Source organism: Pseudomonas sp. P1_F1_2, from assembly GCF_056405815.1.
Map to the genome: position 1 here is coordinate 1 of NZ_JBFUBK010000030.1, position 55,867 is coordinate 55,867.

Consider the following 55,867-nt stretch of genomic DNA (forward strand, 5'->3'; position numbering starts at 1 on the left):
CTCGCGGGAACGGTCGAAGCAGAGGATATGGGCTTCACGGTAGCGGCGCAGGAAGTAGGCATCCTCGATCATCCGCGCATACTGCTTGACCAGTTGTAGGGCGAATTGCTGGGAGTCCTTGGAAGGCGGTGAGTTCAATGCCGAAATATCCAGCACGGCCAGCAACTGCCCTTGGGGATTGAAGATGGGAACTGCGGTGCAGGTCAGGGCGATGTGATGGGCACTGAAATGGTCATGGTGGTGGCAGGTCAGCGGCTGCTGCTCCTTGATGCAGGTCCCCACCGCGCAGGTTCCGGCGTGGTTCTCGCTCCAGTCGGCACCGAGGTACAAGCCAGTCTTGCGATGCGCCGTCTCATCCAGTGGATCGCCGAGGAACTGCACGGTGATCCCCCGGCTGTCGGTGAGGAGAATGACGTACCCCAGCTCGGCGATGTGGCGGTACAGCTGCTCGACGCCTGCGCGGGCCACGTTGATCAGCTCGTCGGCATGGTCCTGGTGTTCCCGCAACACCTGACGCGGGACGAACCGCGGTGGCGCGGGCTTGGCCGGATCCAGACCGTAATCCAGGATACAACGCTTCCAGGAGCGGGTGATGATGGACTCGTGCCCAACGCTATCGCTGGCGTAGGACAGCACAGTGTCGATATGCAGGCTGGGGGTCGAAACGGTGCTCATGCGGCCTCCCGGGCACGGGGCGAGGGGCCCGTGACGATCTTGTTCTTGTTCGGCATCAGCACGTGGGGCGGGCTGGCACGGTTGCAATCACATTACGAGTTTAGCCCTCCGCTGTCACTTCCCCGTTGATCGCAGCTGGACCACCGCCAGAAGACTGGTAAATGGTCTCCCTTTTTTGTTGGCGGTGTCCGGCAATGCCGCCGCTCCGATCTTGCGCTCAGCTCAGGTATCGCCAGCCTTTACGTATGTAAAACGCTTGGACGGATGCTTACAGGTGTAAAGCCTTTGCTTTACAGGTCATGCTCGTAAGATGTTTTTTTATTTCTAAAAATTCATTTAAAAACAGTAAGTTAATATTGATTTTTGGCATTGGCACACAAGTTGCTCTTTCACTACCGAAGGGGCCAAAAAGGCACCCGGATTTATAACAATAACGTCGGCCACACCTGTTCCCACCTTGCAGGCGTGCCGGCAAAAGCCTGGAGCTCTGCCATGCATGACTCTTCACCCCTGAGTGGCCCTCTGAGCCGCCGGCGCTTTCTCAGTCTTTCGGGGCAATCGGCCCTGTTCATCGGCGCTACCGCCATTATCAGCCAGCTCATTCCCGTCACCGTCATCGCCGACGACGTGTTGCCCCAGCTGCCCGCCGGGCTGCTGCAGATGGGGCGCGATATCTATCCCCATGACCGGCTCGGCGATGCACCGTATGCCAGGTCGCTGGCCGAGCTGCTCGGTAAGCACTCGGACCTGGTTAACGACGGCTTGAAGGCCCTGCAGGGGCGCGCCCGCGCTAAGCATGGTCGGCCTTTCGAAGAGATCGCCAGTGAGGAGGATCGCGTCGCCCTGCTTCGCGARATCGAGACCACGCCGTTCTTCCGTGAAACCCGCAGCGCGCTGATGTTTGGTATCTACGACAACAAGACGCTGTTCCCATTGTTCGGCTACGAGGGCTCGTCGGTGGAGAAAGGTGGCTATATCGCACGTGGCTTCAACGACCTCGATTGGCTCTGATCAGCTTTCTCTTCGCGGCTCCATCCATTCCAACAATGAGGGTTAACCCCATGGCAGCGAAATTCTCCCAGGACGACAGCGATGTCGTCGTCATCATTGGCTCGGGCGCCGGCGGCGGGACCCTGGCCCATGCTTTGGCCAAGCAAGGAATCCGTACCGTGGTGCTGGAAGCCGGCAAGCGTTACGAGATGTCCGACATCGAAAACGATGAGTGGGCCATGTTCAACAAGATTTCCTGGCTCGACAAACGCATCGCCACTGGCGGCTGGGACGTGGCGCGTAACCACCCGAACCTGCCGGCCTGGATCGTTAAAGCGGTGGGCGGCAGTTCCGTACACTGGGCCGGCGTGGCCCTGCGCTTCCGCGACTTCGAGTTTCGCATGCGCACCGAAAACGGTGATATCAAGGGCGCCAATATGCTGGACTGGCCACTCAGCTATGAGGAGCTGGAGCCCTGGTATGTCAAGGCTGAGAAGCACATGGGCGTGACCGGTCCAAGCACCGGGATGCCGTATCACCAATGGCACAACTCCTTCAAGGTCCTGGCCACTGGCGCCCAACGCATTGGCTACAAAGAAATCCAGTCCGGCCCCATGGCGATCAATACGCAGCCCTATGACAGCCGTCCTGGTTGCATGCAGATCGGCTTCTGCATGCAGGGCTGCCGCATCGGCGCCAAGTGGTCGACTCTCTACACCGATATCCCCCGCGCCGAGGCTACCGGCAACTGTGAGGTGCGTCCGCAGAGCATGGCGCTACGCATTGAGCATGATGCCCGCGGCCGAGTCACCGGGGTGGTTTACGCCGACGCCGAGGGCAACCAGCAGCACCAGAAGGCCAGAGTGGTGTGCGTGGCCGGTAACTCCATCGAGTCGCCGCGCCTGCTGCTCAACTCCGAGTCCTCGACGTTCAAGGACGGCCTGGCCAACTCCTCTGGTCAGGTTGGGCGCAACTACATGTGTCACACCACCGCGGGCATCTACGCAGTGCTGCCCAAGCCGATTCACATGTATCGGGGCACCACCTGCGCGGGAATCATTTCCGACGAGTCCTACAACAACACTTCGCGAGGTTTCGTTGGTGGCTACCGGCTGGAAATCCTGTCCCTCGGCCTGCCGTTCATGTCCGCCTTCCTCGATCCGACCCCGCAGGGCTGGGGCCGTGCCTTCGCTTCGCGGATGGAGCGCTACGACCATATGTCCGGCGTGTGGTTGTGCGGTGAGGACCTGCCCATGGAGAGTAACCGCATCACCCTCCACGGCACCGAGAAGGACCAGTACGGCCTGCCCATCCCGGTGGTGCACAAGGACGACCATGCTTTCGACACCGCCATGCGTAATCACGGCGTGGAGCAGACCCGCAAGTGCTACGAGGCGGTCGGTGCCACCGAGGTGATCCGCCTGCCGTCCTACCCGGCCAGCCACAACATGGGCACCAACCGCATGAGCGCCAAAGCGTCCGACGGCGTGGTGAACAAATGGGGCCAGAGCCACGACATCCCCAACCTGTTCGTCTCTGACGGTAGCCAGTTCACTACCAGCGGCGGGCAAAACCCGACCTTGACCATTGTCGCCTTGGCTCTGCGCCAAGCCGAGCACATCGGCTCGCTGATGAACCAGCGCGCCCTCTGAGGAGCCAATCCCATGACCACACCCAGCAAAGCCCAGCGACTCTGGATGTTCGAGCAGATGCTCGTCAGCCGATACCTGGAAGAGTCCATCGAGCGAATCTACATGGAAGGCAAGACGCCGGTATTCAACATGGCCAATGGGCCAATTCCTGGTGAGATGCACCTGTCCAACGGTCAGGAGCCTTGCGCCGTCGGCGTCTGCGCCCACCTCGCGGCGGAGGACATTGTCACCGCGACCCACCGTCCACATCACATAGCCGTGGCCAAGGACGTAGACCTGAACGAGATGGTCGCCGAGATCTTCGGCAAAAAGACCGGCCTGTCTGGCGGCCGCGGCGGCCATATGCACCTGTTCGACGCACGGGTGAATTTCTCCTGCTCCGGCATCATCGCCCAAGGCATGGGCCCTGCCGTTGGTGCTGCGTTATCGCGCCAACTACAGGGTAAGTCCGGAGTCGCCGTGGCCTACCTGGGTGAAGGCGCAGCGAACCAGGGAGCCTTCCACGAAACACTGAATCTGGCCGCGCTGTGGAAGCTACCGGTGGTCTTCGTCATCGAGGACAACGCCTGGGGCATCTCGGTGGCCAAGGCCTCTTCGACTGCCATCGAGCGCAACTACCTGCGTGCTGCCGCTTATGGCATGCCCGGCGTGTTCGTCCCGGGTAACGACGCCGACGCCATCTTCGCCGCAGCCGGTGAGGCCATTGCCCGGGCCCGTGCCGGTGAAGGGCCGAGCCTGATCGAGATCGAAACTCACCGCCTGGCCGGCCACTTCATGGGGGACGGCGAAACCTACCGTCCGACCGGCGAGAAGGAAGCGCTGCTGGCAAAGGACCCGATTCCGGCTTACCGCCAACGCCTGTTCGATCTGGGCGTGCTGGACGAGGTCGGTGCCGCCGCCATTGAAGAACGTGCCCGAGGACGTGTCGACGCTGCGGTGCAGTTCGCCCGCGACAGTGCCTATCCGGCACCGGAAGAAGCTCTGGAAATGGTGTTCGTGTGAACGGAACTCGCCACAACAACGACAAGAAGGAGACCGACATGTACCGACAACCGACGATGAAGGCTGCAGTTTGGCATGGCCGACGCGACATCCGCCTGCAGGACGTTGCCTGCCCGCCGCAACCTCAGGCGGGCTGGGTGCAAATCCGTGTGGATTGGTGCGGCATCTGTGGCTCGGACCTGCACGAATACCTGGCCGGGCCGGTATTCATTCCCACTGATACCGCCCATCCACTCACTGGCCTCAAAGGGCAGTGCATTCTCGGCCACGAGTTCTGTGGCGAGATTGTCTCCCTGGGTGAGGGGGTTCAGAACTTTGCAGTAGGTGAGCGCGTGGCCGCCGATGCTTGTCAGCATTGCGGCCAATGCTGGTTCTGCCAGCAGGGCCAATACAACCTGTGCGAGAAGCTCGCCTTCACCGGATTGATGAACAACGGCGCGTTCGCTGAACTGGTCAACATCCCGGCCAATCTGCTGTACCTCCTGCCGGAAGGTTTCCCTGCAGAGGCCGGCGCGCTAGTCGAACCTCTGGCAGTTGGCATGCACGCGGTGAAGAAGGCCGGCAGCCTCCTCGGCCAGACAGTGGTGGTAGTCGGCGCTGGAACCATCGGTCTGTGCACCATCATGTGCGCCCGTGCCGCTGGCGCGGCCCGGATCATCGCGCTCGAAATGTCCACTGCGCGCAAGGCGAAGGCGCTGGAGGTGGGGGCCACTGAGGTGCTCGACCCCAGCCAGTGCGATGCCATCGCTTCGGTGCGCGAACTGACAGATGGATATGGTGCTGCGGTTTCTTTCGAGTGCATCGGCCACAAGGCCACCGCCAAGTTGGCTATCGATGTCATTCGCAAGGGCGGGCGCTGCGTGATGGTGGGCATTTTCGAGGAGCCCAGCGAATTCAACTTTTTCGAAATCGTCGCCACCGAGAAGCAGGTTATTGGTGCCTTGGCCTACAACGGTGAGTTCGCCGATGTCATCGCTCTGATCGCCGACGGCCGCTTGGACGTTACGCCGCTGATCACCGGGCGTATCGAGCTGGAACACATCCTCGAGCAAGGGTTCGAGGAGCTGGTGAACAACAAGGACCAGAACGTGAAGATCATCGTCAGGACGTCCGCGCCTGCCGCTGCCCGTCACTGATCCCATCGACGGAGGAAATGAGACATGTCTGCAGCAATCAAAGAACGCAAACTCACCATCGCCCGCGCCATGGCCGAGGCGATGGCCCAGGAAATGCGCCTCGACCCACGCGTCTTCGTGATGGGCGAGGACATTGGCCAGCTCGGCGGGGTGTTCGGCAACACCCGTGGCCTGCATGAAGAATTCGGCAGCGCGCGCATTCGTGATACGCCTATCTCGGAAACCGCCTTCATCGGCGCGGCCGTGGGCGCAGCCTCTGACGGCATGCGTCCGATTGTCGAACTGATGTTCGTCGACTTCTTCGGCGTCTGTATGGACGCGATCTACAACCTGATGGCGAAGAACACCTACTTCTCCGGCGGCAAGGTCAGCGTGCCCATGGTGCTGATGGCATCCACCGGTGCCGGCTACTCCGACGCCGGGCAGCATTCGCAGTGCCTTTACGGCACCTTCGCTCACCTGCCAGGCATGAAGGTGGTGGTTCCGAGCAACGCCTACGACGCCAAGGGCCTGATGACTGCCGCCATTCGCGATGACAACCCGGTCATCTACCTGTTCCATAAGTCGCTCCAGGGCATGGGCTGGCTGGGTACCGAGAAGGGCGCGACGGTGGCCGTACCGGAGGATCCCTATACCGTCGAAATCGGCAAGGCGAAGACGGTCCGCGAAGGCCGAGACGTGAGCATCGTCAGTCTGGGTGCCGGCGTGCATCACGCGCTGCGCGCTGCCCAGCAGTTGGAGCAGCAGGGCGTCAGCGCCGAAGTAGTGGACCTGCGCAGTCTGGTGCCGCTGGACCGTGAGCACGTCATCGCCTCTGTGCGCAAGACCGGCCGACTCATCGTTGTCGACGAGGACTACCACAGCTTCGGTGTGAGCGGCGAAATCATCGCCAGCGTCGTCGAGCACGACATCGGGATGCTCAAGGCGCGCCCGCAACGGGTGGCATTCCCCGACATACCGATTCCTTTCACGCCGCCCATGGAGCAATGGGCGCTGCCATCTGCCGCAAAGATCGTTGCGGCCTACCAGAACCTGAAGAACGAGGAATAACAACATGTCCAATCCAATCCTGATTTCCGCCGACCTCTGGGAAGGCGACGCCGAAGCCGTAATCACTTCCTGGCTGGTCAGTGATGGCGCCGAAGTTGGCCAAGGCGACCTGGTGGCAGAAATCATGTCTGAAAAGGCCCAGTTTGAGATCGAGGCGCCGGCTTCCGGCGTGCTGAAAATCCTCGAAGAAGAAGACGCGGTGGTTGTCAAAGGCGCGACCATCGGGTTAGTGGAGTGAGAGCCATGGGGCACATACAGAATGTTGCTGCCGGCTCCGGTAGCACCGTGCTCTTGAAAGGCATGCGAAAAATGATCGCTGCGAAGATGAGCGAAAGCCTGCAGACTGCAGCGCAACTAACTCACCATGCTGAATGCGAGTTGACCATCCTGCAGGCGAAACGGGCGGAGCTAAAGGCTGCGGGTAGCCAGGTATCGCTCCATGACCTGCTGCTGTTTGAGATCGTATGTACCCTGAAGAACCATCCGGGACTCAATGCAACCCTGCAAGATAACCAAATCACGCGGCATGGTTCGGTGCATCTTGGTCTGGCGATCCCGCTGCCGGACGACCTGCTGGTGGCGCCCGCACTGTTTGATGCTGACCAACTGGATGCGGAGGGCCTGGCGCTTGCACGCCGGGCCCTGGTGGACAAGGCACTGTCCGGGAAGCTCTCGGTGAAGGAGCTAACGGGTGCCACGGTGACCGTGACCAACTTGGGGCTGTCGCGGGTGCGTTTTTTCACGCCCATCCTCAATGTCCCTCAGGTGGCCATTATCGGGCTGGGAGGCATCCAGCGTCGCCTGCAACGAGGTGCCGATGGTTCGTTATCAGAGCGCGACTTCATGGGTCTTTCGCTGACCTTTGATCACCGGGCCGTGAACGGCGCTCCTGCCGCAGACTTCCTCGATGATCTGTGCCAGCGAATCGAAGGGGTAGAGCCGTCATGAGCAGGATCTGGCGCCTCAGTATCGAGGCCGGCCTGGAGGCTGAGCGGCAGTTGCTCGACCGTGTGTACGCCGGAGAGGAGGAGTGGGGGTTGCTGCTATGGCGACCCTCCGATTCAGCCTTGGTGATGYCACGCAGGCTGAGCAGGCTTGCGGGGTTCACGGCGGCAGATATCAGCTGTACTGCCCTGGGCTGGCCGATTGCATTGCGCGACACGGGCGGCGAGCCGGTGCCGCAATCATCGGCGGTACTCAATGTAGCCTTGGCCTATGTCGTGCCACTGGAAGATGACGAACAGGCGCGAATAGAAACCGCATATTTACGACTCTGCGAGCCCATCTGCCAGTGGTTGCGTGGCATGGGGTTGCTGCCGGGCCTCGGTGAGGTCCCAGGAGCATTCTGTGACGGCCGGTTCAATGTCACCCTGGCCCGACGCAAGCTGGTGGGGACGGCCCAGCGTTGGTGCCGCCGTACAGCAGATAACCGACTGGTGGTCCTGGTCCATGGGGCGATCCTGCTTGAAGACCAGCGTGAGCCTATGGTCGATGTGGTCAATCGTTTCTACCAGAGCTGCGGTCTGGAGCAACGGTGCCGCGCTTCCAGTCACGTGGCTCTGGATGAGTGGTTGACCTCTACTTGGGATACAGCGCAAAGCCTTGCGAACTGGTTTGAGTTGCCTTGGGAGGCTTGGTCACCCAGAAAGGAATCTGGCAATTTGAAAGCCCTTTATTGACCTCCTCGTTGGTGCCTGAGCGAAAAAGGCTGAGGACGAGTCGATTTCCTTAAGACATCTAGCCGTCGCGGACGTTAGGAACGCGTCCGCTTTTGGCTATTTTCCGCCTCTCGCCGCGGCAGCTAAAGGGCAACGCCAAGCCTGAGAGGCTGAAAAACTTCAAACTTGGCGGGTTGGGGAAGTTAGGGCTGAATTTTTCAACGGCCTGATAGGGCAACTCCCCGTTACGCATCGCATCGTAAAGTTTTTCAAGGTTGGCCTGAAGGCAGGGCCATTGGGGGAATAAGGTTCCGAGCCTCTCCGGGCAGTGCCAGCCATCCTATAAGATTTCGGCCTCGTATTGCACGAGGTCGCAACATCGCAAGACGGCATCTATCGGTCGATAGAAGGTTATAGCCTGGGGATTGAAATTATCGGTGTGTATGTACGGATGGACGTCAATTTCTGATGGATGGGCCTCCCGTAGAGCGTAACCGTCCGTCCAACACACCTTCCTGATCCCAGCACCTAGGGCAATGACGCCAAATCAATCCAAAAAGTGGACACCTGAAATGCCCATACCGGCACAGTCGCATTAGTTTTAGCTAAGGTCAGTTATCCCACCATGCGTCTCGAGGCGTGCTTGCCTGCGATAAAAGGCGTGAATAGCCCACACCACCCCTACAAATAGCAACCCTGTCCCAAGCGCTTCCATAGGAGAGGGCCAGCGTTGGTTGATGAGCAGGCCCAGTGCAGTCGCATAAAGGGTTTCACTGGCGATCAATTGCCCGCTGAGAGCCAGAGGTAGGCGCCGAGTTGCGATTGACCATGCCCAGGCACCGGCAAGGGTGGCCCCTAACCCCTGAATTAACCCACAGACTATCAGCGCCTGAGTACCTGCTAACCCGCTCGGATGGCTGGCGAAGTGGGAAAGCTTCAGGTAAAGCCCAACTGGGACGAAGGCCAGCATCTCGACGCTGCACATGAAGATCAGCATGGCAGACCACAGCATGGGGGACATGTTTGGGCGTTGAGCCAAAGCACTTTCATTTAACAGGCCAAAACCAGTCCAAAAACCGATTGCCAGCAACGATGCGAGCAGCCCAAGCAGTATCGAAGCTGCCGGGCGCACAACCGTCGCGCTGCTAAAATCAAACACGCTCAGGTTGACCAAACTTATGCCCAATGCCGCCACCACCAGCGGCCCGGCAATGGCGCGCCAGGGCACGCTGGAGCTTCGCATATTGCCGGCAATCGCGAGCACGATCGGTACTGACCCCATCATCACCGGAGGGATCACCGGCCCAGCTGCCAAGACCGCAGTGGTGATCAGGAAGAAGTAGCCGATGTATCCTAAGAAGCCCAGCAGTGCGGCGCAGGCCCAGTCGCTCAGTCGCAACTGCCGCACTTCGCTACGGTAAACAAACAGCACTAGCAGGCTACCTAAACCGGCAAAGGCGTAACTCACCACCGCCAAATCGAAAAGGCTGTAATCGCCGACTAGCCCCGGAAAGATGTAGAGCAGCGACCAGGAAAAAGTGGCGGCAATGGCCGCTAATAAGCCTAGGGTCATACGCTCTGCTCCTCCTGGCCCTGCTTCCGGATCCAGCAATGAGCTACGTGCCGGGCAGTGTCGAACACCCGCACGTCCTGGCCCATGGCACCGCTGACAAAACTGCCCTCCAGCAAGATAAACAATCCCTCAGCAGCGACGCCAGGGTCGCGTACACCGGCGCTCATGGCCAACGCGGCGAGACTTTCGCGTATCCCTTGCTTATGCCGGCTCACTGCCAAATGCACAGGGTGGCTGAACTCGGGGAATTCAGCCGCACTGTTGACGAACAGGCACCCGCGCCCRCTATCTCGCAAAAGATAGCGTTGATACAAATCGAAAAACGCGAGCATGGCACTGACCGGGTCAGCGTGCTTCGCCAAGGCGCGCGCTACCTCTTTGCGCCAGCGTCGGTCACGCTCATCAAGGCAAGCCACTATCAGCGCATCCTTGGAGGGAAAATGACTGTAGAGCGTCATCTTGGTAACACCCGCCAACATGGCGATGGCCATCACACCAGTACTGTGTACGCCTTGTGAAAGGAACAGCTTCAGCGCTGAATCAATCAAGCGCTCACGGGTATTGTCCATGTTAAGGCACTCCGGCATCGGGACGGAGTTGACTATACTGACCGGTAAGATTGAGGCGAATCCAAATACGACCTGAATCATGGCCATTACGACACAGACCGCAACGTGCCAACGCCGCAGTAAATCGTAGGACTTGGCCAATCAGGAAGTTCGCCACGCTAGCTAAGCGCCCCCACACCAGCGTGGTTAGCAGCTAACGCCATTCTGGTGGCTGCGCAGAGCCAATTGGAGCTGGCTCATGTATGGGACGGCGGCGAAGTGGCCTCCGTCGAAGGCATGCGCTTCCTCGTACCGGTGCGCACCGCGCATGCCGGTCCCAACCCGAAGTATTTCGGTATCTTGGATTGCTGCCGTTCGGGCTGTCGGACTTTCGCGCTTGGTGGCGTAGCGGCGAGGCCACGGGTATCGTCGCCTCGCATGGCGCGAAAGCGCAAATAGCTGCGTAGGCTCGTGCAGATTACCACGCGTGAACTCGGCTTCCAGCGGTTGGCCAAGCCACTGAAGGTAAAGGTCACCGTCACTTGCAAGGTTGCTACATCGACCTTGACGGCCCACGAGAGCGCTACAGCGCTCTGCACAAACGCGTCAACTCCTCCACCGATGAGGCCGCCTGATATGAACCAAATTGAACTTGCTCAGATGAAATAAATGTTTGAAATGTGCCCCGCAAACTTGCGGGGCACATTTCATGCCGCGGGACGTCGAGCTTCGTCGGTCAACCATTCGATGTATCGGCGTGCCGTACTGCTGAGCACTTTCTGGCGCTGCGTCAGCAGGTAGTAGACTTGCTTATGACGCATCGTCAACTCTGGACAGAATGACCATTCAGCCACTGCGCAAGGGCCTCTCGGTGAGCTTCAGGGCGCGCAGCGCTTCATCAAAGTCCGAAGTACTGCTGCGCGGCAGCCTTGGCATCCTTGCCGTCAAAGGTGGTCAGTCCATCCAGCCACGGGTCGAGCCACTGCGGATTGCGAGTGATCCAGGCCTTGGCCAGTTGAAGCGGATCTTTCTTGTCGAGAATGCCCATCATCAGTTCACTTTCCATCTGGACGTCAAACTTCATGTTGCTGATCAGCTTCGCTGCGTTCGGGCAGCGCTGGGCATAGTCGGGCGTAGTCACGGTATAGACCGTCGCGGCGCCATAATTGGGGCCGAACACCTGATCCCCTCCGGAAAGGTAGGTCATCTTGAAATCCAGGTTCATCGGGTGCGGAGCCCAGCCTAGGAACAGGATCGCTTTCTCGCGCCTGATCGCCCGCGAAACCTGCATGCGCATCGCCGTCTCACTGGACTCTACCAACTGGAAGTCACCCAGGCTGTAGAGGTTTTCCTTGATCTTTTTTCTCAGCGAGGAAATGCCACCGCTATGGGCATCGAACAACATCTCGTGGCCTTGGCTGGGATACGCCACCAACCAAAATGCGCGACTGGCGCACAGCATCATGTGGGAGACCTGGATGCGTCGAAACAGGCCGCCGATCAGCAGACCTTCTTCGCTCCAGTCGAACTGAAAGGCCTCGCCGAGTGCAAAGGTCAGCAGTACGAAGGCCCGAAACGATTTGCCTTGCTCACCGCGCCACGAGCGTATGAAGGCGGTGAACTGGCGGTAACCGCCGTCGTAACCCTCGGCCTTGATCTGTTCGAAGAGTGCTTTGGCGCTCCTCCGATTGTGCTTTGCCCGGAAGGAATCGGCCTTGAGCGCCTGCTCCAGCGTCTCGTGAAATGGACTGAGTTTGTTGAAGGTTGCGCACCGCAGGTACGCCGGCTGAGTGGCTTCGGGTGCTCTGCCCCATTTTCGGATGGTCTTTCTCGACAGCCCGGTACGCTTGGCTATCTGATGCAGCGACAGCTTGTCGCGAAAATACACGCGCCGAATTTTGCCCATCATTTCCATGCTGATCGCCCTGTGTTCTCCCGCTCAAAAATTGAGCAGAAGCAGTTGAACACCTGGGTCAGTTTTCGGTCAGGGGCAACAGCGCAGGTGAATACTCAGCTGCGCAGGGTAGCGTTCTCGACGCACATTGCTCTGGGTTCGCTTCGGACGTTTACCGTCAGCCTGGCGTAGATAACTGATCAGCTGGCGTTTCAGCTCGCCGCGTGGATAACCATCGATGGCGAGGTAGATAGTTTCGTGGCTCACATGTCGCTCGGATTGGCCGGGCTAGATACTGCATAGTCTGCGGGCAATTTGTTGCGGTGACCAGCCAATGCGGAGCATTTCGACGACCACTTGAAACAGCTCTGAGTCTGGAGATAAGCGCCGCTGACGGCGAAGCACATGTCGAAGCTGTTGAGCCCTCCTGGTGGCTTGGATGGCGTCATAGTAAGGCTGCAAGGGGGGCGCTTGATCTCACGACTAATGGTGCTGGGGTGACGGCCAAGCAAAGCGGCAATAGCTCGCAGCGACTGCCGTTGAAATAGCATCACCATAATGGTGACGCGTTCCTCGGTACTCAAATGTTTGTATTGGGTAGACATGGCAACACCTTACATCAGGTGTTGCACTTGCTCCTTGAGATCGCCAGGCTTATGACGCCATCATTCAATACGCTACCTCGATTCGAGTAAGTAAAGAGGGGAAGGCACAGATCAAGGTCGCACGCGAAAGTAAAAGATTGAAGGCTATAGCGGCAAAGTTGTGACTGCGATAGGGGGTGGCCCGCTTTCGCGCCAAGCCCCACGATAGATACATACTCACCCCTCATCAAGTGCGAGAAATGGGTTATCTGGAGGTATCAATTCTAAAAGTGATATCGGCTCCGCAATCAAGTAACCCTTCAAGGTCGTTTTCTTCCTGGGACCTTGCACTTGGCATACCCAGATATTCAGACCGTTGTTTCGCTTTCTGTGGACCTTCAATTTCTCAAACTGCTTCTGCACCCAACGCCATTCTTCAATCCCTTGATCGGCCCCTTGAGAGATACCAGGAAACTCCTGCGCGTAGCGTTGGAAAAGTCCCGGCGTGACCAGAAATACGCTGCCACTCACCGTGTGGATTTTGGCCTTGCTGTCATTGATGATCAGCTTGTGGCTCAGGATGCCTTCTTTGACCCAATTCAGAAACGCCTGGCCAGGGTTATCCGAAGGAGGGAGTGAGGTTTCGAGAGCGCTTTCTGACGGTGCATCACTGGCCTCAGGCTCCCCCGACTCGAACATGTCCAGCAGCGTGCCGAGGTAGTCGGCATCCTCCAGCGCCATGGCATCTGGCTGCGATTTGCTTTGACGCGATTCTGTATTGGCTGCCTTGGGGGCTGGTGGTGATACCGAAGCGTTGGACTGATTGTCATCGAGTGCAACGCTCACCGTTCCGCGGAAAGCGGCGGGGCGGTTTTCGCTTCCCCAAATCAACGCCGGTTGAAGGCGCAGAAAGGTAAAGCTCTGCTGCCAGTCTCCCTGCGCCACTAGCGCAGTCCAGATGGCTTTGCCTTCCGGTGTCGACTCAACCAATCCATGCGATTGGAGTTCGTCGAACACGGCAATGTTGGATGAGGGAATGCCTTCAATCGCTTGTGAAAGCAAATAAGCTCGTAGCTTGTCCGTGACTGCCTTGCTGACTAGCCAGAGGGAGTCGTGTGTCAGCCAGCCCGCGGCACCTGGCTGGTTGAGTTTCAGCTCGTGTTGAACCAGATGACGCAGTCCGCTGATCAAATGGTGTTGCAGCGAATGGATAGGGGCCTGCAGCGCCTTGCTTGGGTTACCGCCAATGTTCTGTGTGGTGGAGACGCGGTCGGCTTGAATAACCAACTCGCCGAGCACGCCGGCACGTTCATACTGACCGGCCAAGACATACAGCAAGCTGGCCCAGAGCGACGGAAAGCCACTGAGCCAATCGAGGATCGGGCGGTCGAGAATCTGGGTGTAGAGCAAACCTGCGGCGGCGCCGTGCAGATGGTAATCCCGACCCTTGAGGTAACGAAAACGGTAGGGCTGATCCAGGGAGCCCTGCCAAGGATGCCAAACACGGCCATCCTGGCGTTCGACCAGCAGGTCCACGGCGATCTTGCCGATGTCATGCAGCAGGGCGCCATAGGCGATGCCAGCCGACCAGGCATCGGTCTGGGCGGCTTGGTCTTCGGGCGCCGCACCGGTCGGAAGCAGGTACGACTGACGCAGTTTTAAACTKCAAGCGACCAGCTCCAGACCATGGTCGAGCATGCCGCCGAGATACGCATGGTGGTGCGTCTCGCTGGCCGGGAGTTGCTGGACCCGTTCGGCGTAGCGATGGATCGGATTTAAATAGAGCTGGATGAACTGCGCGTGGGAGAGGGCGGTGTACTGCCAGATGCGATCGAGCAGCTGGCGGCGGTGTTCCGCGGCTAACAAGCTCTGGGCCGACTCGATGGGCAGGTAACCTTCGGCGACGCTCACGGTCGGTGGTGGAGGAGGCTTCTGCCTTTTGTGGCGAAACAGACTGAGCATCAGGACCTCCGGGAAATGGTTGGGTCAGTGGCCTTTTAGCCTTTTCGGATAGGGCTCTTACCCTTGACTCCCCATTCCCTTACAACCCTTACCGATCCTTTTGGTGCGTGTCCTTTTGTGCGGCAATCGGAATATTGATACTGCTCGCCATCATTTTGTTGGAGGGCTGGTACGGCAAAGAAAAGAGTCGGTAGACTGCGGTGCATATTTTTTGGGACTTGCCATGAACCTCACTGATGCCACGCTCGTGCTGCTGCTCGCGGCACGTATCCATGGGACCGACGAAGCTGTCAGGGCCTCGGCGAAGAGCGTGGTCAAGAAGTTGCCACGCAGCAAGCGCGATCTGATCTACAAGGTGATCGACAGTCGGAGCCCGCTCGATCTGGTGGATTTTCTGGCGCAGAACCTGGATACGGAATGACATGCTACGGGTGTGCGCCCCTCTGTTGTTCTTTGCGTGAGGGGCCCGCGGCGTGATGTCGTCTGTTTTCAGGGAACAGAAAAAAGGGCTCAACTCGCGTTGGGCCCTGTGAAGCGTTTGCAGTGGTGAGATAACGATCAAGCTCCATCGTTCATGCACAGCGAGTCATCCACGACGGCTTGCTTCAGTTGCTGCTCCAAGTTGAGTACATACTCCGAGGCGCTGCGGGCGTGACCGCTGGCGCGGAAGATCGCACGTTTGTCAGCCTTGAGCAGGCTGAGCCAGGAATCGATGTAGCCCTCGTGCCTCAGCTCTCCCTGTATACCGGTGTAGGCACATAAAAACGCCGCGCCCATTTCGGCGATCAACTCCTCAAACGCGTAGCCTGGCGAGCCGAACGGACAGCATGACGTCACGCCTTCGCGCTGTAACCGAGCGTGATGCCCGGTCCAGTGCGTCAGCTCGTGCAGTGCGGTGGCGTAGTACCCGCCTTCGTCTTGAAATTGCGCTTTTGTCGGCAGTTGGATGAGATCCCTGATCGGATGGTAAAAGGCTTCATCTGCAGATCGATGAACGATGTGTGCACCCGAACTTAACAGCAGGTTTTCCGCAGCGCTGTTGGGCTGGAAGGGATCACTCTGTTCCGTCTCGAGCAGGGTTTCATTGAGCATTTCGAGCCCCTCCGTTTGCTCGATGTTGAATAGAAAATGCGTCCTGAGAATGCYAAAGTGAGCGACCTTGGGCTGACCGTTTTCATCGAGTACGAGTTGGCCTGACTCGGTCTGTTCCTCGCGCTCCATCGGCTTGTAGAGCACTGCTAGGGTACTTTGCTCACCCTTACGGATGTGCCCACCGGCTTTTTTGGCTTGGTTGAAGGTCAGCCAACGATCTTGAGTGAACCCCTGCAACCTGGCCTCGGCCCAGAGCAACGGTAAATTGATACCCGAATACGGACGCCGCGTGATGGCGTTAATGGGGAAGGGGTGATGATGACCGACGTGAGCTGAGCCACTTGAGGACCAGGGTTTGATCCAGGGGGCTATGCCTTGGTCTAACGCGGTAACGATCTTGTCAGTCACGTCTTGGTAGATATCGCGCATGGCATTTTCCTCGAGAGAAAAACGGAGGAACGCCTTGCCCGTCGGGGGAGGGTTCCCCGGTTGGGTGATGTGCTGGACTGATGCAGGACTGGCATGCCTTCTGAGTGTGGATCGGGGTGCCGAGTACGACCGTATGCGTTTAGCGTTGATGTTCTCCTGCAAGCGCTATCAGCAAGGCGTTAGGCTGGCCTGGCCTGGCTCTAGGAGCAGGCTGAGACTCAGTTGCAGCAACGGGTTTTGGCGTGGATGACCCGTTGACGCGATGTGGGCTACCTCGAACAGCACATAGGGCTCGTGTGGATAGGCCAGGTGAGCCTCGAAGGCTGCGCGCAATATGTTGGTCAGCCGATCGACCTGCAGCTTCTCAGGACGACCTGAGCGCTCGAACAGTACTGCGCGTTGCCACGCGCCAGGCGTAAACACAATGGGCAACTGTAGGGTGTTCAGTGCTTCCGGCGTAAGTGAGTCGGACATGGTGTGCCTCCGTTGAAAACGCGAAGAAACCTGTCCCGTGCGGGAGATAATTTCCCCGCCGTGGGTTGAAGAAAAGCAAGAAGGTTTGCCTGGCGAGCGGAGCTCGGAAGACGCTCAAATGAGCAGTAGGCGTTCATCACCGTAAAACCGGTGACCGTGCGAGCTACCGAACGCTAATCGCACTTGGGGAAGAACCATCACCGAAGTGACGTAGCCTTGAAGGTTCTGGCTACCTGGGAAGGAGCTGTCGATAACAGCGATCCGTACCTTGTATTTAGCGGAGCGATTTATACGGGTCAACCTCCGAAGAAAAGCTGTGTCCTGATGTTCGTCTTCTATCTTCCAGTGAAGATTTTTTGGCTGGGCAAGCTGATAAACGGTCAAGCACGGACAGTTTTCAGTAGTAGGCTGTTACTCCTGTCTCAATCATGAAAACGCTCAGAAGAGGGCGAGAACATGCCGACTCAGAACCCTGTTCAGAATTCACGTGCTCACCGCTGGGCGTACGCCTGTGGCATGTCGGTAAAGCGTGGTTATCGCAAATTGAAAGTGTTTGAGTCCCGCCTGGCTGAGCGTGCGGTGACGGCAGGTATGCCTGCGGGTAAAATATTCGTTCACGGGAGCTTTCTGATTGCCAAGCTGGCATTGATCGGAGGTTTGCTCCTTGTCAGCGTTTGGCTGGTTACTTTTTTTGTGATGATGTTGGCTGTCATCACGTTGATATGGTTCAGGGCTTTTGTTGGTTCCGATCATCAAGAGGAAAGTCCAGGGCCAGACTACCTGGGGGCTGATCTCTACATCGGTGACTTCGACGACAATGGGCATTATATAGGCGACAGCAAGTCATCTAATTGAGCGCTTAGCAGCACCCAATATTTGATCCGTACCTTTACTCGCTGAATCACTTGCGGCTTTGCTACCGTTCGCCAACATGCCTTGAATCCCGTTGCCGACTGAATATCCTGCCCAGCTCATGGCTCCTAGAAACAGCATCGGTAGCACGATGAACATCGCCCCCATCACATACTCAATTACCTGCGCCGTGACCGTCCCATTCATAAAGCCGGATGTGGGCAGCGATAACAGCACTTGATTGGACGCCGAAACTTGGTTGTACAAGGTGTCGAGCATGCTGGAGTCGACCCAGCGGGCGAGTTCCCACCAGAAGCTCAGCATGTGCAAGGTGAACAGCGCAAACGTCACCGTCATGACGGTCTTCAACTGGTAGGTACTGACCAACAGAATTAGCGGCAAGCTGATGATGACGCCCATGATCAGGAAAGCCTGCACCATCGGCAGGGCAGCACGTAGCGCATTCATCGCCGGGAAGTTGCTGAAGGAGCCAAGGGCCAACCCGGTATTGGTGGCTAGGTTGTTGAGCCCCTGATTGATCGAGCCGCCGCGGGCACTGGAGCCATAGTCCTGGTACACCTGTCCGGGCGACATGGACATCGATTGCTGGCGCGGGCTGACCAGCTCACGCAGGGTGGCATCCTCGATCTCGTTGCTCGAACGACCAGTCAACCAACCCTTCAGCTGAGTCAGCAGCGAGGGATCGACCTGCTGGATCAAGCGCTCGCGCAACCCAACACCGCTATCACTCCACCACTGCTTGCAGGTGGGGTAGCCCGCGCCATTCTCCAGCCGAGGTAAGGAAACATCTCGGCTTTCGTCATACGGCCAGCTGACTCGCGGTGTGCGCGAACGATCCGTATCGTAGTAACCGGGTGTGTCGAAAAAATAGTTTGAGCCGATCCAGGAGGCGTCATGACTTTGTGCCTTGTCCAACTGCGGACGGTTGGTGAATAGCCGAGAACGGGAATAGCCATAGCAATCGCGAGTGAAGTCGGCAACTTCCTGCAGCAGTACCTGACTGACGATGCGCGAGCTGTCGATCTCCATGCGCATTTGTCGGATATCCGGTTCGCAGGGGATGGCGGCGGTGGCCGCCGCGGTTACTCCTTTGCTCAAGGCATGCACCAGAAACCACCAGATCGGTACGTTGGCGGAGCGTTCTCCGATAGTATTGAAGGTGGTCCCCCAGGCGGTTTCCGTCGGTTTGGCGACACTCACGCCGCAGCGCTGACTCGCTGCATCATCGAACGTCATTGACGAGAGGCTCAACGGAAAGACCGGAGCGCAACCGAACAACACGACGATGTAGGCCAGCCACAGCCGGTTCTCGATCCGCGGCACCGAGAGCAGTCCCTTGTTGCCTTCATCCGCGCCTTGCTGACGGGCAGACAACCATTCCTGCAAGATGATTGCACCAAAGGGCGCGGCGAATAGCCCGGTGTCGGACAGGACACTCCAGAGGCCGTTGTTGATGATCCAGGCCAGCAGAGAGAGGTAAAACTCCAGGTAGCTGTTGGTGCTCATGAGCATGGTGGTGACCTCACAGTCGGGTGAGTTCGACGCAGGTAAAGAGCACGAGCCCTAATGCTCCGATGCGCTGCACACGCAGTCGATCCTGTGGTCGATGTCGGTAGCGCCGAAGCAGATCCCACCAGAGCGCAAAGAGGGCGGCGTAGAGCAGGGCACGCCACAACCGCAGATAAGGTCGTGCGGATTCGAATGCCTGCTGCCAGACCTCGAAACTACCCAGTGCAGTGCGGCCGATCCAGGCGACCAGTGCGGCGGTCAGGATCATCACCGCGGCAATCCCCAGACCTGAAAGCAGAGTGAATAGCGGTGAGCGTTTCATGGCTCACTTGCGCCTAGCGTCAGCATCATTGAGTCGGCCCGGCTCAGGGTCGCCTTGCTCGACGGTACGCGAAGCATCGGCACCACCCGCATGTCGATCGAGCACTAGGCTGGCGGTATTGGTGGCGAGCATCTGCCGGACCTGCAGCTCGGTTTGTAGCAGACGTATTTCGCGCTCCAGGGCGTCGAYATTTTTCGTCAAGGCTGTCTGGGCCGGCTCGGCGGAAGCGATGTTCGGTTCGTGACTGCCTGCCAGCAGGGTGCGGAGTAGCAGGAGCGCCTTATCGAGTACGCTGGATAGGGCCGTCTCGCTGGCCAGGCGTCGCGCCAGCAGATCCTGGTCGGGATCGTCGCGCAAGGCTTCGATCACGCCACGGGTCACCGGCAGCATTGAACTGGAGGCTTTAGCCAGGTTGTCAGGGGTAGGCGGCAGTGAGCCGGACAGCAACCCTTGCAGAGCCTTTAGGCGTTCGCTATAGGCCTCCTGGATCAGCGGCGTCAGCCCGCTGCCGGCGGTAGCGCGCAAAGTTTCGCAGCTGTTGCAGGTCGCGACTTCGCTCTCGCCCAATACCCGAACGGCCCATTCGGATTCCTCCTGGGGCGAAGCCCATGTCTGGCAAATGGCTCCACCCAAACAGTCGCTGCTACTGATCGAGGTACTGTCATCCACCTTCCGGTTATGCAGCAAGTTATAGCCCGCGCGCACTACGTCGGAGGTCACCCGAATGGGTGTCTGCCCATTCCCACCAGCCTTCGAACCTCCGACCCAGGACACCCCATTGTTGCCGTTTTGGGACTCGGTATTTTTCACCGTGGCCACTGCGTCACCGCCGATTTGCTCCAGATTACTCTGCATCTCCTGGTTCTTGGCCAGCGCACCCCAGCCGGCTTGACCGACGTTGTCCGCCATCTTTTCGGCCATGGACTGGCAGGTCAGCTTGGAGCGGTCGAAGTCGATACGTCCCTGCATCACCCCGTTGCTCAACAACTCATAGAGGCCGGGGTTGGCGCGCTGAATGATCAACGCTGGCAGCGACATCACGGCTTGGGTCGCGTTCTGCACGATGCTGCCCATGATCTGCTGGAAACCTTCAGTGACGCCGTTCAGCTGGTTTTGCAGGGTGTTGGTGAGGCTCATGTTTCCGCACATCATGTTCGCTCGCCAGGACCCACCGACACCGAGACCACTGGGGCGGTAGAGCGAACTCGGTGAGCCGACTGCCGAGCCGCCACCAATGGTGTACATGACTCGGTCGTCGAGTACTTCGCCTTGAGTACCCAGGCGGTAATCGCCCTCGGCGGCGTGGGCATGAGTGGCCATGGCGAGCAGTCCACAGAGCAACAGGCTCATCACGCCCAACCATGATCGCGCGCAAAGCCGACTCATGATGCACCGCCTTCGAAGTCGATACTGAACAGAAAGGTCTGTCCCTCACGTTTGCAACAGCTATAGGGGCGCCACAGCGCCCAGGCGTAGCCGCCATCAGCACTCTGCACCGGATCGCTGGGGAAGATGGCACACGTGGGCTGAATCTGGGGGGAGAGCAACTGCCATTTGTGGGTTGAAGCATCGTTTTCAACGATCGGACCCGGCGGCCAGTAGCCGTCGCGTGGTGCGGGTGTGAGCGGGAAGTACACATGTGGTTGCCCGTTACGGGTGATGACATCGCCGGCCCGTTGCGCCATCACCGCGGCCGCCTTGAAATCATCGGGCTGTACCAGAAAACCCTGCCGGGGGTAGACGTTGCCCCACATGTTTCCCAAGGCCTGCCGACCGATTTCACGGATCCCCGGCATGAGCGACTCGGGGTAAAGACTTTCCGGTATGCCATGGCGCCAGGCCAGCGAGTCCAGGGTGCTCAGGTAGTAGGGCATGAACGCAGTAGCGCCGCTGGCGCAGGCGTAGCCGGAATGCGAGGCCAGTTGAGTGGCGGCCCAGCCACCGGGGTGGCCGATGCCATCGACGTTCTTGAAACGGGGCAGGTTGTTGCGCTGGGTGTTCGGCGTAATCAGGTTGCCGCCACCTTCCGCACCGCTGATGGGAGAGGAGAGGGAGGCCATCTCGGTCCATGGGTTATTGCCGGTAGTGGCGTAGCTCGAGACCACGAGTTCAGGAATGAAATGACGCACCTTGGTCGAGGTTTTGACTGTGCAGCCGAAGGGCGTGCAGAGCAGCCAGTAACAAATGCCGACGACCCTGTAGGCGAGGCAATTTGGCGACAACACCGAGGACGTGATGCTGCCGGTGTCCAGCGCCATGCTTGGGCCGGATGCCAGCAGAATGCTCAGCGCCAAAGGTCGTAGCTTCTGGAGTGTAATTGACGGGCATACGACAGGCATGATCCAGGCTCTTTGGGCTAATGACCTGGACACGTTGAATGATTGAACGTACACCGTCAGTGATAAAGCTGAAGCTGGCGTTGTCGGTTTGCAAGGATTTGCAGGGCGACAAGGTGGCTATTCGATGCTCAGCGCACGGCGAAGGGCGTCTGGCTCGGTGAGTAGCTGAGCCGTTGTGATTTCGAGAATATTGGCGAGTTTGCACAGGACCATCAACGACGGATTGCCCGTGCATCGTTCGATTTGACTGACGTAGGTACGATCGACCTCGGCCATGAGCGCCAACTGCTCTTGGGTAAGGTTCTTTATACGTCGCATCAAGCGGATGTTTTCCGCCAGTTGCAGACGCAGCTGTTCGTAGTCTTGAGTCATGCGCGCAAATTGCGCCTTGAGGGACTCTCAATCCACGGGATATAGTCTACATTGGTATTGATCTAGGGCATTTGGTGCCGAACGTTCATTTTGTTTCGTTATTTCCAGGCTGAGTCCAGCGTCTAACAATAAAATCAGACATCTAGGGTGTGTATGGACGAAAACTACATTTCAATTCCTGCGGCGGATGGTTGCCCAAGTCTTCTGACACCTTGGGGCAACGAATTTGCTCCGATGATCGAGCGTGGCGTGCAATGCGCCCAGGCTTGGCTTGATACGCCCGGTGAGATTCCACTGTGGTGGGAGCTGGCGCAAACACGCAAGACCTTTCCTGTCGGTGATTGCCAAGATGCTTTTGAAGCCGGATTCTTGTTGAGGATTCAGCAGCGGCTTCAAGGCGCATCGTAATAACCTGTCACTCGCTTTAGAGCGCGATACCTGAATAGATTTCCCTAGGCGGGTTCTATGCCTCGCGCTCTATCGATCCGTTCAGCTACCCAGTAAGCGGCTTCCAACTCCGAACAGCCAATGTTCTGCATCAGTGTCCAGCGCTCGGCTTTTTCCTCGGGCTCCGTCATGGCCAGGGCGAGGTAAAGACTGGGCGGCACGGCCCGAAACAGCGTTTCGAGCTTCTTCGATAGCACGACCCCCTCAGTGTATTTACCCGGCTCCTTACTGGCAGAGAGCAGCAAGGCTTTCTGTGCCGGCGTGAGTTTCTTGAACCGTGCGATCTCTTCGATTTCCGCGGGCGGCATGTTCAAACAAATCCACCATTCGATCATGTTGAGCATGGTCTGCGCGGCAGTGGGAAAGTCGGCAAGGTTTTGCGTCGCCAGCCAGAACCAAGCGCCGAGCTTGCGCCACATCTTCGTGCCCTTGACCACGAATGGCGCCAGCAATGGGTTCTTGGTGATGATATGACCTTCGTCAGTGACCATGATGATCGGTCGGCCCAGGTACTGGTCGCGCTCGGCAAGGTTGTTCACGGTGTTCATCAGGCTGATGTAGCTGATGGACATTTGTGCCTCATAGCCTTCGCGAGCGTAAGTGGCGAGATCGACAATGGTCACATCGCTCTCGGGCCAAGGCGTGCCCTCGCGATCGAACAGTTCACCCTCGAAACCTTGGCAAAACAGGTCGATGGACTCGCCCATTTCCTGGGCACGCTCACGACGCTTCTCCGGCAAATGCGGGTCGGCGGCGACACGCAGCAACGCGTCGCGCACGTCGCGGGTCAGCACCTGGCGGTTCGCTGCGACACAGGTCTGCGCCGCATCGAGAATGCACTCGCGAATCAGGCTGCGATCGGCTCGACTCAGGCGCGCCTCTTCCTTGGCCTCGCCGCCGGTGATCATCAAGCGAGCGGTGATTTCCAGTTCGCCGAGCACGTCGCGCTGGTCTTCGCGACCGGCTACCGCCTCATCGTCCAGCTCTCCGATCGACAGACTCGCCACCTGATCCGGCTGTTCGACCAGGCGCCAGGCATCGGCGAACGGGGCGAGACTGACCGAGGCGCCAGGCTTCAATTGGACCTTGTTGACCGACAGGCCCTGTGTCGCGAGGTAGTCGCCCTGCAAACCGAATGAGTTGCCGGCCTCGACGATAAACAGGCGAGGGCGGTACACGGCCATGACCTGCATCAGCAGGGTGACCAGGGTGGCCGACTTGCCGGCACCGGTGGGACCGAACAACAGCAGATGACCGTTCATGGCCCTGTCCAGGCGTGACAACGGATCAAAACTCAACGGCGAGCCTCCACGATTGAACAGGGTGATACCCGGGTGGCCGGTGCCGGTGCTGCGGCCCCACACCGGAATCAGATTCGCCAGGTGCTGGGCGAACATCAGCCGCGTGTACCAGTTGCGCGTGTCGCGGGCCGGGTTGTAAGCCATCGGTAGCCAACGCAGGTAACTGTTGCAGGCGGCGACTTCATCGCCTTCGCGTACCGGTTGCAACCCCGCACCCAGCAGCGCGTTGGCCAGGCTGACCGAGCGCTGGTGCAATTGCTGCTCATCGTGACCGCGCACGTAARACGCCAGGGTGCCCCGGTACAGCTTGTGCTGGCGGCCGATGATCGCGCGAGCCTCTTCGACATCCTGACGGGTCTGGGTCGAGGCCAGGTTTTCACCGATGGCCTTGCGGGCCAGGCGGTTCAACTGCTCCTCAAGTACATCCTGCGGTTTGACCACCAAGGTCAGACTCATCACCGTACCTTCGGGTAACTGGTCGAACAGTGCGTTCACCGCATCGCCCTTATGGGTTTCGCCGGTGAGTTGGCCAATCAAGGGTGCCCGCCGCAGTTTGTCCACCATCATCACCCGGTGGGGCTGATCGTCGAAAAACCAGAGTCCGCATTGCACATCCGAGCGCGGTTCGTTGAAGAACAGCCGCTCGGCAAAGTCGTGATCGAAGGGCAGTTCCAGCGACTCGCCATCGCCCGGCTCCGGATAGACTACGCGGCGGTAGAACTCCTCGGGTGCTTCATCGGTGAGCGTGGGGGCCGGATTGAACCAGGGCAGCAGCCAGGCATACAGACCTCGGCCATCGACTCGCCTCGATTGCACCCCGCATGCCTGCAACGAAGCCGCAATACGTTCGCAAGCCTGATGCAGGGATTGCACTGGGCTGAGTCCCGTCTCCTCATCGCCAGACTCGAGCCAGCGATAGACCACCAGGCGCACCCGACGGTTATTGCCACGCCAGGGCAGGCGCGTCACCACTTTATCCTCAAACAGACCACCGGGCTTGGCGATGGCCTTCAGATGACGGCGGCTAAGCTCCAAATACGCCTCGGTGAAGACCGTGCCTCGCGCGCTGTCCTGGATATAATCGGTGAGCCGGGTCAGGTAGGGGGTGAAGTCGTTGTCGTCCTGGCAGAAAAACTGCGCCACCCACGGCGCTTGATCCAGCTCGTCAAAGCTATCCTGCAGAGCATCCTCGAGGGCATCGCGGGCTGCCATCAGCCAATCGGGTTCGCGCCCTTCGGTGCCAATGGGCAGCAACTCGAACACCGCACCCACCGAACGATTGTCATCGAGCAGAAAACACTGCTCGGTGTCGAGGTACTCGACCCACGGTAGGTGATCGGTGAAGCTGGGGTTATGCGCATAGAGTGCCGCGTCATCGGCCAAGGTGGCGCGCGGGCGCAATGGGTGGCGCCAGGCTTTCCACGCAGGAGTGCGGTTGCCCGAATCGCCGGTACGCACTACAAGTCTTCCTGACGTTCACCCGGCAACGCGTACTGCACCCGTTGGTAGAACGGAAAGACGGTCGAGTAACCCGGGATGGGTGCCTGCTCGGTACCACTCAAATGCGGATACACGTACAGCACCAGATCGGGGTTGGGCAGGCGAGGGAACAAATTTCGGATCTCGTTCGTCGCTGTGCGCGTGTACGGTTCTTGGAGTGAGGCGGAGAAATCTGCCTGGACCAGCGGGCGGCGTAACTGCTGCCGAGCATCCAGCAGTTGCTGCTGAGTGCCTTGCGAACCGGCGCTGTTCCAGATGTCCAGCATGGTTTGCTCGCCATGGGGCAGAAGCGTCTCCTTGTCGGTGGAACACCCCGTCAGGACCCAGCAGAACAAGCTAATCCAGATCAGGCAGGGAGGCATGGTCTTTTTCATGGCGAACGCTCCGGCCCTTGGGCTCGTAGTCGATGGTGATCTCATGGTCGAGGTGCAGCGCGACCGGTGCGGCCGGTGGCACGTACACGGCAGCAAAAGCCTCGCCATACAGCTTGTTCACCCACTCGCGGATGTCGCTGACCCCACCACTGAGGATTGAATTCAACGCGCTGTTACCCGTGCTACTAGTGACCCCGAGCGTACTGCCGCCCGAACTGATCACGCTGCTGTTGTTTTGCTCATTCCCGAGCAAGGCAGCGACACCCGCGCCGGCCGCAGTGATCAGACTCTGGCTGCCGAGATACTGCTGGGCGTTCGAGCGGCGCTCGCCGGCAATGCAAGGAATGCCATACGGATCGGACAGGTAACCGAGTCCACCGCGGATCTTGTCGGTGTTTGAGCTCTGGGTGGTGGAGGCAGTGCGGCTGGCTACCGCCTTCGGCTGAGGCACCGTGCGGATGGTGCCATCGGTAAACACAAAGGTGATCGACTCGACCTGTCCGCGTACGCAAGACAGGGTCCAGTCACCGGACGCCGTACCGCTCATCACGGCTCCCGCGACGTCCGGCAGGTCGATGCCGTTGGCAGTCAGGTTCTCCGGACCGACCAGCACCTTGAAGGGATAGGGGTCATTCACGGTGCCGTCCACCGGGACTCGGCCGATCAGCGCGGTCATGGCGACCGAGCCCATCAATGTCGCGTTTTCGGGGATCGTGTAGACCGGCTTCGCGCCTTCGGTACGATCAACGGATCGCGTCAAGTCGCGCTCACCCTTGGTAACTGCACGTAGCTGTTTCTGGCTGCGATCAATCGCGTTGTCTTTCAAGCCTTCCAGAGAGTTGAAAGCGGTAGGCAGGCTCAGTGCGGAGGAAGTCGTGGTTTTGCCTCTGGCGTCGGTGGACGGAGCATCCGAGGGTTCAATCCACTGCAGCGCATCCTTGGTAGAGTGTCGCCCTTCGAACTGAGCGCCTTCGCCGGGCTCAAGCCCCAATCCGATCGGCATGTCCTTGCTTTTGCCAGCCAGCCCCGACAACTGTTCCTGCAATTGCGTCAGCAGGCTGCGAGCCTGACGACTGTCTTGTTCCGCTTTGAGTCGGGCCTCGTTGGCTTGGCGGCGGCCTTCGTCGACCTGCTGGGTCGCACTGCCAAGCGCGGTCTGGATACGCGAATCGACACTGTTTTCCCGCTCGCGTAGGCGGTTGTTTTCCGTCTGCAGTGAGTCATTGTGTTTCTTCAAACCGAGCATGTCGCTGCGCATGGCCTTCACCTGCCCGACCAGGGTGGCGACCGTATCGCGTGGGGTATCGCCAGCAATGCCGAGCGACTTGGCTTGCTCGGCGGATAACTGAATGTTGCCCTGATCAACTGGGTTCTCTGGAGAGGGCGTGCTACCACCCGCGACCCAAGTTTTCAGGATGATCAACACCACGGCCAGTAGCGCCGCCGGTACCAGCCATTTGAGCAAGGCGTTAGCTTTCATCGTCAGCACCTCGCGCAACGGGCGGGAGCAGCACCGCTTGTTCGAGGCCGGCACCGCGAGTGACGAGATAGGCGATCGTAGTGTCTTCGGCACTGCCGACCGGCCCGAGGAAAGCATGCTGGAAGGCGGCGGCGAACAGCTTGGCCTGAAGCCGGCGCGGATCGAGTTGCACCGTCGCTGGACCACGATTGCGCAACTTCACCGCCGTCACCCAGTAATCACCGAGTCGCCAGGCGGCGATGGGCGTGCTGGACACGTTTTCGGTCGGCAGCAAGGTCGGCAGTTCGCTGCGCAGCTTGAGCGGTACGCGGCTTACGCCGGGTAGGGATTCTACGGTGCGCATCGACGCGTACAGGCTCTGTGCGGCATAGCGGGTCAACGCGACCGGGATCGGCGTACGTTCTTGAACAGGGGCGGTGCTAGATTCTGCCTCGGCAGCCTGCACCGGAGCATGCTTGAGAATACGCACAGGCTCCAGCGGTTGATCGCCGGGCGTGGTCGCGATATCCAGCAGGATGATCTCACCCGTCGCGACCGATTGCAGTTGCAGTCGGGTCGGGGCAATGGCTTCCGACGCGCGCAGGTACAGCGTGCCGCCGGTGGATTGCACGCGCAGCTTGCCCGTCAAGGTTGAGGGCACGCCGACGCGAACAGCCTCATCGACAAAGACCACCCGCTCCTGATTGATCACCAGCGGGACCGCGAGGGGGAGGCGTTCCCAATGCATCAGCTCGACGGCCTGTGCCGCGACTCCCCACAGCGTTAGTGCGACGGTGAGTCCCAGGGTCGACATCCGCTTCATGGTTCACCTCCAGGCAGGAAGATTTTTTGCGGAGTGCCCTGGTAGCAGTCCAGCGCCAGCCCCCACTTGTTGCGCTCGGGATCCAGGTCAAAACGCACCACGCGCAATGGATAGCGCACCACCACCCGTTTTACCGGTTCGGCGGCGTAATACTCATCGGCGTTGAGGTCGAGCTTGACCAGCCAGCTGTCGCGGTCGAGTTGCTTGACCCTGAGTTCCGGATCTTCGCTGTAGCCGCGGCCCAGAATTTCGTAGACGCCACGCACCCGCTGGCGCAACTCGCCGGCGGCCTTGCGGTACTCGTAGTCACCGTCGAGGAAGGCCTTGCAGGCGGGTGTCAGGTAGGACTGCAAGCCATAGATGGCGCGGCGATAGTCCTGCTCGCCATCCGAGGGCCAGCGGTTGAGCTGACCAAAGATGTACAAGGCAAAGGCATACACATTCTCTGAGGGGATATCCCACCACTTGCGCGTGCTGCCCGAGCGCAGATCCGGGGGGACATGCACGGTCAGATCGGTCGGCGCCGAGCGCCAGCCAAACCAGAGCCCGGCGCAGACTAGGGCAAGGATCATTACCGCCAGACGCAGGCTAAAGATATGGGCCTGTTGGGCGTCCACCTTGTTCCGAAAGCGACTCATGGTTGCCACCGAGACAGGGCAGGACGCAGCCGACGTGAACGGCGGACCGTCCAGGCGCCTGAGTGGAGGATCAGACTGCCGCGACCCAGGCGCCAACGGCTGGCCAGTACCCATTCGAGTTTGCGGTACAACCAGGTCTCGGGGCGAGCCCGTTTGGTCCGGCGCAGTAGCGTGCCACCGGCCAATAACACCACCGTCATGCCTGCGATCATGCCAGTCGGCGCTATGGCCATGGAGGCGGTGGCAATCGCTAGAGGAACGCCCAGCAGTAGGCCAATGACGGCGCCGGTGCCGAGTGCTACCCACATCTCATCATTGGTCAACCCTCGCAATACGGCGGGATCACGATTGAGTCGCTCTGGGAGAAAGACCAAGGTGCCGTCAGCCAGGCGTTCGATAGTGTCTTTCATGTCGACCTCACAGAATCGCGGCAGCTTTGGTCAAAAACCAGATAATAATCACCACCAACAGGGCGCCGATACCGACCACAGCGCCGAGATCCTTCCAGGTCTTGCGCTGATTCTGTACGTCGGCATAGACGGTCAGCGAGTGCCAAGCCACGCCGAGAAAAGCGAGCAGGGCGATCAGCAAACCGAGCAGGATGCCGCCGTCATAGGCGTAGTTTTTGATTGTTTCGATCAACCCAGATCCTTCGCCACGCGAAGGGGCTTCCATGGTGGGGAGTTCGGCAAAAGCCAGGCTTGGACCGAGCACCAGCAGCAGACCGATCAAGCGCTGGCTGGCACGATCACGCAGGTTGTTTTTCAGGGGGGCAAGGCACTTGAGCATGACGGCGATCTCCTGGTTAGGACAGGGTGAAGAAGATTAGGACGATTAGGGCGAGCAAGACGCGCGCAGCGCTGCCACCGAAGGCGCCGAAGCGCACGCTGCCGACCGCCCAACTTCGGTAAGCCGTCCACATCACCCAGGCGCACCAAAGCAAAGCCAGAACGAGAACCAGGGATAGCCAGAGCGTTGAACTACTCTGCGGTGCGAAGCCGGAGGCGTTTTGGAATGCTGCGATCTGAGCGTCAGTCATGCTCATGGCGAGGACTCCGGGGGCAGCGTGTCGAGGCGGTAATCACCGACCAATTCAGCGGGATCGCGGGGTTGAGCACGGGAAGGGAACAGGTAGCCCTGCACTCCGTGACGGATGCGCTTAATGTCCTGGATCAGTCGGGGATAGTCGAAGCGATAGCGTTCGTTTTGTTCAGTCGTATTGGCTAACTCAGTTTGCGTCGCAAGGCGTTCGATATTGTCGAGCTGCTGCTGAACCATGCTGAGCCGTATCTGCTCATCCGCTGATGCGGCATAGCCGCTGCCATGAGCGATGGCCAGTGAAAGGAGTAAAAAGCAACGAAAGACGGTAGTCGACATGATGCTGGTCCATGTGGAGGTGGAGCCAGCATCAAGTTAGCGGTTGAGTTACTCAGTATTAAACGCGAGATGGGATGTATCGCTTTTTTGGAGGCGAGCGGGAAAAATTTACCCACGCATACGCCAGCAATCGATTGGGTGAAAAAGAGAGCCCAGTCTAACAATCCTTCCCCATTAATAATGTGTTGCTTATAAGGCAATGAGTGGATTTACTTCTACTTGAAGGGCGTATGGGTGACGAAGAGTCAATCATCGCTTAGCATGGGGGCGTTCACTTCTAATTTTCCTAACCTGAAGGAAGTTTCACATGTCTCGTTTGGCTGAATTTCGCAAGCTTGAACAACAACTGGCCGAACAGCTCGCAGAGCTCGAGTCGATGAAAAGTGACTCCGGTCTGAAAAAAGAAATGGAATTTGAGAGCAAACTACGTGCGTTGCTTGGCGAGTACGGCTTCAGCTTGAAGAACATCATTGGCATCCTGGATCCAGAAGCTGGTCGTCGTACCTCGACACCAATAGCTGCCCCCGTAAGGGCAGTCCGTAAGGCTCGCGAAGTGAAGATTTACAAGAACCCAAACTCTGGTGAGGTGATCGAAACCAAGGGAGGAAATCATCGACAACTGAAAGAGTGGGAAGTCGAGTTTGGCGCAGACGTTGTTGACTCGTGGCGTACTCAGTAAGATCGGTTTGATGATCAGGGGCCTGTAAGGGCCCTTTTTTATTGGTGAGAATTATAAGTCAAGAGTGCAAGTCTTGACCCAGTCCTGCACCAGTTTAATTGGTGGTTAGATTCTTGATATTCCCCCAAATCTTGGAAGCCTACATTTTTATCTGATGCTCTAATCCATAGTGGGAGTCGAGGACGACCTCTAGCAGCTTTATTTGCATTCGTATGGTGTGTCAGTTTTCGGTCGCTAGATAACTATCCTGGCATCGGGACATGTAAAGAAAAAACTGGTTTTTCCGAATCAGAGATACTTCTTGAATGTCGTTGCCGTGATTGCCGTAATGATGCCGAGCATCACAGCACAAGGGAAAAACACAGCCATAGGATTGAACGAAAAGGGTAGGGACAAGTAGATAACCCAGGGCACGATCAGCAGTGGTATCACGGCTCGTTTAGCTCGATGGTAGACAAAGCTACTTTCTCGCCCTGCGCCAAATTTACGTAGGTCCCGGCGCATCAGTCCATCAACAAATCCAGTGAACATGGCCAGCAGAAACAGGGGGATGGCCAGGACCAGAATGGTTAGGCGCACCACGAAGGTAAAGGTCACATACACAGCCGCCAGCACGAAATCCTCAATGGTTACGTAGAACTGGTTGATCCACTCCCAGAAGCCGTCGCCCTGGCTCGCCACCCGCGCCTGCTGGGCAAAATCTGCAAAGCCGGTCTTGACCAACAACCACTGATTGAGAAAATCCAGTACCTGGATGATCGTTTGCCCAGGCTGCTGGAGGATGAGTGAAGATTTGAAGTGTTCGCTAAGCCAGTCCAGTTCATTGGTCAGCATGGCCTGGCTGTGCCGCCAGCCCTGATCGCCCCAGAACAGCAGTAGGCCTGCAAACTCGATCAGGATCGAGAACAGCAACGAGGCGATCAGTACACCGATAATGCGTAAAACCAAGCCAATCGCCGAGACGATTAATCCTGGGCGCTGGATCGGTTGTGGCGGCGTGTTATGTGTGGAAGTCGCCATCGTTCACTCCATTGCGCGCCGCAGAGTTGATGCCGTCACGGCGCTTTCCGAAGGTGTGCTTGCTGAATTTAAACCTAAGTCAGGGTTACCCCACCTGTTCTAAATCGAAGTCAATTGTTGGCCCACCACCGCTTGCGCTCCACCATTGCCCCGCCTGCTCGTTGTAAACCGCCCGCATCCGTTGAGTGAGCTCCTGTAGATCCTTGGGCATGGCGTCGTCGTTGGAGGGTTTGGGCAACGGCATGCGGACTTTCCAGAGCTGCCCACCGGTCTGGAAGGAAAACATTTGCCCCTTGGGCAAGCTGACGATGTGAGCAGGCTCGATCAGCGGCACGTTGGTACTGCTGACGCGGTCCTGTGAGGACGAAGTGAAATCCGTGTTGGATTCTGGATCGGAGGTGTCGATCGCACCTGACACCAGGGTCTTGGTCAGCACGTTGACCTTGGGCAACTGCTGGGTAAGCAGTTCAGCGGTGGCGGTTTCGCGCACCCGCAGCATCTGCAGGGTGTTGAAGTTGCCGATCACCTGGCCGGCCTTGGCGCGATTACCGATTCGCGCCTCGATATCGCTGAGGGTCTGGGTGTAGGCGGTTACCTGGATACCGGCACCGCCGCCCTTATTGATCAGCGGGATGAATTCATCACCCATCAACTCGTTGAATTCATCGGCGTGCAGGTTGATCGGCAACTTGTCACTGTTGTTACCCGATTGGGGCAGGCCATGGTCGATGCCGTGTTTGTAGATGTGTCCGGCGACCGAGACCAAGTCGGCGAACATGGAGTTGCCCACAGCGGCGGCCACCTCGGCGTCGGTCAGCGCATCCAGACCGACGTAGACGATGCCGCGTTTTCGGATGATCTGCATCCAGTCGAAGATTGGCCGCGGGTCATCTAAATCGGTGTAGTTGGGGGCCAGTAACTGGGCGGTCTTGCCGGTGGTGAGTTTTTCCAGCAGCGGCAGTAGTGAGGCAACGATTTTGTCGAAGTAAGTACGGTCATATCGTACCGCCGAACGCAGTCCATCCAGCACCGGATCAAATACCCGCTTCACCGCCAGGTACTGCTCAATGGCCACCACACGCTTTTCGCGCCCGATCATATGCCGGGGGATGTTCTTCTCGGTGAGCTTGCCTTCAAGCTGAACGATCACCTCCCACGCCTTCGGGTCGGTCTTGGCGAAAAACTGCTGGGCGTACTCGATGAACAGTGCGTCGATGTTGACCACATGCCGTTGGATCTGCAGGTAGTCCGGACGCCGGCCTAACTCGATCAGGGCACGGGCGATGATGTTGACGAAACGCCAGGCAAACTCGCGAAAGGCCGCGGAGTTACCTTCGCCGCTGAGCTGCCCGGCGATGCGTGACGCCACTTCCGAGATACGCCCGAAGCGTCCCACGGCGTTGTAACGAGCGGAGATCTCTGGCCAGCCTAGATGGAACACATAGAGCTCCTTTTCCCGACCGGCCCGCTTGGCTTCAACGTACATCCGTTTGAGCAAGTCGGCATCGCCCTTCGGATCGAAGACGATGACCACCTCATGTTCGATGCGATGAATGTCCTGGGTGATGTACACCTCGGCGAGTCGCGTCTTGCCGACACGGGTCGTGCCCAACACCAGGGTGTGTCCGACCCGTTCGCCCAGCGGCAGACTAACTTCCGTTTCGTCGGGCTCGACCCCATGCAGCAATGGTGAGCCGCCTACCGGGGGCAAAGGGCGCAGCGGATTGAAGGCGCTGTCCCAAGCCGTGACACGGGCCAGTGTCGAGAACGGAAACAGTGCATGTTCCAGGCGACGTTCGAGTCCACGGGCCAGGCGGTAACGGGTCGGTTGGTCGACATAGTGAGCGACAGCCGGATCCTGGGCCTCGACCAAGCGCTGGGTGTGCAGACGGGTCCAGCGAAAGCCGCGGCCCATGAACAGACGTTTGCGGCTGACCGGAATCTGCCGGCTGGTCAGTTCGTAGCGGGGCAGCCGGCGGATATTGCGCCGATAGCGCAGCACCTCCCAGGCTTGTCGCAGGCGGATCAGGCCGAACAGGGCATAGGCCAGTGCCGCTATCAGGCCGATCTCGGGTGACAGCGCCACCGCCCAGGGCGAGTACACGCACAACACCGCGGCGGCGATGCAGATTGCTACGGTGTACAGCTCCACCGCTGGCCGGAGCTTGGACTCCATCGCATGCTCGGCCATGATCTGGACTCACTGTTCCAGTGAGGTGGCGGTGATCAAGACGGGGTAGTGCTCAATCTGCAGGCGGGTGGCGATGTCGTTGCCGTTGACCGGCAGGATGGTGATGCCCTGAGCGGCTGCACGAATCCGGGACAGGGCTTCAGTATCGGCCACTTCGACGGCGAGGCCAGCCGCGCCTATTTCCTGCAGTTCAGCCGCACGGTGACGCAACCAAGCCAGTGATTGGGGATCGTCACCGACCAGGAAAAATGGCTGCAATCCCGGCATGCTCAGGGCGCGGGACGTGATCGGGCCGGGGCTCAAGTGAGAGCTGCGGACGGGCAGTATCCAGGCTTCATCGGCAAACGTGGACAGGTCCGCATGCATGGCCCGATCAGGTTGGGGCTTGTTGTTTATGGGCGGTCTGGAAACTTGATAATGGGGCCGGGTGAAGTCGCTAGGCTGCCCCCCAGCTATGGTTAGTTCCGGCTGGGCGAAAGGTGCCAAGAGCAGGAGGAAATAGCAGGTAAGGGATCTGCGCTTCATGGCGATGTGCCCTGTTCGAAGGAAACCAGCAACCGTTCGAGTTGCCGGGAAAAACCTGCGCGGTAACGCGCGGCGGGCGCTCCTCCGGCCGGGCGGTGATAGCGTCCGGCAGTTGACACCCAATCACCGGTGGCGGCGTGATGCTCCTGCAACAGCGCGGCGGTGACGGCGAGATTTCGGTAGGGATCGAGGGCTTCGCAGGGACTGGAAAAACGTTGCCCGTGGTAACCCAGGTTGGTTTGTCCAAGACCGACATCGACCCGCTTGGCGTCATGCCGGGCGAGCGCCTGAAGCAAGGCGTGACAGGCGGCCTGGCGAGTGGCGAAGCGGTAGGGTATTCCGGCGATGTTCAGGGTCCAGGGCCAGGGCAGCAATTGACCACGGACGCGGATACCGCTCTCCTGCAGGGCAATCGCGAACAGCACCGTAGAAGGGATGTCGGCGTCATGCGCCGCCAGTTGGTAGGCAGGCGGCGGAAGTTCGTCCGCCTGGACGGCGAGTACCGTCAGCAGGAGCGCTATACCGCTTAGTCGAGGCGTTGCCATTGTCCATTCACCTGCTGGAACGTGACGGGTAATGGCCCCGGGGCCCCCAGGCTGAACCAGCGTCCACGGTCATGGTTAAGGGTGATCTGCCGGCGTTGCACCTTGGCCGGATCGATGTCTGCTTGCCGAGCCCAGCTACGCACGCGTTCATCCTCGCCTTGGCTGCCCACCAGGTAGACATCGAACGCCGTATCACTGCTTTGCAGACGCTGCGCTTCGGCAGTGCACGCCGGGCAGTGGTCCTCCACAAACAGGGCTTGGCGCAACGCGACCGCAGAGTTGGTAGGGGCCGGGGATGCCTTGCCCTGGATCGGCAGCAACCCGGGAAACAGCTTGGCCCAGGCCGCGGTGTAAGCGTTTTGATAGGCCAACTCTCGCTGGGCGCGTTTGGCTTCAAGCGCTACCTGTAATTGGGCATAGCGCTGGCGCTCTTGGTCGGTTTCGGCCTCGACTCCGAGTGCGGTCAACGGGTCGAGGTTCGGGCTCCAGAAACCGCGCGGGCCGGCTTGGATCTGTTCGAAGCGCGTCCACTCCTGCTCCGTTAGACCCCAGCTTGCAGCCTGTTCAGAATGAGAGCGCCCCAGGGGAGAAGACAGCGTGTCCTGGATCCGTGAGTGTGTCGCGACAGGGTTGCCAATCGCAGCGCCCGTGGTAAGTAGAGAAACGAGACAGACGACGGCGGGCAGTAGCGCTCTGTTCATGATCGCTTCTCAAGGGAGGTGCACGGTTTGGTCTGGCTGAGCGGCCACTGTGAAGATGGCTGAGTTCGGTTCCAGCACTTTCAGGTGCCAAGTTCCGAGCTGCTCGCCGATATGCAGCAGCCGAACATCCATGAGCGAGCGACTGTCATGAGGAGCGACCGCCAGAAAGCGCTCACCACCGCGGGACTCGACACTCAACACTGAAAACGGCGGCGAGAGCGGGACGGGTTTGGGGTGAGCGGTCTGTTTCGGCTTGGCCGTGGAAGACGTCGATGGTGGAGTTGATGGCTGGGTCTTGAGCTCCAGGAGCTGTTGCTCGACTTGCTCAAGGCGCGTGCGTAGCGCTGTCATGTCCGCTGCGGTGGCGCGGGCTGTCAGACCGTCGCGCAGTTCCTGTATTTCTTGCGCCCATTGATCCAGCATGGGATCGAGGGTATTGGCCTGTTGCTCACCAGTATCGACCATCTGCTTCAGGTCTTTCAGCGCGTACTGCAGTTTCTCCTGTGCATCCTTGAGGGCGTTTGAACCACGTTGCAGGGTGTCCAGGGTTTGTTGGTATTGCGTGTTCATGTTCTGCAGTTCGGCCACGCGCTGATACTGGTTATACAAACCGCCGCTCAGCCCAGCGAACGCTAGGCAAAGTAAGCCGACAATGAGGGTTTGAAACGTTGAGGCTTTCATGGACGCGCCTCCAACTGAAGGGGCGAGACGGGTGTGATCAGCGCGACGCCGGCATCCGTTTTCTGCTGTTCGAAGCAGACCGAACGGCTGACTTCATCGGTCGTGAGTTGCCAGGCGGGGCCAGCCAGCACTTGCAGCGCGCGGCGCAAAGAGATCGGGCCGAGCCGGTAATGGGCCGCGGGCAGGGGGCGAGTAAAGAGCACCCTTACGGACGCGGAAACTGGACAGAGCGAATAGCCCGAGCGCTGCAATACGTGCTGCAACGCCTCCTGCACCGAAGGGCTCAGGCTGGACGGGATACTCACTTCAATGATTTGCGCCAGAAGATCGCGTTGTTCCGTGGTGGGCTCGGTGCTGACCAGCGTATAGCGGCCATAGCGGAGTTCTGCCGGATGATCCGTCGAGAACTGGGTCCGATTGGAACTACTGTCGATGTCTGGATCGGTCGGCAATGTATTGTGGACATGCGCGGTGCAGGCACTCAACAAACCCAGCAAGCAGACAGGCGTGAAAAAACGCTCCATGGAAAAACCTCATGTCAGATTCAGTGCAGAACCTGACATGAGGTGAAGGAGCGATTCAGCGAGAAAGTTGATTCAAGACGTGTCGTGTAAAAGCAGAACAGAACACGTTGCTACTCATAAAAAATCGCGAGCCCATCCAAAACGGCAGCGTCGGGGTCGAAAATTAACAATCGGACATCCGCCAATGCCGCGAGGTACAGCACTTCGACCAAGGCTTCCGGCGTGCCGGCGTCGAGTTGCTCTTGTTTGAGGCTTGAATAAGGCTGGCCCTCAATGTTCTGTAAGTTGTCGTCCGTCCATGGCGTGCCGATTAGTTTGCAACCGATGCCGCCGCAGTCTGGCAACGTGAACAGCTCGAACAAGAGGCCGGTTTGCCTCGGAGCCGAGTGACTGACCCACGCCTCCAGACACAGCATCGCTTCATCGGGAAGGTGTGCGGTACTGATCTCCCAGGCTCGACTGTAGTGTCCCGTTTCGAAGTTCAAGCGATGGACCATGGCTTGGGCTTCTTCCAGGGAGTACAGGTCGCCGACGTGATGCCGCTCGCTGAGCACTTCGCCCATCACGGCGTAGATCACTTGGCGCACCAGGCCGGTGGATTGGCAGCGGTCATCCAACCCCTCCGAAATGGATTGGCCTTCGCTGATCAAGGCGAAATCGTCATTGAACAGACAGGGGAACAGCTGCAGCTCATCGTCGGGCAGATGGGCTTGTGAGTCGTGTACGGGTCGAAAGCAGGGAGGGCAGTCGTCTTCGTAGGTGATCTGCAGCAGCCGTTCGATATGAAGGTTGTCGTAGCCGCCAGCAAATGGGTTTGAAGCTGCCAGCAGGGTTGGGGCTTGGGGTGTGGGGCATGAGAGTTCTCCTGGATGAAAATGAACAAGGCGCCCGAAGACGCCTGTGAGGGTTAAAGCCAGCCATATTCGGCAAGGGAGAGAGGACGACCTTCACCCACGATGAAGTGATCCAGTAGGCGCACTTCGATCAAGGCCAAGGCCTCCTTCAGCCGTGCGGTCAAGACGCGATCCGCCTGGCTGGGTTCCGTACAACCTGAGGGGTGGTTGTGAACAAAAATGGCGGCCGCAGCGTTATGCGCGAGGGAGCGCTTAACGACTTGGCGGGGGTAAACGCTGGCGCCATCAATGCTGCCGTGAAAGAGGACTTCGAACGCCAGCACCCGGTGCTGGGCATCGAGAAAGATCACACCGAAGACTTCATGCTCCTGTTGTACAAGGTGCAGTTTTAGGTATGAGGCCACGGTGTCAGGTGATGTCAGGTTGGGGCCGCGAGTGAACAGCCGACGATCCAGAATATGCAGCGCGTCGTCGATCAGCTGGTTTTCTTGGACGATACGATCAGCCTCGAAATCCGAGGTTTCAATCAGTGTGAGTTGGATGCTCATGGTGGTACCTCCGAAGGGAACAATCAGGGGTACACGCCCGAGGGGAGTGGTGTCCCCGAGGTGGATAGAGTGTCGCGGGCGATAGCCGATGGCGCGCTGTTTACAGCCGAGTGAATCGATGGCGTTGACCGTGTAGGGGTGAACCACAGCCGTCGCAGGGCGATGAGGAGAAGGCTCTTATTCCCCGGCCGGTTTCGGGATCGAAGTCGGCACTGATGGGCATCAACCGCACCAGCCCACGTTGTATCGCGGTAATGCGTTGTTCTACCTCATCATCCGAGTGGTACAGCGATAACATGCCGTAGTCCTCGTACGCAGCCGCGAACAGGCAGTCGTCGCAAAGCCAGAAGGATTCCATGTCGGTTCTCCTGTGCGGATTGAAGAAAAGGCGCTCGGGGGAGCGCCTTGATGAGGAACATCGTGGACTGTTCAGGCGGACTGAACGGTACGGGTGGCATCACGGCGAGCCGTGCGGGGAGTGGACTGAGTGTCAGCTTCGATCCGAGAATCTGTCGGAGTTTCACTCTCCCAAGCTTCGGCATCAGCCGATGGTGGGGATGACACACTGGTGGGCGCTTGCTCAGCAGGTGCTGTTGCTTCCTGCTTGGCGGGCGCTTTGTACTCGAATGTGCCGTCGACCTTGATCCAGTCGATGAACAGCAAACGACCTTTCAGACTGGCGCCTGGTTGACCTTGTTTATCGCCTTTCTCGTAGAGAAACGGATCGATCCACAGGTCGCCAATACGGAACGACAGCAAGACCTTTTTCTCGGCCTTGACGGCGTCCATATAAAGACGAATCAAGCGTTCAGCTTCACCCCCCGCGACTTTGCAGTCGAAGCGGGTGTACTCCACCGCATCGGTGGCGCCGTGCAGGGCTGCGATATCGCAGGCCATGAATGGCTGGCCGCGGCGGACTTGGACTTCACGAACACGGTTAAGGTAGCCGATACCGACGGTGTGCAGATTGAAGTAAGTGGTCGCTTCTTGGGATTGGTTGGCGTGGGCCATGGTGGTTCTCCTGTTTCAAGGGAAAACGGTGGCGCACAGACCCTGACGGGGAAGTGAGCCCCCGTCAGGGTGGGTAAGGTGAAGGCGAGCGATGAACGACTCTCCACCGGCAAGCCGATGACGAGCAGAACGATGCGTCTGGGGGAGTAGCGGTGCAGCAGAGGAACGTCTGCGGTAGTGATCCGCAGGCAAGGGTAGTGAGCATTCATCACCGCTGAAGCGATAATCGCGCGAGCTTCCGAACGCTGATCGCACTTGGGTAAACCACCACGAACGTGGCGTAGCCTTGAAGGTTCTGGCTACCTGGGCTGGGCTGTCAACGACAGCGAACCACGCCCTTTGTATAAGCCCCTCACAGGGGAGCGTCAAGACGCTGCAACCCGATTTTTTATGGCCGGAACACAGTAGTAGTCACTGGACTGAAAAAGTGAAGAGTGGGCCTGGTGGGGGTGCCAGGCGAGGAACAGAAAAGCCACCTTTGGCGGTCTTACGCAGCCGACAAGCTCCTCGCAAAACTTGGTTTAACTGCGCCATGATTCGCCAACCGACCCTTGTCATGGCCTGGGTCGGAACATGCTGGCACGCATCCGCGCACAAAGGGTGCCCAGTGTTTCCCCGATGGGCTCCGGGACTGAATATGATCGCCGAAGCGGATGACCGCTGTTGTCTGGCAAAGGCAACAGTGGTCATCCGCCACCGTGATCAGGTTGAGCACAAAGCGGGAATGTAATTCCGCAGAAGAGAAGGCTCCGAACTCTAAGAGTTCGACCGAGCTACCCGGAGCGAATCGGTCTTGGGTCGCCGTTGGCGATGATCCTGAGGCACTACAGCAGAGAGGATGGGACGACGTCAAGGCGATGTGCGCGGCCTAAAAGATCGACCAATATTCCTGCTGATATCCATTGCGACTTCATGGGCATGACGTATCTTTTCTGATCGGCACAGTGCCCTTGCAGTCCGGGTAGTGGGTGCATGACCAGAACGGCCCTGATTTTCCCTTTCGTCTGAGCATTGAGGCGCTACAAATGGGGCAAGCCGGTCCGGCTTCGACCAGTAACGCCAAGGTGAGCGCTCGGCAGTGTTCGACCAATTGCGCAATCCAGTTCGCCTGCTTGGCGACGAAGGCATCCAGGGTCAGGCGTCCCACTTCGATTTCATCCAGGGCCTGCTCCCAGATCGCGGTCATGCCCGGATCCGCGATGGCCGCGGGTACCGCCTCAATCAGGGTATGAGCCGCGGCGGAGGCCATCAAGGCGCGTTTTTTCTTCAGCAAATAGCCGCGATCGATCAAGCCCTTGATGATGCCGGCGCGCGTGGCTTCGGTGCCGATGCCGGTGGTGTCCCGAAGCTTCTGTTTCAGACGCGGGTCGTTGACCAGTTTGGCCACGTTTTTCATCGCCTTGATCAGATCGCCCTCGGTCAGCGGTTTGGGAGCTATGGTGCGCATGGACTTGAGTTCGACGTCGTTTACTGCGCACTGCGTACCCTGTTGCAAGACGGGTAAGACTTGGAATTTTTGACTGGACTCATCCTCCTCGGTGTTGTCGTAGAGCAAGCCTTTCCAGCCTTGGACCAGGATCTGTTTGCCAACCGCGGTCAATCGTTCTTTGCCACACTCCAGTTCGACCTGGGTTCGATCAAATTCATGGTGCGGCAGAAATTGCGCGAGGTAGTGGCTGCGGATCAATTCGTAGACTTGGCGTTGTTGTTCGGACATCCGAGCTAGGTTCGCCGGTTCAGTGGTGGGGATGATGCCGTGGTGTGCGGTGACCTTGGCGTCGTTCCATGCTCGTGAGCGCAATGATCGATCGAGTCTTCCGAATGTGGGCTGCAGCGCCGGATCCGTTTTGAGCAGGGCATCGAATACCGCGGGTACTTCGTTGAACATACTCTCTGGCAAGTAGCGGCAATCGCTGCGCGGGTAGGTGGTGGCTTTGTGGGTTTCATAAAGGGCTTGGGCGATGTTCAGGACTTCCTGAACGCCAAGCCCCAGCTTGCGCGAGCAGACTTCTTGCAGTGTGCTCAGGTCGAAGGGCAGGGGCGGAGCTTCGCGAAAATGCTCCGTCTGCAGCGAGAGGACTGTGGCGGTCTTGCTGCAAGAGATCGCTTGGACCGTTTGACGGGCGAGCGCCTGTTGCAGGCAACGACCGGCTTCATCTTGTCCTGAGCTTGGTGGTTGCCACGACGCGATGAATGATTGCCCCATTGAGGACAGGTGCACATCCACTTCCCAATAGGGCACCGAGACGAAGCTGGCAATCGCACGATCCCGATCGACCACCAGACGTAAAGTGGGTGTCTGGACGCGTCCGACTGACAATACACCGTCGTAACCCACCCGCCGACCGAGGAGAGTAAACAAACGACTCAGGTTCATGCCGATCAGCCAGTCGGCGCGGCTGCGGGCGAGGGCTGAGTGATAGAGCGGTAAGGTCTCCTGACCAGACTTCAGCGAGGACAATGCTTTCCGAATCGACGCCTCGTTGAGTGCGGACAACCAGAGGCGCTGAACGGGGCCTTGATACTGGCAATGCACCAGTAACTCGCGGGCAATCATTTCACCTTCGCGATCGGCGTCGGTCGCGATAACGACGGTGGTGGCTTCGCTAAGCAGGCGCTTGATGACGTTGAACTGTGCCGCGGTCTTGGGTTTGACCTCGACCTGCCAACGCGCGGGAATGATCGGTAGCTGATCCAATGACCAGTTCTTGTACTGCATGCCATAGGCTTCGGGCGGGGCAGTCTCCAGCAGGTGGCCGATGCACCAGGTGACGGTTGTCTGTGTGCCGATCAGGCAACCCTCACCACGTCGAGTGGCGCCGAGCACCTTGGCGATGTCCCGACCCTGGGACGGTTTCTCGCAGAGGAAGAGGCGCATAGAGCTGCTCCGAATTGAGTTCGGAGCAGTGTGGTTGGAAACAGCAGTGGCGAGATATGAGAAACCTGAATGGCAGGTTCCTCACATTAGATGGTGAGGGCAGGCTTGAATGGGCCGAGGCGGCTACCCGTTTGTAGTGTGGACGACAGGTGGGTCTTCACGAGCAGCGAGTAACGACAGGCCAGCCACTTCGCGCAGAGGCGCAATTTTTATGCCTGAAGTCTGTCAGTCCGACGGTGGTAGCCCTCTGCGTTTTTTGGGTTTCGACGCAGGTGAACCAGCCTGCTCTGTAGGTTGCCCGGCGTGTGTCGCAGATGCCGCCGGCTCATTGGAGCGTTCCCGCATAACCACGCTGTGTAGCCGGTGAGGCAGGATGCCGACTCGACGGGCCTCGATCTTGAACGTCACTCGCGCATTGTCTTCGCTGTCCTCCCATTCATCGCGCACGGTGCGGCCTTCGACCAGCACGCGCATGCCTTTCTGGTACAGCGTGCTCCAGTGTTCAGCCTCGCGGTGCCAGAGCTCAACCGGCGCCCAATAGCCGCCTCGATCCTCATAGCCGCTCTCGCGTGGCACCGGGTTGTCGAAGTACACATTCAGCCGTAGCAAACGCCGTGGCTCGTCATTGCCTGATGGAAATTCCTGGAACTCTGGCGCACAGCCGATATTGCCTTCGCCGACGAAAAAAGTGCTCATCCTGATACCTCTGCTGCAGTTGTGAACTGGCGCAGCAGCCGTTCGGCACTGGCCATTTTGATCGCACAGGTTGTGGCCTGGCGGTAGAGCGAGTGCACCACGCTCATCTGCAGGTTCAGTGCAATGCGCTCGCCTTCGAAACGGTGCAACCCCTCTCGCACGACCTGCGGCAGAGCTTGGTTACCGACCTGGCGTTCCCAGACCGCAACCCCCATACGGGCGAAATCACGGGTGCGCCAACGCAAAAAGGTGCTACCCGCGCTGGTGTTTTGCAGCACCAATCGAATATCCAGCAGTGAGTAAGGGGGCTGTCCGGCTTGCTGCACCACAGCCTCCATCAGATGACATAACTGCGCCTCGATTTCCCTCGCCACCTGCGCCAGGTGCTCCAACTCCCCCTTACCCTTAAAAGGTTTTAAAAGGCCTTTTAGGGAGGCGGTGTGTTCGAGCTGTCGATAGGCATCCGGTGTCAACGTTTCGAAGGGCATCGGCTGAGCCGAAGTCAGGGGATTCATGCTTCGTCCTCCGGCTCATCCACCGTTGCAGATAGCTCTCCTGCCTCCTCTGCCAGCGCGTCAGCGTCATCCACTGCCACCGCACCATGACGAATGATCGGTGGCGCGAACTGGGAGCGGCGATGCCCCTCAAGGATGTCCATCGGAGGTAACCCAAATTTCTCAACGGCCGCCAGGGCGCGGGCATTGTTTGCCGCCATGTCATCGCGCGTGACGCCAGCATGCCGATAGCGCTGTGCCTGGCCGAACAGGCTGCGCAACAGATGGGCACCGTCGTCGATCCAGGCTTCCATGTCGACGCGGCCAATCAGGGCTGTGTGATGGGCCAATAGGGTCCGGCGCACCAGGGTGTCGTAGTCGGTCAGCAGGTAGACCGCCAGAAAGCCCAGCTGGCTGCTGATGAACAACGGCAAGGTGACAGGGTGGATGTTGAGGTTGTCGCCCATGTCGATCTGTGTCGGCAGCTCCTGTGTGATCCGATCCAGCTGTTGGGTCAGTTCCAGCATTCCAGCCTTGGCTTGCATCAGTTTTTCTTCGAGCTGCACGATGGCCCAGTCGGCATAGGGATCGTCCTGGGCCGCAGTTTGTTTGATCAGGTTGGTGACACTGATGTAACCGGCCATGCCCATGATCGAGTGGACGCCTTCGCGTGCGGTTCGACCTTGCCAGATACGGGCGGCATGGTGAGTGTGCAGGGTCAAGGTGATGCTGCTGCGCAATGACCCCAGGTTGAGTTGGTAGTGATCGGCCACGGTGTTGTCCTCGCATCGGCTTGGACGGGGACATTGCGACAGATGAGGGTCAAGGGCAGCCAAAAAGCTGAATGCGCTCTGTTCGGTTTGGTTTAAGAGGGTTAATTTCGGAGACGTTCGTGAGTGATGCGGGCGATGGCCATATCAGTCGGAGTGCGCAGGTTCGACGCTTTGCGATCTCATAATAGAACTCAGTAGATTTGATGCCACTGGCATCAAATCTACTGACGTCCAGGACGTTTGCCGCGCAGTTGGCGCAACTCATTCAGGCACACTTGGGCGAGGACGGAGGCGGGTTCGCCCTGTTGTCGGGACGGGCGTGATGGGCCTGTTGGCGGCGGTTCTGCAATGGGGGAGGGCTCTGTCTGACTTGCCCAAGGATGAAAATCACCGTTCAGTGCGCGCTGGATCAGACCCATCAGATAGGCCGCGGGCTTGCGGATACCTCCTGCCTTGCAGCGTGCCCCCGCTTCGTTGAGCACCATCTGACGATCCGCTGGTTTGAGCTTATTCAGTGCCACGGCGACGGACTGACGCTCGCTTGGACTCAGCTGCAGTGGATCGGGCCAGTGCAGGTTATCCACCGCTGGGGTCGCGCGCGGTACAGTACAAATACTTTCTTTTAATACAGTACAGGCGGCATTCGGATTCCGAACGCTGCCGGAGATAGGGGCGTTCAAGCCCGGTTCGGAATCCGAACGAGGGCCTGCACGATTCCGAACGCGGTGATCGTCACCCAGTTCGGAATCGTGTAACGCGTCATCGGTTGCCAAATCCAATCCTTGCTGCGTCCAGTGTTCGTCCCAGCTGTCGAGCCGGGTGGGGAGGCGACTCTGATCGATATCCGTGTCTTGGCGGACCTCTGTCACAACGTGCTGAGCGACAATTCGCACCGCCTTGGCTTTATGTGTGAGGCAATGTCCGACCAGCTCCAGGTAATCCTGATCCAGTTCCATGGCTTCGGCGGAAGTTAACGGTTCATCGTGCAGGATGTACAGAGAACCTTGTAGGCGCCCGCTGAGCTGATCGCGGCTACGACTCACCAAGCTGAGCCAGCGCGTCAGCCTGAGCATCGTCAAGACGCGAGCGATGGTTTCACGGGAGGCTGACGCGCCATAGGGCACGCTCGACAGGTAAGGTTGCAAATCCTCATAGCGGGGCGTGACCACACCCTGGCCTTGCAGCATGAGTCGAAACACCTGCCAGGCATTACGTTCCAGTGGCGTCAGCCGATGATCCAACAGCAACCGACGTGGCACGACTTCGTGTGATTGGCCGCTGAACAGAAAGCCAGCCTGCAGAGCCTGGTAGGAGGGCTGTTCAGTGGTAGGGCGTGTGGGCCAGCGTTCACTCAGCTGCTGGGTGCATTGCTGCAGGACACGCTGCCAGCGACTGGAAGGGGCAGTGTTCATGCTCCGTTGCTGTACTGGTCGATCTGCTGCCAAACGATGGTCAAACTGATCTGTTGTTCTTCGGCCAGCATCATCATGGCATCGAGCTGATCCTCGGTTCCGTCCTGCGCGCGTAGCTGGCACCATCGCTGCCAGAGCGCATGTTCCTGCGCTTCGCTCAAATGCTGAGGGCGACCCTTACGGGTTTCTATCTTGAGCAGACGTCGGCGCAGGGCAGTTTCCGAATGCGCCAAGCCGAAGCGCTGATACATGATGGTGCTGCTGGCGCCTAGCTTGAGCGCTCGGTTGATCAAGCGCTCGTTCTGTTCGTCGTGGTCGGCTTGCTCGATCAGCCGGTGCAGCACTGGCGAGTCGATCTTGACCTCGACCCAAGATACCGTGGCATGGGCCAGGCGCGATAGCGTGGTGGGGGGTAAAGATTGCAGCAGGTAGATGTCGTCCTCACTCAATCCGAGTGCCTTACAGCGTTGCAGATTGCCCAGGCGTAGCTCATGCAGTACCTGGGTCAGCATGGCCTGGTTGAGCACATTGAAGGACGGGCTCATGGCAGCTCCTTCGGTGAGTTGTCATCAGGGGGGAGCGTTAAGTCGATCAGACGGCGAGCCAAACGAATCAGCCGATACAGCTTGATTAACAAACTGTCGGGCAGTCGCTCCAGTCCTACGTCCACGGCGGGACGACCTGTCAGCGGGAGTTGATAGATCCCCAGCAACAGCTGGCCAAACAGGGCTGAGGGCAGTTGTTTGCGATCCTCCCAGTTCACGTCGTCTTGAGCGCGCAACAGGGCCAGGAGCAGTAGGTGAATGCTGGTAGAGCGAGGTGTCGTAAGATCTACCCGCTCCATATCCAGGGCAAAACCCAATCCATGCGGCTGATCGATGATGCTCTCGGGATGTCCGGCATAGGCGGCCATTTCCCGCGCCAGTCCGGCGATGGCTAAACGCAGTTGTTCGGGGCTATCCAGTGCTGGTGCAATGGGACAGATGTCGTCGATCGTGCAGCCTTCGTCGGTCGGTGCTGTTTCGGTGGCGGTCTCGCGATCGATCTGTTCGCGAATCTGTTGAACGCGTGACGAAGGGCTGATCGCTGATACAACATTCGTTTCAGGTGGTGTGAGCACTTCCTCTCGCGCTGTTTCGGTCTGGGTTCTGGGCTCAGTTGATTGGGGATGGGACTCGGAGGAGGAAGGTCCTGGCGCGGCTTCACCAACGCTCGGCGGATGGCTGTTCTCTGAGGGGGTGGCGACGACAACGCCAGGCGTCGAGATGACCCGTTGGGTGTCGCTCAGCTCCAGGGCCAACATGCGGTAAGACTGTCCGTGCAAACGGCTCATGCGCACGAGCAGTTCATCCTGGATCTGCTCAAGATCGAAGTATCCGGGATCGGCATCGAAGTCGCCCAGGGTCTCGAGCCAAAATTCGGCGAACGCAATGGTGGCGGTTGGATAACGGTTCCAGGTTCGTTCAGCCTGGCTACGTAGGCCGATCAGGCGTTCGATCTGCGGCTTACCCAATCCGGCATACAGGGTTTGTGGAATGGCGGGCAGTAAGTGTTCAAGGGTGTCCAGCATCCGGCTGATATGTGACTGCGAAATGGGATAGCCACCAGCTGCAAGACGTCGTGCCAGCTCCCGTTGCGAGAGCGCAGCGCCATCTGGTTCGAGCATGGATTTGAGTTTGGCCACAGCCAGTGCTCGTTCGATGAATGTGAGTTGTCCGTGCAGATCGCTTTCGGCCAGATGGCCGAGTAGGGTGGTGATTTCATTGGCCCAAGGTCGGAACAGACAATGAATACGAAAGAAACGCTCGTCACGGGTTTCCTGCCACAGTTCGCCAAGAATCGCCAGGCGCGTATTACCGCCATTGCGGATGATGAAATAGCCTTCTCCCGGGCGGCGGGTAATCGGTGGTGGTTGATCCAACCCACGTTCCCGGATCGACGCCTTGATATCGTCGTATAGCGGATTACGGATGAAGCGAGGGTTGTGTTCGTAGGGCCGCAACTGCTCCAGCGTGACCAGCATAGGCGTGTCGGTGAGCGGATCGGACAGTCGTTCCAGCTCTGGACCCCGAGGAAAGTTGTCCTGATGCAGCTTGTCGGTGATTTGCTCCTGACTGAGCTTCTTCATTTGAACATCCTCAGTTAACGCCGGTTGCACAAATGGTCACCGACCTCGAACTTGACGATCTCGGCAGTCCCTGAACCTTTGACATGACGGGACAGTTCTGCGAGGAACCACCCCATGGCCGAGCGCCCACCTTGCAGACGAAAGACAACGGTGCAGTACTCTTCGCTAGGTGGATGGTGTGGTCGAACGGATGGCTGAACGATGATGGGAAGTTGATTCGGCATCACAGAACTCCTTGCCAAACGCTGTTGGCCTCAATGTTGGTCAAACAAAATGACTGAGTAAGAAATGCGGGCTTTTCGATTCGCCTCATTGAACCTCCGCGCACCTGCTCACCCTAGAGATCGCTTCGCGCCACTCCGGGAATAGTTCGATGGCCAGCGCTTGCATGCTTTCCAGTGCGGATGGAGAGCGTCGTTCACGTGAGCGACGAGTCTCGATTCGGTGGACCGGTAAGCCGAGGGAGGCGGCATTGAGATACGGCACTCTGTCCGGAATTACGGTATCCAGAACCGAGATATTGGTAGCTTCGGCGAAAGTCTCGCGCATGCCCCGGATGATCATCCGTGTGTCCACTCGAATGCTATTCACCTGGTTCAGCAACAGTCGCAAGGGTGGCGGTGGAATGCCCAGGTGGCGGAAGGGTTCGAGGTCGCTGAGCAGCTTCAAGGTGCCGCGGTGCAGTTCGCGGGCGGCAAGCATTTCCGGGGTGATGGGCGAGAGGGCGAGATCGGAAGCCAGGATGGCCATCTCTAGCAGCACGCTACGTGCGCCCTGAGTGTCGATCAAAAGCAGGTCAAAATGGGGGAGGAAATTGGCCAGCAAATTGCGCAGCCGTAATCGCCCATCGGGGGCATGCAGCAGCAAGGGGGGCAGTCGGCCTTGATCGTCATTGGAGAGGATCAGGTCCAGCCCTGCAATCACTGTCCTGGAAACAATCTGCGCAGGCGTTGTTAAGTTGAGTGCAATGAGCTCGTACGCACCAGCAACAGCTTTCTGGCTCAAGGCGTAATAGCTGGAGAGGGTGGGTTGGCTATCCAGATCGAGCAGCAGGACGCGTAGGCCAGCATCCGCCAATAGGCCGCCGAGATTGGCGGCTACTGTGGTTTTGCCTACCCCACCTTTGGTGGAAACCACCGATACCACGCGCATAGCATCAGGCCTGTTGGCCCAAACGCTCAACGACCCACCGTTCGATCTCCAGCGAGTCCCAACCGACTGCACGCAATCCAATGCGTTTGGCTTGCGGGAATTTCCCTTCCTTCATCAGGTTGTAGATGTGCGCGCGTTTGAAGCCGGTTTTCCGCTCCACTTCGTCGCGCCGCATGATGTGACGTTCGACTTGTGGTAGAGGTGCTTCAGCGATGGGGGAGGGTTGGATGGACATGCTGATCACTCCTGGCGCCGCTTGGCGCGTGATGGGAAGTGACCTGAAGTGAATAGCAGAAAAGTGAGGGAGTCATTGCACTGCAATCGAGTGCATTGCAGTGCAATTATTTGGCTCAAGTGCTCTTTTTGAGAGTGCGATTGGCTGCCGCGAACTTTTTATCCAGTGTTCGTTTGCTGAGACCGGGAATGTCATTGTGGCGCGCGGTCAAAGCATCGACGATTGCGGCTTGGCTCTTGAACACGGAAAGAGGTTTACCTGCGGGCGACACGTCTAAGACGGTGTTGACCAAGGCACCGATGATCTGCAGGTAGGTGTGCTCACTACGATCGCTGAGTTGTCCCTGCGTTTTGACCAACGCTTTCAGGCTTTCTTGTTCAAGTCCCAGTGCCTGTAGATCAACCTCAAGATCCCGTAGCTGGCGTTGGAGAGCGTTCCGCTCTCGCAGAAGGATGTCTCTATCTGCTTGTAAGGCAAGGAAAGCTCCTAAGCTAATTTTTTCATGGGCGTCGCTGTCGGACTCAAATAAAAAACTAGGTCTTTGATCGGGGTAGTAAACCTGCATCCAACGGCGTAAGTCAGAATGACGGATTGTTAGTTGGTAAGGTTCCACATAACTACCCATAGGGACTGAAATACCAAGGCAACCGTATGGCAGTTCTCTATTGCGTATCGCATCGTAGATTTTTTCAGTATTTGCGTGCAGAGCCGGCCACTGTGGGAATAGGGAGATAAGCTTCTCGGGGCAGCACAATGCAGCTTGGACTATTTGTGCTTCATAATGAATGAGATTACACCAGCGCAATGCTGCGTCTATGGGGCGGTAAAAGGTTTTTGTATGCGGGTTAAAAACATAAGGTGACATGATAGCAATGGACCTCCATTACTAATGGCAAGGCCTCTCGCCGAAAACCTGCATATTAAACCATGTCTGGTGGCAGCGGCTGTTTTTCGGGGCTCAACCCGATGAGGTCATTCCATTTTCCTATTACTTGATATTGTTTTGATGTTTGCGCAATAGTCTTTCCCATGAGTGGGAAATTTTCGTCCCGGGCTGATGCCTTCGCGTTATTATTGGAATGTCTCCAGTTGCATCGATGCAACTGATAATGGCCGATGTACCGTTACAGGTCTGTACCTGCTAGACACGGTCAATATCCACTCCATTTTCTACCTCTAGACTCCGTATTCCAAAAACTACCGTAGCGGTTAATGTCCTGGTGCATTCGATGACGTCTGAAGCTTTGGATACTATCAACATATATAGAAGTATACCTCGCTGCCCATAAGCCATCTGTATATGGAGTTTCCGATAACACTCCTCCTCGGTTCTTGCTCACATCAGGAACGCCGCCCAAGTGTCGTCTCAACAGATCGGCCTGTTTCAACAATACGTTGCGACACGTGTGGGTACTACTTTGGATCCCTCGTTCAGACCACGGTAGTCAATTTCCTTCGCTGCAATGTCAAATGGGGACAGCGTCGGCGCTCCGTCGATGCGATACGTTCATAGGGTTGCCTTGGTCGCGATCAAACAAACGTCGGTTTCGGCTTTGGTAAGGCGTCGAAGGCCAACCTTATAGGATTTGCAACCAAACAGTAGGCTTGAATGTCGGTTTTTGCAACGCCGAATCGGATTTAAATTCGCCGGACGACTTATCGTCAGTGGCTTAGCTCCGACACGTAGTATTAGGTAAGGTGAATCTCGCAAAAGCCCGATAATTACGAATTATCTTATTTTTTTGAGTCGCTCTTTGATTTAGGTTTGGATGATCGACTCTGAACGCTTGGTTCAGCATGAGGACGTGTCAGGGTCTTATGTTAGTAGAGATCAGCGAGGCACGAAATGAACCATAATGAAGCACTAAGTCTGAATCTCGGTGTTGGCGCTTGCTCTGTGTTGTTGGTTGAAGATCATGCGTTTCAGCGAGAGTACGTTGCCCAACAGTTACGTGCCAATGTAGGCGTATGCGTCGATTGCGCAGCTAACGGTCTCGAGGCGTTACAGTTGCTGAAACGCAAGTACTACAATTTGGTTGTTTGCGATCTTGCAATGCCGATTATGGATGGGGTTATATTTATCAAACGCTTATGTGAGTTAAAGGACAAGCCTCATATAATCGTGCTTTCTGCGCAGTCAGAATCAATTATACAGCTGGTGCAGAAGTTAGCCATCTCATTGGGCATCCAGTATTTTTGTGCTTTGACTAAGCCTTTGGTGATGGCTGAGTTCATTGAGGCGATGCAAGCCTTTGATCAGCAGCATAATGGAATAGCCGCTGTGGAATGTTTGCGACCAACTTTGAACATAAATTCCGAAGAGATACTGGAAGGCTTGATTCGCAAACAGTTTGCACCGTGGTATCAGCCGCAATATGACCTCGACACAGGTCGCATTGTCGGAGTAGAGGTGCTCGCGCGTTGGAATCACCCGGTGCGCGGGCTTTTGCCGCCGTCTATATTTATGGACACTATAATCAAGTCAAACTGGACCCATCACCTTAATTCGATGTTGTTAGATAGTGCTTTGCATGCGCAATCAGTCTGGCGAAAACGAGGTCAAGATTTGACTATTTCTTTCAACATCCCTGTTTCTCTGCTCGCGGAAGAGTCGCTGCCTGAGCGCTTGCTCAATATTGTCGACGACTGTGGTGGCGACCCGACAACACTGATGCTGGAATTGACCGAGACCACGGTGACTGATCACTTCAGCGAGTACCTGGCGGGTGCTGCACGTCTTAAATTGCAAGGCTTCAAGTTGTCTATCGACGATTACGGAACGGGATATTCATCTTTGCTCAACCTGATGTCGGTGCCTTTCGACGAAATCAAGCTAGACCGTGTCTTTGTACACGGTGCACACAAAAACCTGGCTGCACAGGCTGCGCTCGAGAGCAGTATGTCCCTTGCTCACCGCCTGAACATGAAAGTCATTGCCGAAGGCGTGGAAGACCCAGAAGACCTCAATTTGCTACGGCGTTTGGGATGTCATACGGCGCAAGGCTTTTTGTTGGGTAAGCCCATGACCGAAAGCGCACTTGAAGAATTGTTGTTTGGATTTAAGTAGAAAAAAGCGAAGTCGAGGACACTGTTCTCTGCATTATAAGAATTGTCTCATTCCTTGGCAACAAAGCGCTTGTTACGCTCTTCTCATGATCAAGAATAAGCGCTCTCTTTTTTTTTCGAATGGTTTGATATTGCATCCACGCTTCGCATTGAGCCTGATTGGTTGTTTGTCAGTTGCATTTGTGTTGGGCGTACTGGGCAGCGTCGCGATGTATTGTTATGCAACGGTCATGTCCGAAATCTCTGATTATCGTAAGGTGTTCAATAATGGCTATACGCAAAGCCGGGATTTTTTCGAATCCAAGGAGCTGCTGCTTGCCGGCATAATTAAGTCCGTGGATGTAGTTCCTGATGCAACGCCGTCGAAAAATGTGCCAGACAGAAAAGCTTTTCACTATGATTCTGGCACTACAGTCAAGGATTGGGGGGAGCTGTGGCACCTTTCTGCGCCGTTGCGACGGGATCTTAAAGAGTCGAACGTCAACATCATCTATGTGAATAGGGAGACTGGTGAGGCGCAGTATGTTTTCAAAGCTCAATCGAGTGTGTCCGATAATCTGAAGGACGTATCCGTTCAATTGCAAGATGCTGAACTGGACAGCAACCTGGCAGGAGTGAAGTTGTTTCGCCTTGGCAGTGGAGACGAAAGAAAGTCATACGTGTTCGAGCCCATTTCACCTCGTCTCATGCCTACCGAGTGGCTTGGTCTGGAGGTGCCGTATAAACAGGTGCATGAATCCATTGCACACGAAATCGATGCGGCTCCGGATCGGGCTATCCATTTTTTGCTTCTCGATGAAAATGGCAAGCTCGTTGACGGGGCACCGAAGCAGGGTGAAGGGGAGCCCGTGGACGACGTCTTCCTGGATGCGTTGAAACTACAACCAGAGGGTTTTTTCTGTTTTAGCGCACCTATCTTCAAAATAACCTTGAAAAAAGAGCTCGGCGGACGGCAGCGCTGGGTGGTCTATTATGCAAGCTATCTGGATATTTTCAGGCAGGTTAAATACACATTCCTGTTCGGTCTGGGTCTTTTCATTGCATCGATTGTCTCAGCATTAATATCGATAAGGTATATCAAACGGGCTGTGTTTCTTCCTGCACAAGAACAGGCCGTTCAGCTTCTCGAACGAGAGGCGTTCAACCGGACAATGCTTGAATTAGCCCCCGTGGGCATCTGTGTGCTCAATCGAAAAACCGGCGAGCTGATGATCCAGAGTGAAAAAGCCAAGCGATTACTGGCATTAAGCGTTGAGGTAAATGGGCACTGCCAAAGCTTGCGCGAATATTTCTTGACCATTCCGTTGAATGCTCAAGGGATTCCTTTTGGCATGGGGGTCGCAGCTATTGCGGCTAATGACAGAACGCCCTGTTACATTCAGGTTTCATTGGCAGAGCTGCAATACAACGATCAACCAGTACTGTTCTGTTCGTTCGTCGATGATAGCGAACGCCGGAATGCCGAGTTGATGCTGGCTGCAGCGAAAGAGGCAGCCGACCAAGCCAACTCCGCCAAATCAACGTTTCTAGCAATGATGAGTCACGAAATTCGCACGCCACTTTATGGTGTGCTTGGCACACTCGAACTGTTGGGCAACACTGCATTGCTACCGCGCCAGCGGGACTATCTGGGCACCATAGAATTGTCATCCAGTAACCTGTTGCAGATCATCAACGACATTCTCGACTTTTCAAAAATTGAAGCCCACCAACTTGCATTGGAAGCCGAGTCGTTTAATTTGGTTGAACTGGTCGAAGGCGTTGCACGGGGTTTCGTACCTTTAGCGCGAAAGAAACGTGTACAGCTTTTCTGCTGTTTGCAGCCAGACTTGCCTCTTCTCATCGGTGACCGCAATCGTCTTCAGCAGGTATTGAATAACCTGCTGAGCAATGCCGTAAAATTTACTGACAGTGGGAAAATCGTCGTTCGCCTGACCGGAGCTGTAGTCGAAGCGGGTCAGGTTCTTGTCAAGCTGCAAATCACGGATTCGGGCGTGGGTATCTCCAAAATGTCCCAAGCCACGCTTTTCGAGCCCTTCACGCAGGCCGATAATTCGACCTCGCGCCGGTTTGGTGGGACTGGCCTGGGACTTTCGATTTGCCGCAGACTGGCCCAGTTGATGGGGGGAGAGATAGAGCTGGTCAGCGAGTTAGGGCTTGGCAGCAGTTTTACCCTATCGCTGCAGCTCCCGGTTGCCGGGCCCTCCAATTCAATCCATCTTCACGGCTTGCCTACCGTTCACATTGCGGCCGGTACCCATGATCAATGTGAAACGTTGCAGGCCCTGATCCTTCATGCGGGCGGTCAAGCGCAGCCGTTGTCGCAAACGCTGCCAGCGTGCGCACCTGCCGAGTACTTGTTGGTAGCCTGGCCACATCATACTGAGATCTCCTCTGCGAATGGTTTCGCCGGCATTATCTGGCTGGATCCTGCAGACGCGCCGACGCCGCAATGGCGTGAAGACGGCTGGCATGTGAGCAGCTTGAGTCAACAAGGCCTGCTACAAGCATTACAATACCTGAGTGGGAATACGCCGGATGTAACAAAAATAACTGCTGGGCAGCTGCCATTGGCGTCCAGAAAGCTGCGAGTGCTGGCAGTCGAGGATCACCCGGTCAATCAACAGGTACTGACCGAGCAACTTGAGCATTTAGGCTGCCATGTCACGATGGCTGCTCACGGTCTGGAAGCCCTGCAACGCTGGCAGCGGGGTGAAACATACGATGTGATGTTGACCGACGTAAACATGCCACAGCTTGATGGTTATCAATTGACCCGATGGCTGAGGGATAGAGGAATTAACGTTCCCATCGTGGGCGTTACTGCTAATGCCCGAGCTGAAGATGGCGAGCATTGCCGGCTTGCGGGCATGAACGAGTACTTGACCAAGCCGGTTTCTCTGGCCGCGTTGAGGCAAGTCCTTGACAGCCTCTGGAAACTTTCATAACGAGCAGTCAGGACCACCTCGAAGCCGGAAATGTTGCTATACATGGTATGGACTAGGGTCATGCCGACAAGAGGTGGTGCAGTGGATAAGCGGCAATTTCAACTGTCGAATGGATTGCTCAACTACGCGACTACTTTGGCGGTATTGCTGTTGTGTGCATTCTTTTGCTTTCATCTCTACAGCGTTTTTCTGAGTGCTGTCAGCCGTTATGACAACTGGAGCAACGAGCATACCCAAACTCTGTTTTTACGTACTGAGGCTGAAGCGTTATTCATCAGCAGCACCTCCAGAATAATCCAGTCAACGAGTAACACCGACACTAAAGATCATACAGCGGTATTCTCCCGCTTGAGCAAAATGCCCGCAATGTCAGTGAATGAGACTGATGGAGTTAACGGCTTTGGGCGAGGGGTATTGGTTCGTGGAAAAGACGCCTTGAGCGAACAGGGTGAGCATAATTTTTTTACTCAAGCCATGTACCTCTCTAACATTCAGGATACGGTATGGCAAGATACCTACAATCCAAGTCATCGATTCCTGGTGGCTGCCGCGACGGACGAGATTTTCAGCCTGCCGACGGCCACTAACGACTGGGAAAACCTAGCTCAGAATAATCCCGTCACGATCGATTTATTTTCCAGGATTCGTGATCCGATACTGCGCGACTATTCTCGACTGATGCAAAACCGCGAAGTAGGTGGATGGACTGAGGCTCACGCCAGTCCATTACACCAAGACAGGGTGATCAGTCGC

57 protein-coding genes and 4 pseudogenes (1 of these 61 cut by a window edge) are annotated in these 55,867 nt (G+C 57.7%); 16 read left to right on the forward strand and 45 right to left on the reverse strand.

Annotated features, from left to right (window positions below):
- The coding region (locus AC1D2P_RS11380) for a GAF domain-containing protein (RefSeq protein ID WP_477811432.1) at positions 1-675 on the reverse strand (675 nt) is incomplete at its 3' end.
- A gap of 492 nt (positions 676-1,167) precedes the next feature.
- On the opposite strand from AC1D2P_RS11380, the gene AC1D2P_RS11385 reads away from it, so the two are divergent.
- Genes AC1D2P_RS11385 through AC1D2P_RS11420 form a run of 8 tightly spaced genes read left to right on the forward strand, consistent with a single transcriptional unit; the run spans position 1,168 to position 8,184 of the window.
- Positions 1,168-1,686: a gluconate 2-dehydrogenase subunit 3 family protein gene (locus tag AC1D2P_RS11385; RefSeq protein WP_477757544.1), complete on the forward strand. Its 519-nt coding sequence runs from the start codon at positions 1,168-1,170 to the stop codon at positions 1,684-1,686.
- A 50-nt stretch (positions 1,687-1,736) separates the two neighbouring features.
- Positions 1,737-3,317, forward strand: a complete 1,581-nt coding sequence (locus tag AC1D2P_RS11390; protein ID WP_258668095.1) for a GMC family oxidoreductase — start codon at positions 1,737-1,739, stop codon at positions 3,315-3,317.
- A 12-nt stretch (positions 3,318-3,329) separates the two neighbouring features.
- The gene (locus AC1D2P_RS11395; protein WP_258668096.1) at positions 3,330-4,319 is read left to right on the forward strand and encodes a thiamine pyrophosphate-dependent dehydrogenase E1 component subunit alpha; all 990 of its coding nucleotides are present in this window, start codon (positions 3,330-3,332) and stop codon (positions 4,317-4,319) included.
- A 56-nt stretch (positions 4,320-4,375) separates the two neighbouring features.
- Complete coding sequence (locus tag AC1D2P_RS11400; RefSeq protein ID WP_258668321.1) at positions 4,376-5,455, forward strand: 2,3-butanediol dehydrogenase; 1,080 nt, start codon at positions 4,376-4,378, stop codon at positions 5,453-5,455.
- Positions 5,456-5,479: 24 nt separating this feature from the next.
- Positions 5,480-6,505 carry an alpha-ketoacid dehydrogenase subunit beta gene (locus AC1D2P_RS11405; protein ID WP_258668097.1) on the forward strand — a complete coding sequence of 342 codons (1,026 nt, stop codon included), beginning with the start codon at positions 5,480-5,482 and terminating at the stop codon, positions 6,503-6,505.
- A 4-nt stretch (positions 6,506-6,509) separates the two neighbouring features.
- On the forward strand, positions 6,510-6,743 hold the full coding sequence (locus AC1D2P_RS11410; protein ID WP_258668098.1) for a lipoyl domain-containing protein: 234 nt from the start codon (positions 6,510-6,512) through the stop codon (positions 6,741-6,743).
- Between the two features lie 5 nt (positions 6,744-6,748).
- A complete protein-coding gene (locus tag AC1D2P_RS11415) occupies positions 6,749-7,453 on the forward strand; it encodes a 2-oxo acid dehydrogenase subunit E2 (protein WP_258668099.1) in 705 nt (234 codons plus the stop codon).
- Complete coding sequence (locus AC1D2P_RS11420; RefSeq protein WP_477811433.1) at positions 7,450-8,184, forward strand: lipoate--protein ligase family protein; 735 nt, start codon at positions 7,450-7,452, stop codon at positions 8,182-8,184. Before AC1D2P_RS11415 ends, AC1D2P_RS11420 begins: the two co-directional genes overlap by 4 nt.
- 580 nt (positions 8,185-8,764) lie before the next feature.
- On the opposite strand, the gene AC1D2P_RS11425 is transcribed toward AC1D2P_RS11420, so the two are convergent.
- On the reverse strand, positions 8,765-9,736 hold the full coding sequence (locus tag AC1D2P_RS11425; protein ID WP_258668101.1) for a DMT family transporter: 972 nt from the start codon (positions 9,734-9,736) through the stop codon (positions 8,765-8,767).
- A complete protein-coding gene (locus tag AC1D2P_RS11430) occupies positions 9,733-10,305 on the reverse strand; it encodes a TetR/AcrR family transcriptional regulator (protein ID WP_258668102.1) in 573 nt (190 codons plus the stop codon). Before AC1D2P_RS11430 ends, AC1D2P_RS11425 begins: the two co-directional genes overlap by 4 nt.
- A 189-nt stretch (positions 10,306-10,494) precedes the next feature.
- Between AC1D2P_RS11430 and AC1D2P_RS11435 the strand changes: the two are divergent.
- A pseudogene (locus tag AC1D2P_RS11435) lies at positions 10,495-10,638 on the forward strand (Tn3 family transposase); the annotation flags it as partial.
- Between the two features lie 544 nt (positions 10,639-11,182).
- Here AC1D2P_RS11435 and AC1D2P_RS11440 read toward each other — a convergent pair.
- The 4 genes and pseudogenes from AC1D2P_RS11440 to mobH all read right to left on the reverse strand — a co-directional run bounded on the left by AC1D2P_RS11440 (position 11,183) and on the right by mobH (position 14,724).
- On the reverse strand, positions 11,183-11,689 hold the full coding sequence (locus AC1D2P_RS11440; protein WP_258668322.1) for a glycine betaine ABC transporter substrate-binding protein: 507 nt from the start codon (positions 11,687-11,689) through the stop codon (positions 11,183-11,185).
- Positions 11,669-12,190: pseudogene (locus AC1D2P_RS11445) on the reverse strand (IS21 family transposase); the annotation flags it as partial. The gene AC1D2P_RS11440 and the pseudogene AC1D2P_RS11445, both read right to left, overlap by 21 nt.
- Positions 12,191-12,280: 90 nt before the next feature.
- Positions 12,281-12,783: pseudogene (locus AC1D2P_RS11450) on the reverse strand (IS30 family transposase); the annotation flags it as partial.
- A gap of 216 nt (positions 12,784-12,999) precedes the next feature.
- The gene (mobH, locus tag AC1D2P_RS11455) at positions 13,000-14,724 is read right to left on the reverse strand and encodes a MobH family relaxase (protein ID WP_477811434.1); all 1,725 of its coding nucleotides are present in this window, start codon (positions 14,722-14,724) and stop codon (positions 13,000-13,002) included.
- A 223-nt stretch (positions 14,725-14,947) separates the two neighbouring features.
- Between mobH and AC1D2P_RS11460 the strand changes: the two genes are divergently transcribed.
- Entirely contained in the window at positions 14,948-15,145 is a 198-nt protein-coding gene (locus AC1D2P_RS11460; RefSeq protein WP_044269227.1) for a DUF7740 domain-containing protein, read from the forward strand.
- Positions 15,146-15,282: 137 nt separating this feature from the next.
- Here AC1D2P_RS11460 and AC1D2P_RS11465 read toward each other — a convergent pair whose 3' ends face one another.
- Entirely contained in the window at positions 15,283-16,245 is a 963-nt protein-coding gene (locus AC1D2P_RS11465) for an ArdC family protein (RefSeq protein WP_477811435.1), read from the reverse strand.
- 139 nt (positions 16,246-16,384) lie between these two features.
- A pseudogene (locus tag AC1D2P_RS11470) lies at positions 16,385-16,719 on the reverse strand (hypothetical protein).
- Positions 16,720-17,175: 456 nt separating this feature from the next.
- On the opposite strand from AC1D2P_RS11470, the gene AC1D2P_RS11475 reads away from it, so the two are divergent.
- Positions 17,176-17,574, forward strand: a complete 399-nt coding sequence (locus tag AC1D2P_RS11475; protein ID WP_477757547.1) for a DUF3742 family protein — start codon at positions 17,176-17,178, stop codon at positions 17,572-17,574.
- On the opposite strand, the gene AC1D2P_RS11480 is transcribed toward AC1D2P_RS11475, so the two are convergent.
- From AC1D2P_RS11480 to AC1D2P_RS11500, 5 genes are all read right to left on the reverse strand, one after another.
- Positions 17,563-19,104, reverse strand: coding sequence for a conjugal transfer protein TraG N-terminal domain-containing protein (locus AC1D2P_RS11480; protein ID WP_477757548.1), 1,542 nt, complete (start codon positions 19,102-19,104; stop codon positions 17,563-17,565). The genes AC1D2P_RS11475 and AC1D2P_RS11480 overlap by 12 nt on opposite strands.
- A 10-nt stretch (positions 19,105-19,114) precedes the next feature.
- Positions 19,115-19,423 (reverse strand): hypothetical protein, encoded by a 309-nt coding sequence (locus AC1D2P_RS11485; RefSeq protein ID WP_477757549.1) that lies wholly within the window; start codon positions 19,421-19,423, stop codon positions 19,115-19,117.
- A 3-nt stretch (positions 19,424-19,426) separates the two neighbouring features.
- The gene (locus tag AC1D2P_RS11490) at positions 19,427-20,809 is read right to left on the reverse strand and encodes an integrating conjugative element protein (RefSeq protein ID WP_477811436.1); all 1,383 of its coding nucleotides are present in this window, start codon (positions 20,807-20,809) and stop codon (positions 19,427-19,429) included.
- Complete coding sequence (locus AC1D2P_RS11495) at positions 20,806-21,762, reverse strand: TIGR03756 family integrating conjugative element protein (protein WP_477757551.1); 957 nt, start codon at positions 21,760-21,762, stop codon at positions 20,806-20,808. Before AC1D2P_RS11495 ends, AC1D2P_RS11490 begins: the two co-directional genes overlap by 4 nt.
- A gap of 117 nt (positions 21,763-21,879) precedes the next feature.
- Positions 21,880-22,134, reverse strand: coding sequence for a helix-turn-helix domain-containing protein (locus AC1D2P_RS11500; protein WP_103408630.1), 255 nt, complete (start codon positions 22,132-22,134; stop codon positions 21,880-21,882).
- A 153-nt stretch (positions 22,135-22,287) separates the two neighbouring features.
- Between AC1D2P_RS11500 and AC1D2P_RS11505 the strand changes: the two genes are divergently transcribed.
- On the forward strand, positions 22,288-22,542 hold the full coding sequence (locus AC1D2P_RS11505) for a LasR-specific antiactivator QslA (RefSeq protein WP_477757552.1): 255 nt from the start codon (positions 22,288-22,290) through the stop codon (positions 22,540-22,542).
- A gap of 44 nt (positions 22,543-22,586) precedes the next feature.
- On the opposite strand, the gene AC1D2P_RS11510 is transcribed toward AC1D2P_RS11505, so the two are convergent.
- The 9 genes from AC1D2P_RS11510 to AC1D2P_RS11550 are packed head-to-tail and all read right to left on the reverse strand — an operon-like array spanning position 22,587 to position 30,053.
- Positions 22,587-25,340: a conjugative transfer ATPase gene (locus tag AC1D2P_RS11510; protein WP_477811437.1), complete on the reverse strand. Its 2,754-nt coding sequence runs from the start codon at positions 25,338-25,340 to the stop codon at positions 22,587-22,589.
- Entirely contained in the window at positions 25,340-25,756 is a 417-nt protein-coding gene (locus AC1D2P_RS11515) for a TIGR03751 family conjugal transfer lipoprotein (protein ID WP_477757554.1), read from the reverse strand. Before AC1D2P_RS11515 ends, AC1D2P_RS11510 begins: the two co-directional genes overlap by 1 nt.
- Entirely contained in the window at positions 25,719-27,236 is a 1,518-nt protein-coding gene (locus AC1D2P_RS11520; protein WP_477757555.1) for a TIGR03752 family integrating conjugative element protein, read from the reverse strand. The genes AC1D2P_RS11515 and AC1D2P_RS11520 overlap by 38 nt, the downstream gene beginning before the upstream one ends.
- Positions 27,226-28,038 carry a TIGR03749 family integrating conjugative element protein gene (locus tag AC1D2P_RS11525; protein ID WP_477757556.1) on the reverse strand — a complete coding sequence of 271 codons (813 nt, stop codon included), beginning with the start codon at positions 28,036-28,038 and terminating at the stop codon, positions 27,226-27,228. Before AC1D2P_RS11525 ends, AC1D2P_RS11520 begins: the two co-directional genes overlap by 11 nt.
- Entirely contained in the window at positions 28,035-28,676 is a 642-nt protein-coding gene (locus tag AC1D2P_RS11530; protein WP_258668121.1) for a PFL_4703 family integrating conjugative element protein, read from the reverse strand. Before AC1D2P_RS11530 ends, AC1D2P_RS11525 begins: the two co-directional genes overlap by 4 nt.
- On the reverse strand, positions 28,673-29,086 hold the full coding sequence (locus tag AC1D2P_RS11535; RefSeq protein WP_258668122.1) for a TIGR03750 family conjugal transfer protein: 414 nt from the start codon (positions 29,084-29,086) through the stop codon (positions 28,673-28,675). Before AC1D2P_RS11535 ends, AC1D2P_RS11530 begins: the two co-directional genes overlap by 4 nt.
- Positions 29,087-29,093: 7 nt before the next feature.
- Positions 29,094-29,465 carry a TIGR03745 family integrating conjugative element membrane protein gene (locus tag AC1D2P_RS11540; protein WP_060738069.1) on the reverse strand — a complete coding sequence of 124 codons (372 nt, stop codon included), beginning with the start codon at positions 29,463-29,465 and terminating at the stop codon, positions 29,094-29,096.
- A gap of 16 nt (positions 29,466-29,481) precedes the next feature.
- Positions 29,482-29,721, reverse strand: coding sequence for a TIGR03758 family integrating conjugative element protein (locus AC1D2P_RS11545; RefSeq protein WP_258668124.1), 240 nt, complete (start codon positions 29,719-29,721; stop codon positions 29,482-29,484).
- A complete protein-coding gene (locus AC1D2P_RS11550; protein ID WP_258668125.1) occupies positions 29,718-30,053 on the reverse strand; it encodes an integrative conjugative element protein, RAQPRD family in 336 nt (111 codons plus the stop codon). Before AC1D2P_RS11550 ends, AC1D2P_RS11545 begins: the two co-directional genes overlap by 4 nt.
- Before the next feature lie 307 nt (positions 30,054-30,360).
- On the opposite strand from AC1D2P_RS11550, the gene AC1D2P_RS11555 reads away from it, so the two are divergent.
- On the forward strand, positions 30,361-30,732 hold the full coding sequence (locus AC1D2P_RS11555) for a histone-like nucleoid-structuring protein, MvaT/MvaU family (protein WP_258668126.1): 372 nt from the start codon (positions 30,361-30,363) through the stop codon (positions 30,730-30,732).
- A gap of 288 nt (positions 30,733-31,020) precedes the next feature.
- On the opposite strand, the gene AC1D2P_RS11560 is transcribed toward AC1D2P_RS11555, so the two are convergent.
- From AC1D2P_RS11560 to AC1D2P_RS11665, 22 genes are all read right to left on the reverse strand, one after another.
- Positions 31,021-31,752, reverse strand: a complete 732-nt coding sequence (locus tag AC1D2P_RS11560; protein WP_258668128.1) for a TIGR03747 family integrating conjugative element membrane protein — start codon at positions 31,750-31,752, stop codon at positions 31,021-31,023.
- 85 nt (positions 31,753-31,837) lie between these two features.
- The gene (gene traD / locus AC1D2P_RS11565; protein WP_258668129.1) at positions 31,838-33,943 is read right to left on the reverse strand and encodes a type IV conjugative transfer system coupling protein TraD; all 2,106 of its coding nucleotides are present in this window, start codon (positions 33,941-33,943) and stop codon (positions 31,838-31,840) included.
- A gap of 9 nt (positions 33,944-33,952) precedes the next feature.
- Positions 33,953-34,468 (reverse strand): integrating conjugative element protein, encoded by a 516-nt coding sequence (locus AC1D2P_RS11570; protein WP_258668130.1) that lies wholly within the window; start codon positions 34,466-34,468, stop codon positions 33,953-33,955.
- Positions 34,465-35,013: a lysozyme family protein gene (locus AC1D2P_RS11575; protein WP_258668131.1), complete on the reverse strand. Its 549-nt coding sequence runs from the start codon at positions 35,011-35,013 to the stop codon at positions 34,465-34,467. The genes AC1D2P_RS11570 and AC1D2P_RS11575 overlap by 4 nt, the downstream gene beginning before the upstream one ends.
- Positions 34,995-35,714 carry a TIGR03759 family integrating conjugative element protein gene (locus tag AC1D2P_RS11580; RefSeq protein WP_258668132.1) on the reverse strand — a complete coding sequence of 240 codons (720 nt, stop codon included), beginning with the start codon at positions 35,712-35,714 and terminating at the stop codon, positions 34,995-34,997. The genes AC1D2P_RS11575 and AC1D2P_RS11580 overlap by 19 nt, the downstream gene beginning before the upstream one ends.
- Before the next feature lie 9 nt (positions 35,715-35,723).
- A complete protein-coding gene (locus AC1D2P_RS11585; protein WP_258668133.1) occupies positions 35,724-36,395 on the reverse strand; it encodes a chemotaxis protein in 672 nt (223 codons plus the stop codon).
- Positions 36,392-36,919 (reverse strand): PFGI-1 class ICE element type IV pilus protein PilL2, encoded by a 528-nt coding sequence (gene pilL2 / locus AC1D2P_RS11590; RefSeq protein ID WP_258668135.1) that lies wholly within the window; start codon positions 36,917-36,919, stop codon positions 36,392-36,394. Before pilL2 ends, AC1D2P_RS11585 begins: the two co-directional genes overlap by 4 nt.
- Positions 36,920-37,029: 110 nt before the next feature.
- A complete protein-coding gene (locus tag AC1D2P_RS11595) occupies positions 37,030-37,749 on the reverse strand; it encodes a DUF5983 family protein (RefSeq protein ID WP_258668323.1) in 720 nt (239 codons plus the stop codon).
- 77 nt (positions 37,750-37,826) lie between these two features.
- Positions 37,827-38,321, reverse strand: coding sequence for a RadC family protein (gene radC, locus AC1D2P_RS11600; RefSeq protein ID WP_258668136.1), 495 nt, complete (start codon positions 38,319-38,321; stop codon positions 37,827-37,829).
- 100 nt (positions 38,322-38,421) lie between these two features.
- Positions 38,422-38,679, reverse strand: coding sequence for a hypothetical protein (locus AC1D2P_RS11605; protein ID WP_258668137.1), 258 nt, complete (start codon positions 38,677-38,679; stop codon positions 38,422-38,424).
- Positions 38,680-38,750: 71 nt separating this feature from the next.
- Positions 38,751-39,332, reverse strand: a complete 582-nt coding sequence (locus tag AC1D2P_RS11610) for an STY4534 family ICE replication protein (protein WP_258668138.1) — start codon at positions 39,330-39,332, stop codon at positions 38,751-38,753.
- Positions 39,333-40,242: 910 nt separating this feature from the next.
- Entirely contained in the window at positions 40,243-42,210 is a 1,968-nt protein-coding gene (locus tag AC1D2P_RS11615) for a DNA topoisomerase III (protein WP_258668139.1), read from the reverse strand.
- A gap of 225 nt (positions 42,211-42,435) precedes the next feature.
- Positions 42,436-42,906 (reverse strand): single-stranded DNA-binding protein, encoded by a 471-nt coding sequence (locus AC1D2P_RS11620; protein WP_258668140.1) that lies wholly within the window; start codon positions 42,904-42,906, stop codon positions 42,436-42,438.
- Entirely contained in the window at positions 42,903-43,421 is a 519-nt protein-coding gene (locus AC1D2P_RS11625; RefSeq protein ID WP_258668141.1) for a DUF3158 family protein, read from the reverse strand. Before AC1D2P_RS11625 ends, AC1D2P_RS11620 begins: the two co-directional genes overlap by 4 nt.
- A complete protein-coding gene (locus AC1D2P_RS11630) occupies positions 43,418-44,173 on the reverse strand; it encodes a PFL_4669 family integrating conjugative element protein (protein WP_258668142.1) in 756 nt (251 codons plus the stop codon). The genes AC1D2P_RS11625 and AC1D2P_RS11630 overlap by 4 nt, the downstream gene beginning before the upstream one ends.
- Positions 44,174-44,394: 221 nt before the next feature.
- The gene (locus AC1D2P_RS11635) at positions 44,395-45,585 is read right to left on the reverse strand and encodes an STY4528 family pathogenicity island replication protein (RefSeq protein ID WP_258668143.1); all 1,191 of its coding nucleotides are present in this window, start codon (positions 45,583-45,585) and stop codon (positions 44,395-44,397) included.
- A complete protein-coding gene (locus tag AC1D2P_RS11640) occupies positions 45,582-46,130 on the reverse strand; it encodes a DUF2857 domain-containing protein (protein WP_258668144.1) in 549 nt (182 codons plus the stop codon). Before AC1D2P_RS11640 ends, AC1D2P_RS11635 begins: the two co-directional genes overlap by 4 nt.
- On the reverse strand, positions 46,127-47,713 hold the full coding sequence (locus AC1D2P_RS11645) for a ParB family protein (RefSeq protein ID WP_258668145.1): 1,587 nt from the start codon (positions 47,711-47,713) through the stop codon (positions 46,127-46,129). The genes AC1D2P_RS11640 and AC1D2P_RS11645 overlap by 4 nt, the downstream gene beginning before the upstream one ends.
- Before the next feature lie 14 nt (positions 47,714-47,727).
- Positions 47,728-47,937, reverse strand: coding sequence for a hypothetical protein (locus AC1D2P_RS11650; RefSeq protein ID WP_258668146.1), 210 nt, complete (start codon positions 47,935-47,937; stop codon positions 47,728-47,730).
- 85 nt (positions 47,938-48,022) lie between these two features.
- Positions 48,023-48,865 carry a ParA family protein gene (locus AC1D2P_RS11655; RefSeq protein ID WP_258668147.1) on the reverse strand — a complete coding sequence of 281 codons (843 nt, stop codon included), beginning with the start codon at positions 48,863-48,865 and terminating at the stop codon, positions 48,023-48,025.
- Positions 48,866-48,869: 4 nt separating this feature from the next.
- Positions 48,870-49,100 carry an AlpA family transcriptional regulator gene (locus tag AC1D2P_RS11660; RefSeq protein WP_258668148.1) on the reverse strand — a complete coding sequence of 77 codons (231 nt, stop codon included), beginning with the start codon at positions 49,098-49,100 and terminating at the stop codon, positions 48,870-48,872.
- A 115-nt stretch (positions 49,101-49,215) separates the two neighbouring features.
- On the reverse strand, positions 49,216-49,965 hold the full coding sequence (locus AC1D2P_RS11665; protein ID WP_258668149.1) for a hypothetical protein: 750 nt from the start codon (positions 49,963-49,965) through the stop codon (positions 49,216-49,218).
- 981 nt (positions 49,966-50,946) lie between these two features.
- Here AC1D2P_RS11665 and AC1D2P_RS11670 point away from each other — a divergent pair.
- From AC1D2P_RS11670 to AC1D2P_RS11680, 3 genes are all read left to right on the forward strand, one after another.
- A complete protein-coding gene (locus tag AC1D2P_RS11670) occupies positions 50,947-52,167 on the forward strand; it encodes an EAL domain-containing response regulator (RefSeq protein WP_258668150.1) in 1,221 nt (406 codons plus the stop codon).
- Positions 52,168-52,252: 85 nt separating this feature from the next.
- Positions 52,253-55,114: an ATP-binding protein gene (locus AC1D2P_RS11675; RefSeq protein ID WP_477757557.1), complete on the forward strand. Its 2,862-nt coding sequence runs from the start codon at positions 52,253-52,255 to the stop codon at positions 55,112-55,114.
- Positions 55,115-55,195: 81 nt separating this feature from the next.
- On the forward strand, positions 55,196-55,867 hold part of the coding region annotated (locus AC1D2P_RS11680; RefSeq protein WP_477811438.1) for an ATP-binding protein (this coding region is incomplete at its 3' end). The annotated region continues 1,642 nt past the right edge of the window; 672 of 2,314 annotated nt are visible.

Excerpts from the sequence above, each read along its gene's own strand:
- AC1D2P_RS11405 (WP_258668097.1), top strand. The coding sequence starts at position 5,480 with ATGTCTGCAGCAATCAAAGAACGCAAACTCACCATCGCCCGCGCCATG.
- AC1D2P_RS11425 (WP_258668101.1), bottom strand. The coding sequence starts at position 9,736 with ATGACCCTAGGCTTATTAGCGGCCATTGCCGCCACTTTTTCCTGGTCG.
- AC1D2P_RS11585 (WP_258668133.1), bottom strand. The coding sequence starts at position 36,395 with ATGAAAGCCTCAACGTTTCAAACCCTCATTGTCGGCTTACTTTGCCTA.
- AC1D2P_RS11605 (WP_258668137.1), bottom strand. The coding sequence starts at position 38,679 with ATGGAATCCTTCTGGCTTTGCGACGACTGCCTGTTCGCGGCTGCGTAC.
- AC1D2P_RS11515 (WP_477757554.1), bottom strand. The coding sequence starts at position 25,756 with ATGAAAAAGACCATGCCTCCCTGCCTGATCTGGATTAGCTTGTTCTGC.
- AC1D2P_RS11655 (WP_258668147.1), bottom strand. The coding sequence starts at position 48,865 with ATGCGCGTGGTATCGGTGGTTTCCACCAAAGGTGGGGTAGGCAAAACC.
- AC1D2P_RS11620 (WP_258668140.1), bottom strand. The coding sequence starts at position 42,906 with ATGAGCACTTTTTTCGTCGGCGAAGGCAATATCGGCTGTGCGCCAGAG.
- AC1D2P_RS11410 (WP_258668098.1), top strand. The coding sequence starts at position 6,510 with ATGTCCAATCCAATCCTGATTTCCGCCGACCTCTGGGAAGGCGACGCC.
- AC1D2P_RS11555 (WP_258668126.1), top strand. The coding sequence starts at position 30,361 with ATGTCTCGTTTGGCTGAATTTCGCAAGCTTGAACAACAACTGGCCGAA.
- AC1D2P_RS11610 (WP_258668138.1), bottom strand. The coding sequence starts at position 39,332 with ATGGCCCACGCCAACCAATCCCAAGAAGCGACCACTTACTTCAATCTG.
- AC1D2P_RS11505 (WP_477757552.1), top strand. The coding sequence starts at position 22,288 with ATGGACGAAAACTACATTTCAATTCCTGCGGCGGATGGTTGCCCAAGT.
- AC1D2P_RS11485 (WP_477757549.1), bottom strand. The coding sequence starts at position 19,423 with ATGAAACGCTCACCGCTATTCACTCTGCTTTCAGGTCTGGGGATTGCC.
- AC1D2P_RS11580 (WP_258668132.1), bottom strand. The coding sequence starts at position 35,714 with ATGAACAGAGCGCTACTGCCCGCCGTCGTCTGTCTCGTTTCTCTACTT.
- AC1D2P_RS11660 (WP_258668148.1), bottom strand. The coding sequence starts at position 49,100 with ATGTCCATCCAACCCTCCCCCATCGCTGAAGCACCTCTACCACAAGTC.
- AC1D2P_RS11640 (WP_258668144.1), bottom strand. The coding sequence starts at position 46,130 with ATGAGCCCGTCCTTCAATGTGCTCAACCAGGCCATGCTGACCCAGGTA.
- AC1D2P_RS11460 (WP_044269227.1), top strand. The coding sequence starts at position 14,948 with ATGAACCTCACTGATGCCACGCTCGTGCTGCTGCTCGCGGCACGTATC.
- AC1D2P_RS11475 (WP_477757547.1), top strand. The coding sequence starts at position 17,176 with ATGCCGACTCAGAACCCTGTTCAGAATTCACGTGCTCACCGCTGGGCG.
- AC1D2P_RS11440 (WP_258668322.1), bottom strand. The coding sequence starts at position 11,689 with ATGTTGTTCGATGCCCATAGCGGTGGCATTTCCTCGCTGAGAAAAAAG.
- AC1D2P_RS11550 (WP_258668125.1), bottom strand. The coding sequence starts at position 30,053 with ATGTCGACTACCGTCTTTCGTTGCTTTTTACTCCTTTCACTGGCCATC.
- AC1D2P_RS11560 (WP_258668128.1), bottom strand. The coding sequence starts at position 31,752 with ATGGCGACTTCCACACATAACACGCCGCCACAACCGATCCAGCGCCCA.
- AC1D2P_RS11390 (WP_258668095.1), top strand. The coding sequence starts at position 1,737 with ATGGCAGCGAAATTCTCCCAGGACGACAGCGATGTCGTCGTCATCATT.
- AC1D2P_RS11535 (WP_258668122.1), bottom strand. The coding sequence starts at position 29,086 with ATGAAAGACACTATCGAACGCCTGGCTGACGGCACCTTGGTCTTTCTC.
- AC1D2P_RS11395 (WP_258668096.1), top strand. The coding sequence starts at position 3,330 with ATGACCACACCCAGCAAAGCCCAGCGACTCTGGATGTTCGAGCAGATG.
- AC1D2P_RS11500 (WP_103408630.1), bottom strand. The coding sequence starts at position 22,134 with ATGACTCAAGACTACGAACAGCTGCGTCTGCAACTGGCGGAAAACATC.
- AC1D2P_RS11625 (WP_258668141.1), bottom strand. The coding sequence starts at position 43,421 with ATGAATCCCCTGACTTCGGCTCAGCCGATGCCCTTCGAAACGTTGACA.
- AC1D2P_RS11540 (WP_060738069.1), bottom strand. The coding sequence starts at position 29,465 with ATGCTCAAGTGCCTTGCCCCCCTGAAAAACAACCTGCGTGATCGTGCC.
- AC1D2P_RS11495 (WP_477757551.1), bottom strand. The coding sequence starts at position 21,762 with ATGCCTGTCGTATGCCCGTCAATTACACTCCAGAAGCTACGACCTTTG.
- AC1D2P_RS11570 (WP_258668130.1), bottom strand. The coding sequence starts at position 34,468 with ATGAAGCGCAGATCCCTTACCTGCTATTTCCTCCTGCTCTTGGCACCT.
- traD (WP_258668129.1), bottom strand. The coding sequence starts at position 33,943 with ATGGCCGAGCATGCGATGGAGTCCAAGCTCCGGCCAGCGGTGGAGCTG.
- AC1D2P_RS11480 (WP_477757548.1), bottom strand. The coding sequence starts at position 19,104 with ATGCTCATGAGCACCAACAGCTACCTGGAGTTTTACCTCTCTCTGCTG.
- AC1D2P_RS11520 (WP_477757555.1), bottom strand. The coding sequence starts at position 27,236 with ATGAAAGCTAACGCCTTGCTCAAATGGCTGGTACCGGCGGCGCTACTG.
- AC1D2P_RS11645 (WP_258668145.1), bottom strand. The coding sequence starts at position 47,713 with ATGAAGAAGCTCAGTCAGGAGCAAATCACCGACAAGCTGCATCAGGAC.
- radC (WP_258668136.1), bottom strand. The coding sequence starts at position 38,321 with ATGAGCATCCAACTCACACTGATTGAAACCTCGGATTTCGAGGCTGAT.
- AC1D2P_RS11665 (WP_258668149.1), bottom strand. The coding sequence starts at position 49,965 with ATGTCACCTTATGTTTTTAACCCGCATACAAAAACCTTTTACCGCCCC.
- AC1D2P_RS11635 (WP_258668143.1), bottom strand. The coding sequence starts at position 45,585 with ATGAACACTGCCCCTTCCAGTCGCTGGCAGCGTGTCCTGCAGCAATGC.
- AC1D2P_RS11400 (WP_258668321.1), top strand. The coding sequence starts at position 4,376 with ATGAAGGCTGCAGTTTGGCATGGCCGACGCGACATCCGCCTGCAGGAC.
- AC1D2P_RS11415 (WP_258668099.1), top strand. The coding sequence starts at position 6,749 with ATGGGGCACATACAGAATGTTGCTGCCGGCTCCGGTAGCACCGTGCTC.
- AC1D2P_RS11545 (WP_258668124.1), bottom strand. The coding sequence starts at position 29,721 with ATGAGCATGACTGACGCTCAGATCGCAGCATTCCAAAACGCCTCCGGC.
- pilL2 (WP_258668135.1), bottom strand. The coding sequence starts at position 36,919 with ATGGAGCGTTTTTTCACGCCTGTCTGCTTGCTGGGTTTGTTGAGTGCC.
- AC1D2P_RS11530 (WP_258668121.1), bottom strand. The coding sequence starts at position 28,676 with ATGAGTCGCTTTCGGAACAAGGTGGACGCCCAACAGGCCCATATCTTT.
- AC1D2P_RS11615 (WP_258668139.1), bottom strand. The coding sequence starts at position 42,210 with ATGCGCCTCTTCCTCTGCGAGAAACCGTCCCAGGGTCGGGACATCGCC.
- AC1D2P_RS11525 (WP_477757556.1), bottom strand. The coding sequence starts at position 28,038 with ATGAAGCGGATGTCGACCCTGGGACTCACCGTCGCACTAACGCTGTGG.
- AC1D2P_RS11575 (WP_258668131.1), bottom strand. The coding sequence starts at position 35,013 with ATGGCAACGCCTCGACTAAGCGGTATAGCGCTCCTGCTGACGGTACTC.
- AC1D2P_RS11675 (WP_477757557.1), top strand. The coding sequence starts at position 52,253 with ATGATCAAGAATAAGCGCTCTCTTTTTTTTTCGAATGGTTTGATATTG.
- AC1D2P_RS11670 (WP_258668150.1), top strand. The coding sequence starts at position 50,947 with ATGAACCATAATGAAGCACTAAGTCTGAATCTCGGTGTTGGCGCTTGC.
- AC1D2P_RS11650 (WP_258668146.1), bottom strand. The coding sequence starts at position 47,937 with ATGCCGAATCAACTTCCCATCATCGTTCAGCCATCCGTTCGACCACAC.